The 56,129-nt window shown below is 66.1% G+C and carries 47 protein-coding genes; 21 read left to right on the top strand and 26 right to left on the bottom strand.

The genetic code is table 11. From position 1 onward, the window contains the following. Positions 1 to 366: 366 nt before the first annotated feature. From ACPEES_RS15605 to ACPEES_RS15580, 6 genes are all read right to left on the bottom strand, one after another. Positions 367 to 1,497: an ABC transporter ATP-binding protein gene (locus ACPEES_RS15605; RefSeq protein ID WP_435104467.1), complete on the bottom strand. Its 1,131-nt coding sequence runs from the start codon at positions 1,495 to 1,497 to the stop codon at positions 367 to 369. Between the two features lie 10 nt (positions 1,498 to 1,507). After that, positions 1,508 to 2,428 carry a carbohydrate ABC transporter permease gene (locus tag ACPEES_RS15600; RefSeq protein WP_435104466.1) on the bottom strand — a complete coding sequence of 307 codons (921 nt, stop codon included), beginning with the start codon at positions 2,426 to 2,428 and terminating at the stop codon, positions 1,508 to 1,510. A 3-nt stretch (positions 2,429 to 2,431) separates the two neighbouring features. Continuing rightward, complete coding sequence (locus ACPEES_RS15595) at positions 2,432 to 3,313, bottom strand: carbohydrate ABC transporter permease (protein ID WP_435104465.1); 882 nt, start codon at positions 3,311 to 3,313, stop codon at positions 2,432 to 2,434. 124 nt (positions 3,314 to 3,437) lie between these two features. Then, the gene (locus ACPEES_RS15590; RefSeq protein ID WP_435104464.1) at positions 3,438 to 4,724 is read right to left on the bottom strand and encodes an ABC transporter substrate-binding protein; all 1,287 of its coding nucleotides are present in this window, start codon (positions 4,722 to 4,724) and stop codon (positions 3,438 to 3,440) included. 35 nt (positions 4,725 to 4,759) lie between these two features. Continuing rightward, positions 4,760 to 5,614 (bottom strand): PfkB family carbohydrate kinase, encoded by an 855-nt coding sequence (locus ACPEES_RS15585; RefSeq protein WP_435104463.1) that lies wholly within the window; start codon positions 5,612 to 5,614, stop codon positions 4,760 to 4,762. 3 nt (positions 5,615 to 5,617) lie between these two features. After that, entirely contained in the window at positions 5,618 to 6,631 is a 1,014-nt protein-coding gene (locus ACPEES_RS15580) for an SIS domain-containing protein (protein ID WP_435104462.1), read from the bottom strand. A gap of 594 nt (positions 6,632 to 7,225) precedes the next feature. On the opposite strand from ACPEES_RS15580, the gene ACPEES_RS15575 reads away from it, so the two are divergent. Then, positions 7,226 to 7,966, top strand: a complete 741-nt coding sequence (locus tag ACPEES_RS15575; RefSeq protein WP_435104461.1) for a GntR family transcriptional regulator — start codon at positions 7,226 to 7,228, stop codon at positions 7,964 to 7,966. A gap of 299 nt (positions 7,967 to 8,265) precedes the next feature. Here ACPEES_RS15575 and guaB read toward each other — a convergent pair whose 3' ends face one another. Next, positions 8,266 to 9,735, bottom strand: coding sequence for an IMP dehydrogenase (guaB, locus tag ACPEES_RS15570; protein ID WP_435104460.1), 1,470 nt, complete (start codon positions 9,733 to 9,735; stop codon positions 8,266 to 8,268). 893 nt (positions 9,736 to 10,628) lie between these two features. Between guaB and pulA the strand changes: the two genes are divergently transcribed. Further along, complete coding sequence (pulA, locus tag ACPEES_RS15565) at positions 10,629 to 13,745, top strand: pullulanase-type alpha-1,6-glucosidase (RefSeq protein ID WP_435104459.1); 3,117 nt, start codon at positions 10,629 to 10,631, stop codon at positions 13,743 to 13,745. Between the two features lie 92 nt (positions 13,746 to 13,837). Here the strand turns inward: pulA and ACPEES_RS15560 are convergent, their stop codons facing one another. The 5 genes from ACPEES_RS15560 to ACPEES_RS15540 all read right to left on the bottom strand — a co-directional run bounded on the left by ACPEES_RS15560 (position 13,838) and on the right by ACPEES_RS15540 (position 19,028). Then, entirely contained in the window at positions 13,838 to 15,343 is a 1,506-nt protein-coding gene (locus ACPEES_RS15560; protein ID WP_435104458.1) for an aldehyde dehydrogenase (NADP(+)), read from the bottom strand. 3 nt (positions 15,344 to 15,346) lie between these two features. After that, the gene (locus ACPEES_RS15555) at positions 15,347 to 16,144 is read right to left on the bottom strand and encodes an NAD-dependent epimerase/dehydratase family protein (RefSeq protein ID WP_435104457.1); all 798 of its coding nucleotides are present in this window, start codon (positions 16,142 to 16,144) and stop codon (positions 15,347 to 15,349) included. A 13-nt stretch (positions 16,145 to 16,157) separates the two neighbouring features. After that, a complete protein-coding gene (locus ACPEES_RS15550) occupies positions 16,158 to 17,435 on the bottom strand; it encodes a TRAP transporter large permease (RefSeq protein ID WP_435104456.1) in 1,278 nt (425 codons plus the stop codon). Between the two features lies 1 nt (position 17,436). Continuing rightward, positions 17,437 to 17,973, bottom strand: a complete 537-nt coding sequence (locus ACPEES_RS15545) for a TRAP transporter small permease (protein ID WP_435104455.1) — start codon at positions 17,971 to 17,973, stop codon at positions 17,437 to 17,439. A gap of 68 nt (positions 17,974 to 18,041) precedes the next feature. Continuing rightward, positions 18,042 to 19,028: a TRAP transporter substrate-binding protein gene (locus tag ACPEES_RS15540; protein WP_435104454.1), complete on the bottom strand. Its 987-nt coding sequence runs from the start codon at positions 19,026 to 19,028 to the stop codon at positions 18,042 to 18,044. 186 nt (positions 19,029 to 19,214) lie between these two features. Here ACPEES_RS15540 and ACPEES_RS15535 point away from each other — a divergent pair, with 186 nt between their 5' ends. The 4 genes from ACPEES_RS15535 (at position 19,215) to ACPEES_RS15520 (ending at position 22,976) form a co-directional block, all read left to right on the top strand. Next, the gene (locus ACPEES_RS15535) at positions 19,215 to 19,961 is read left to right on the top strand and encodes a FadR/GntR family transcriptional regulator (protein ID WP_435104453.1); all 747 of its coding nucleotides are present in this window, start codon (positions 19,215 to 19,217) and stop codon (positions 19,959 to 19,961) included. Positions 19,962 to 20,052: 91 nt separating this feature from the next. Continuing rightward, positions 20,053 to 20,958: a 5-dehydro-4-deoxyglucarate dehydratase gene (gene kdgD / locus ACPEES_RS15530; RefSeq protein WP_435104452.1), complete on the top strand. Its 906-nt coding sequence runs from the start codon at positions 20,053 to 20,055 to the stop codon at positions 20,956 to 20,958. Next, positions 20,955 to 22,094 (top strand): mandelate racemase/muconate lactonizing enzyme family protein, encoded by a 1,140-nt coding sequence (locus tag ACPEES_RS15525; protein ID WP_435104451.1) that lies wholly within the window; start codon positions 20,955 to 20,957, stop codon positions 22,092 to 22,094. The genes kdgD and ACPEES_RS15525 overlap by 4 nt, the downstream gene beginning before the upstream one ends. Then, on the top strand, positions 22,095 to 22,976 hold the full coding sequence (locus ACPEES_RS15520; RefSeq protein ID WP_435104449.1) for an amidohydrolase family protein: 882 nt from the start codon (positions 22,095 to 22,097) through the stop codon (positions 22,974 to 22,976). A gap of 9 nt (positions 22,977 to 22,985) precedes the next feature. Here the strand turns inward: ACPEES_RS15520 and ACPEES_RS15515 are convergent, their stop codons facing one another. The 3 genes from ACPEES_RS15515 to ACPEES_RS15505 form a co-directional block, all read right to left on the bottom strand. After that, entirely contained in the window at positions 22,986 to 23,621 is a 636-nt protein-coding gene (locus tag ACPEES_RS15515) for a DUF6064 family protein (RefSeq protein WP_435104447.1), read from the bottom strand. A gap of 6 nt (positions 23,622 to 23,627) precedes the next feature. Further along, positions 23,628 to 24,554 carry an aldo/keto reductase gene (locus tag ACPEES_RS15510; protein ID WP_435104446.1) on the bottom strand — a complete coding sequence of 309 codons (927 nt, stop codon included), beginning with the start codon at positions 24,552 to 24,554 and terminating at the stop codon, positions 23,628 to 23,630. Between the two features lie 383 nt (positions 24,555 to 24,937). Then, entirely contained in the window at positions 24,938 to 25,558 is a 621-nt protein-coding gene (locus tag ACPEES_RS15505) for a TetR/AcrR family transcriptional regulator (RefSeq protein ID WP_435104445.1), read from the bottom strand. An 80-nt stretch (positions 25,559 to 25,638) separates the two neighbouring features. On the opposite strand from ACPEES_RS15505, the gene ACPEES_RS15500 reads away from it, so the two are divergent. From ACPEES_RS15500 to ACPEES_RS15490, 3 genes are all read left to right on the top strand, one after another. After that, positions 25,639 to 26,382 carry an SDR family NAD(P)-dependent oxidoreductase gene (locus tag ACPEES_RS15500; RefSeq protein ID WP_435104444.1) on the top strand — a complete coding sequence of 248 codons (744 nt, stop codon included), beginning with the start codon at positions 25,639 to 25,641 and terminating at the stop codon, positions 26,380 to 26,382. 136 nt (positions 26,383 to 26,518) lie between these two features. Further along, positions 26,519 to 27,016: a class I SAM-dependent methyltransferase gene (locus ACPEES_RS15495; protein WP_435104443.1), complete on the top strand. Its 498-nt coding sequence runs from the start codon at positions 26,519 to 26,521 to the stop codon at positions 27,014 to 27,016. Positions 27,017 to 27,113: 97 nt separating this feature from the next. Beyond that, on the top strand, positions 27,114 to 27,578 hold the full coding sequence (locus tag ACPEES_RS15490) for a flavodoxin family protein (RefSeq protein ID WP_435104442.1): 465 nt from the start codon (positions 27,114 to 27,116) through the stop codon (positions 27,576 to 27,578). 19 nt (positions 27,579 to 27,597) lie between these two features. On the opposite strand, the gene ACPEES_RS15485 is transcribed toward ACPEES_RS15490, so the two are convergent. Next, positions 27,598 to 29,322 (bottom strand): IPTL-CTERM sorting domain-containing protein, encoded by a 1,725-nt coding sequence (locus ACPEES_RS15485; RefSeq protein WP_435104441.1) that lies wholly within the window; start codon positions 29,320 to 29,322, stop codon positions 27,598 to 27,600. A 474-nt stretch (positions 29,323 to 29,796) separates the two neighbouring features. On the opposite strand from ACPEES_RS15485, the gene ACPEES_RS15480 reads away from it, so the two are divergent. From ACPEES_RS15480 to ACPEES_RS15470, 3 genes are all read left to right on the top strand, one after another. Then, positions 29,797 to 30,201, top strand: a complete 405-nt coding sequence (locus ACPEES_RS15480; protein WP_435104440.1) for a GFA family protein — start codon at positions 29,797 to 29,799, stop codon at positions 30,199 to 30,201. A gap of 2 nt (positions 30,202 to 30,203) precedes the next feature. After that, complete coding sequence (locus ACPEES_RS15475; RefSeq protein WP_435104468.1) at positions 30,204 to 31,508, top strand: RNA polymerase sigma factor; 1,305 nt, start codon at positions 30,204 to 30,206, stop codon at positions 31,506 to 31,508. Positions 31,509 to 31,620: 112 nt separating this feature from the next. Next, positions 31,621 to 32,160 (top strand): hemerythrin domain-containing protein, encoded by a 540-nt coding sequence (locus ACPEES_RS15470; RefSeq protein WP_435104439.1) that lies wholly within the window; start codon positions 31,621 to 31,623, stop codon positions 32,158 to 32,160. A gap of 22 nt (positions 32,161 to 32,182) precedes the next feature. On the opposite strand, the gene ACPEES_RS15465 is transcribed toward ACPEES_RS15470, so the two are convergent. Both ACPEES_RS15465 and pdxH read right to left on the bottom strand, forming a co-directional pair. Continuing rightward, positions 32,183 to 33,574: an MBL fold metallo-hydrolase RNA specificity domain-containing protein gene (locus tag ACPEES_RS15465; RefSeq protein WP_435104438.1), complete on the bottom strand. Its 1,392-nt coding sequence runs from the start codon at positions 33,572 to 33,574 to the stop codon at positions 32,183 to 32,185. Positions 33,575 to 33,593: 19 nt separating this feature from the next. Continuing rightward, positions 33,594 to 34,181 carry a pyridoxamine 5'-phosphate oxidase gene (gene pdxH, locus ACPEES_RS15460; RefSeq protein WP_435104437.1) on the bottom strand — a complete coding sequence of 196 codons (588 nt, stop codon included), beginning with the start codon at positions 34,179 to 34,181 and terminating at the stop codon, positions 33,594 to 33,596. Between the two features lie 510 nt (positions 34,182 to 34,691). Here pdxH and fnr point away from each other — a divergent pair. After that, positions 34,692 to 35,465, top strand: coding sequence for a fumarate/nitrate reduction transcriptional regulator Fnr (gene fnr / locus ACPEES_RS15455; RefSeq protein ID WP_435104436.1), 774 nt, complete (start codon positions 34,692 to 34,694; stop codon positions 35,463 to 35,465). Between the two features lies 1 nt (position 35,466). On the opposite strand, the gene ACPEES_RS15450 is transcribed toward fnr, so the two are convergent. After that, positions 35,467 to 36,735 (bottom strand): MgtC/SapB family protein, encoded by a 1,269-nt coding sequence (locus ACPEES_RS15450; protein ID WP_435104435.1) that lies wholly within the window; start codon positions 36,733 to 36,735, stop codon positions 35,467 to 35,469. 229 nt (positions 36,736 to 36,964) lie between these two features. On the opposite strand from ACPEES_RS15450, the gene ACPEES_RS15445 reads away from it, so the two are divergent. Beyond that, positions 36,965 to 37,432, top strand: coding sequence for a universal stress protein (locus tag ACPEES_RS15445; RefSeq protein ID WP_435104434.1), 468 nt, complete (start codon positions 36,965 to 36,967; stop codon positions 37,430 to 37,432). 9 nt (positions 37,433 to 37,441) lie between these two features. Here ACPEES_RS15445 and ACPEES_RS15440 read toward each other — a convergent pair whose 3' ends face one another. Next, complete coding sequence (locus ACPEES_RS15440; protein ID WP_435104433.1) at positions 37,442 to 38,440, bottom strand: zinc-dependent alcohol dehydrogenase family protein; 999 nt, start codon at positions 38,438 to 38,440, stop codon at positions 37,442 to 37,444. A 119-nt stretch (positions 38,441 to 38,559) separates the two neighbouring features. On the opposite strand from ACPEES_RS15440, the gene xseA reads away from it, so the two are divergent. The 3 genes from xseA to putP all read left to right on the top strand — a co-directional run bounded on the left by xseA (position 38,560) and on the right by putP (position 45,144). Beyond that, positions 38,560 to 39,963 (top strand): exodeoxyribonuclease VII large subunit, encoded by a 1,404-nt coding sequence (gene xseA, locus ACPEES_RS15435; protein ID WP_435104432.1) that lies wholly within the window; start codon positions 38,560 to 38,562, stop codon positions 39,961 to 39,963. A gap of 356 nt (positions 39,964 to 40,319) precedes the next feature. Then, entirely contained in the window at positions 40,320 to 43,514 is a 3,195-nt protein-coding gene (gene putA, locus ACPEES_RS15430) for a bifunctional proline dehydrogenase/L-glutamate gamma-semialdehyde dehydrogenase PutA (protein WP_435104431.1), read from the top strand. Positions 43,515 to 43,671: 157 nt separating this feature from the next. Beyond that, the gene (gene putP / locus ACPEES_RS15425; RefSeq protein WP_435104430.1) at positions 43,672 to 45,144 is read left to right on the top strand and encodes a sodium/proline symporter PutP; all 1,473 of its coding nucleotides are present in this window, start codon (positions 43,672 to 43,674) and stop codon (positions 45,142 to 45,144) included. A 318-nt stretch (positions 45,145 to 45,462) separates the two neighbouring features. Here putP and ACPEES_RS15420 read toward each other — a convergent pair whose 3' ends face one another. Both ACPEES_RS15420 and folE read right to left on the bottom strand, forming a co-directional pair. Further along, complete coding sequence (locus ACPEES_RS15420) at positions 45,463 to 46,386, bottom strand: metal ABC transporter solute-binding protein, Zn/Mn family (protein ID WP_435104429.1); 924 nt, start codon at positions 46,384 to 46,386, stop codon at positions 45,463 to 45,465. 53 nt (positions 46,387 to 46,439) lie between these two features. Further along, on the bottom strand, positions 46,440 to 47,057 hold the full coding sequence (gene folE / locus ACPEES_RS15415) for a GTP cyclohydrolase I FolE (protein WP_435104428.1): 618 nt from the start codon (positions 47,055 to 47,057) through the stop codon (positions 46,440 to 46,442). Between the two features lie 357 nt (positions 47,058 to 47,414). Here folE and ACPEES_RS15410 point away from each other — a divergent pair, with 357 nt between their 5' ends. Beyond that, positions 47,415 to 49,565: a TonB-dependent receptor gene (locus tag ACPEES_RS15410; RefSeq protein WP_435104426.1), complete on the top strand. Its 2,151-nt coding sequence runs from the start codon at positions 47,415 to 47,417 to the stop codon at positions 49,563 to 49,565. Between the two features lie 107 nt (positions 49,566 to 49,672). Here ACPEES_RS15410 and ACPEES_RS15405 read toward each other — a convergent pair whose 3' ends face one another. The 4 genes from ACPEES_RS15405 to ACPEES_RS15390 are packed head-to-tail and all read right to left on the bottom strand — an operon-like array spanning position 49,673 to position 52,651. Further along, the gene (locus ACPEES_RS15405) at positions 49,673 to 49,813 is read right to left on the bottom strand and encodes an iron chelate uptake ABC transporter family permease subunit (RefSeq protein ID WP_435104424.1); all 141 of its coding nucleotides are present in this window, start codon (positions 49,811 to 49,813) and stop codon (positions 49,673 to 49,675) included. After that, positions 49,798 to 50,721: a FecCD family ABC transporter permease gene (locus tag ACPEES_RS15400; protein ID WP_435104423.1), complete on the bottom strand. Its 924-nt coding sequence runs from the start codon at positions 50,719 to 50,721 to the stop codon at positions 49,798 to 49,800. Before ACPEES_RS15400 ends, ACPEES_RS15405 begins: the two co-directional genes overlap by 16 nt. Then, positions 50,718 to 51,722, bottom strand: coding sequence for a FecCD family ABC transporter permease (locus ACPEES_RS15395; RefSeq protein WP_435104422.1), 1,005 nt, complete (start codon positions 51,720 to 51,722; stop codon positions 50,718 to 50,720). The genes ACPEES_RS15400 and ACPEES_RS15395 overlap by 4 nt, the downstream gene beginning before the upstream one ends. After that, complete coding sequence (locus tag ACPEES_RS15390) at positions 51,716 to 52,651, bottom strand: ABC transporter substrate-binding protein (RefSeq protein ID WP_435104421.1); 936 nt, start codon at positions 52,649 to 52,651, stop codon at positions 51,716 to 51,718. The genes ACPEES_RS15395 and ACPEES_RS15390 overlap by 7 nt, the downstream gene beginning before the upstream one ends. Before the next feature lie 162 nt (positions 52,652 to 52,813). Here ACPEES_RS15390 and ACPEES_RS15385 point away from each other — a divergent pair, with 162 nt between their 5' ends. The 3 genes from ACPEES_RS15385 to ACPEES_RS15375 all read left to right on the top strand — a co-directional run. Continuing rightward, positions 52,814 to 53,668 (top strand): ABC transporter ATP-binding protein, encoded by an 855-nt coding sequence (locus tag ACPEES_RS15385; RefSeq protein ID WP_435104420.1) that lies wholly within the window; start codon positions 52,814 to 52,816, stop codon positions 53,666 to 53,668. Next, on the top strand, positions 53,665 to 54,633 hold the full coding sequence (locus ACPEES_RS15380; RefSeq protein WP_435104419.1) for a sucrase ferredoxin: 969 nt from the start codon (positions 53,665 to 53,667) through the stop codon (positions 54,631 to 54,633). The genes ACPEES_RS15385 and ACPEES_RS15380 overlap by 4 nt, the downstream gene beginning before the upstream one ends. Positions 54,634 to 54,780: 147 nt before the next feature. Beyond that, a partial coding sequence (locus ACPEES_RS15375) for a methyl-accepting chemotaxis protein (protein WP_435104418.1) occupies positions 54,781 to 56,129 on the top strand: 1,349 nt, incomplete at its 3' end.

The following is a 56,129-nucleotide window of genomic DNA, read 5'->3' as shown; positions in this document are numbered from 1 at the left end:
TTGATGTCACCATCTGCGACTGGGCTCGCGAACCCGCACTGCAGGGCGTGGCATAGCAGGTTGTTCAGAACGGACTAGCTAGTTTACCCAGCCAGCGGAGAGAGTCGGTTGCCAAGAGCAACCGACCTTCTATGGGCTGTCCCTTGTCAAGCCGGGTAGATCGGCTGCACTTGGCAGCCGACACCTCTGCTGTTCAGCGATGGTCATGCACAGCGCGCTTGAGCGACAACGGAGTGTCTACGGAACCGCGGGAGCGTTTGTGCGCCTCGCCGGCGGCGTTGCACTCGCCTGACCGCAGGTCCCCCTACGCCTGCGCTCGCGCGCCTTGCCCCACCGGACCACACATCGGCTGACCCATGACGAGATCTAGTAAAGGCGGACTTCATGACTCGAAAGCGGGTCGCACGCCAGCTCGACATCCCGACGTTTGCCGTCGCAACCGAAGATGTGCAGGCCCTCCGGCGCCAGCAACACTCGCATCCGCTCCTCAATGCCGACACGGGCCATGCCCTTGATCTCGACAGTGAGCTCGGTACCGTCACGCAAATCGAGATAGGCGAAGCTGTTGGCACCTAATCTTTCGACCACGCGCACCCCGCCCTCGACGTGCGCCTCCGCGCCTGAATCCTCGATCACGACCAGGTCCTCCGGCCTCACTCCGACGGTTATCGGTTCGCCTTCTTCGACCCCGTAGACCCTGTGTCGCAGAGTCGTGCCCGCACACTCGATAATGGCCGTTCCGTCCGGGGCCATACGGCGAACGGTTCCGGGCAGCAGGTTCATGGTCGGACTGCCGATGAATCCGGCCACGAAATTGCTGGCTGGTTTCTCATAGAGCTCGACTGGCGTTCCGATCTGCTCGACCTGCCCTTCGTTCATCACGACAATCCGGTCAGCAAGCGTCATGGCTTCGACTTGGTCGTGCGTCACGTAGATGATGGTGGCATCGAGCGTCGCCCGCAGGCGGGCCAGCTCCAGCCGCATCTGCAGGCGAAGCGCGGCGTCGAGATTCGACAGCGGCTCGTCGAAGAGAAAGACCCTGGGGTTGCGCACGATAGCCCGCCCGATCGCCACGCGCTGGCGCTGTCCGCCGGAAAGCTGCCTGGGCTTGCGGTCCAACAGCGACTCCAGCTGCAGAATTCTGGCCGCCTCGCTGACCTTCTGCCGGATCGTCTCCTTGTCGACCTTCGCGATTCGCAGACCCACCGACATATTCTGAGCAACCGTCATATGCGGGTAGAGCGCATACGACTGGAACACCATGGCCAGGCCACGCCGTGCAGCGGGCACCTCGTTCATGCGCTTGTTGTCGATCCAGAGATCGCCGCCGGTAATGGTCTCGAGTCCCGCGATCATGCGCAGAAGGGTGGATTTTCCGCAGCCTGACGGACCGACGAGAACGACGAATTCCTTGTCGTCGACGTTCAGGCTCATGTCCTTGATCGCGTCAAAAGATCCGAAGGACTTCCTGATGTTGTCGATGAATAGCTCGCTCATGCGACCCTCCTCACTTGACTGCGCCCTGCGTCAGGCCGCCGATGAACTGCCGCTGTAGCACGAGGAACGTGATCATCATGGGAAGGATCGCGATCACCAGCCCGGCCATCATCACCGCCCAATCGCCGCGCAGGGCGTTCGCGAAACTCATCATGCCAATCGTGATGGTCTTGACGTCGCTGCTTTCCACGAAGGTCAACGCGAAGATGAACTCGTTCCACACCCGCATAGCGGAGATCAGCGCCGCCGAGGCCAGAATGGGGCGGGATAGCGGCAAATAGATATTCAAGTACGTCCACAGCGCCCCGGCACCGTCCATCTGTGCCGCTTCGCTGAGGTCGTACGGAATCGTCACCATGTACGCCCTGATCAAAAAGGTCGTGAAAGGCAACCCGAAGGCGACATAGGGAATAATGAGCGCCCAGTAAGTATCGTAGATGCCCATCGCGTTGAGCAGTTGAAACAGCGGCAACAGGCTCACCTCCGGCGGCAGAATCGCGCCACCGAGAATGACCGTGTAGAGAAAGGTCTTGCCGCGAAAATCCAGAGCCACTAACGCGAAGGCCGCGGCCGAGGCGAGCGCGACGATCGCAACCGTAGAGATCGTGGTCACAATGATGCTCGATACCAGGTACTGCGAAACCCCGTGTTTCCAGGCCGAAAGATAGTTTCCCCAGCGCCAGGTCTCCGGCAGCGCCCAAGTGTTGCCGAACATCTCCGCCGAAGACTTGAGCGAGGAAAGAAACAGCCAGGCAATCGGGGAAACGGACACGATGGTGAAACCGATAAACAGTACGATCATGCCGTAGCGTGCCGTACGTTCGCTCGCGGTTTCCGTTCCCCCGAACAGAGTCCACAGACTTGCTGGGAAACGTAGGCTACGAACCGTATGCTCGCCCACCGTGTCGGTGGCTTTGGCTTCGCGAAGCATGACTCAACGCTCCCGCTGCAGCTTGATCTGAAAAAAGCCGACCGCGATCGAAATAACGAAGATCACCGTCGCCGTCGCGGAGGCGTAGCCCGAGACATCGTTGCGGAAGGCGGCGCGATACATGTGCGTTCCCAGAACCTCGGTCGCATTGTTGGGCCCACCCGCCGTCATCACCCAGACGATATCGAACACCTTGAAGGCCCCGAATATGGTCACGATGGTGAGGATGAGAGTGGATTCGCGAACGCCGGGAACGGTTACATAGAAGAATTGCTGGATGCGGTTGGCGCCTTCGAGACGCAGCGCTTCGTAGAGGTCTTCGGGAATTGCCTGGATGGCGACCATGAACAGCACCATCATGTAGCCGGTATACTGCCATTGCGAGACCATGATGACCGAGATCATGGCCGTGCGTTCCTCGCCCAGCCAGACACGCGAATACGCCTCCAGCCCAGTGGCCGACAGTAGTTGGTCGATCAGGCCAATCGAGGGCTGGTAAATGAGCGTCCACAACAGGCCCACCACGGTGATGGGCAAAATGGAGGGCAGGAAAATGGATGTCCGGAACAGCGTCTGCAGGCGCTTGTTGAAGATGCCGGAAAGCAGCGCGGCTGCCAGAACCAGCGCGAATGCGACCTGGAAGAGCACGGATATTACTGCGTAGAGCGTATTATTGATCAAAGCCCGCCAGAAGACCGGATTGGAGAAGAGCGCTTCGTAGTTCTCCAGGCCGACGAAATGACCCTCCGGGCGCATCGAGCTCCACGAATACAGGCTGTAGACCATGTTCTCGATGGCCGGCCCGTAGACGAAGGCGGCCAAGAGAACGAGCGCGGGAAGCACGAACAGGTAGGGAAGAACGCGTTGTCCCATCCGTTCCGGCATTACATTTCCCTCCCCCTGATGGTTTGAGCTGCTCAGCTCACCATGAACCGCAATCGGCTCCGGCGTTCGGTTCGCGCAGCTCCGGGCGGAAAACCCGCATCGCCCCGCCCGGAACCGTCTCGGCTCACTGGCGCTCGGCTTGTACGGAGCGCGCTGTCTCCTGCACTTGTGCCATGACAGCCTCCGGCGTCTCGGTATCGTTGAGCAGTGCCTGCGAACCGTCGAGCAGCACCTCGGCGGTGCGCGCGTCCATGGCGGTGTCAAGCCACAGCGCGAGCCCGCCGGCCTTTTCGACGGCCTTGAGGCCGAGGTAGATCTGTTCACTCGCATTGGACGGATCGACAGCGCCCTCGACCGCGCTCGTCATGCCGGTCATTTCAACGAATTTGGCAGCCTGCTCGGGCGAGGTCAGGAATTCGAGGAAACGGATCGCCTCTTCGGGATGCTCTGTATCAGCCGCGATCATGAAACCGCTGGGCGCCCCGGTCAGAAGATCACTATCCCCCGCCCCGTCAGGCACGTCCGGCATTTCGAATAGGCCCCAGCCGTCCTGTGCCAGGGCCGTGTCCTGGGTTATCTGGGCGAACTCGACCAGCTGCAGATACATCATCGCGGTGCGACCGGCGAGGAAGCTGCCGCGCGCGATTTCGTGGGTAACCGCGTTCGAGCCGCGGTTGAAATAGCCCTCATCGTTGAGCGTCTCGAATTTGGCCAGCGCATCGACATAGCCGGGATGGGAGTAGAGTTCGTCGGATGGGCGCTCGAGATTGTAGTCCCCGAGACGGATATCGTTCGGCACCAGCTTGGCGAACAGATCCCCGATATAGTGCGAGGCGGCCCAGGGATACTGGTTGCCGAAGGCGATCGGCGTCACCCCAGCCTCTTTGAGTTTCCCGTTCAGCGCCAGGAATTCCCCGAATGTCTCCGGCTTCTCCAGTCCGTTGTCCTCGAATATGGCCTTGTTGTAGAGCATGAACTTGCCGTCAACGGTCATCGGCACGCCATACTGCTTCCCCTCGAAGGTGAAGGGCTCGAGCAAAGCCTTCGAGAAATGCTCGCCCCATTTCGTGCCGTGCACGGCATCGGTGATGTCCAGTGCCCGGCCATTGCGGGCGAATTTTTGGGCGAACTCTCCCGACCAGGAGAAGTAGACGTCAGGAACCTGGTCCGAGCCCATCAGCACGCGGATTTTGTCCTTGTAGGGCTCGTCGGCGACCGCATCCATGCTGACGTCAATATCCGGGTTCCGAGCTTCGAACGTCTTCACCGCCTGGCGGAAATACGGCATGTATCCGGGTTCGGGCCACCTGTGCAGAAATTCAATGGTCGTCTGGGCCTGCGCGCCGGTAGCCGCACAAAGGGCGATGCCGACAGCGGTGACGAGGCCGGTCGTGGGATGCAGCATTCTCATCTCTCTCCTCCTCTTGTCGCTTTGATCGTGTTATATCAGCGCCCGCTGTGTGGTCGCGGCTTTTCGAGGCCGGGCTGCCCCGGCCAGATCGAACGCCCGTGGCCGAACGCCCCTCGTATGCGGCAGATCCGGGCAGCATAGGCGGCGCCAGCGGCCATCTGTTCGGCCAGCGAGCCGCCCGTCAGGCGTGTCATGCAAAAGCCCGCGATGAAACCGTCACCGGCGCCCAGAGTGTCAACGACTTCCGTGGGCACGACCTGCTGGGTCAGGGCCTTGTCGTTCTCCAGCGCCACCGCACCCTCGGCCCCGCGTGTTATGACGACCACGCGTGGCCCGTAGGCAGCCACGGTTCGCGCCAGCTCGGTGCAGCTGGAGAGCGTGCGCCCGGGCGCTGACAGGAATGCGATATCGAGGTGTGGCGCCGTGCGGGCAATATAGGCATCGTCATATTCCGAGGAATAGTCGAAGGACATCAGCGGCCCCGCGGCCCGTATATACGCCAGCTCGTTGTCGAGCCCCGAATAGATGCTGGAGTGGGCGAGGTCGAATCCACCCATCCAGGCGAAATCGTCCTCGGACAGCTGATAGCTGTCACGCAGGGCGGCATTGTTGCCGTCGAAGATCCGGTCAGTTCCCTCGTGTCGGATGCGCGACCAGGCGTTGGGGTGACGGGAGCGACGCAGCCGGCTGATGTCGACACCTTCGTCCTCGAGCGCACTCCGAATCAGCCCACCCAAGCGGTCCGAACCGACACAGCCCAAATACGCTGTGTCGGCGCCGATTCGCTTCATCATGACGGCGATGTTCACGGCATTACCGCCGGGGAATTGAACGCCCTGATCGACATAGATGTCGACGGTGTTGTCGCCGATGCCGAGCACACGCACCATGGCTCAGTATTCCGTCTTCCACATGTACCGGCGGGTCGAAAGCGGATGGTTGTGCCAAACCGCCAGCCGCGCAGCGACACGGTGAAGCGCCGCTTCGATGATATAGGGTGCCACGATTGGCCGAATTTCGTCGTCGATGCCCGGCATTGCGAAATCCCTGGAATCGTAGATGAAGGTCCGCTCCGTATATTTCTTGCAAAAGCGTTCGACCCGTTCCATCAACGGCCGACTCGGATCTTCGCCGAGCATGAGCACCACGGGCGTAGTGTGATCCACTATCTCGAAGGGCCCGTGAAAGAATTCGGCCGCCTCCAGCGGAACGGAATGCATCCACTGCATTTCCATGAGCACGCAAATGCCGAACACATACGCGGTGTTGAACATCGGCCCCGAAGCGACGTGGTAGAGTATGCGATCGTCCTTGAGCAGACGTGCATCCTCGGCCGCTCGCCTTTCCGCGGCCAACTGCGTCTCCGCCATGGCATTGGGCATGGCGGCCAGGGACCTCATGAGCTTGTCCTGAAGCTTCCAGCCGTCCTTCTCGGCCATCAAACCGCCGATCAGTGCTTGCATGATCAGGAACATGGCCGTGTGAGCCTCATCGGTCTCACCCATGAGCAACGGGTCCCTAACGGCCTTGGCGAGCGGCAAGTCGGCGGTCTGCGTGACGGCGATTGTGTGGCACGCGCGATCGCTGAGGAATTCGGCCGCTTTCACCGTTTCGGGCGTGGTCCCGGATTTAGAGCCCAGCAGCACGAGGGTTCGTTCGTCGAAGCGTGCCGGGTCCTGAGTCATGAACTCAGCGGGGAAATAGCGGCGCACCTCGAGCGAGGGGCTGTAGTGCTGTATCCAGTATTCCAGCCCCAGCATGATCCGGTTGGGAGCCCCGCAACTGACCAGATAGATCTTGTCCACCTTGGACGCCAACGCGTAACCGAGCTCGGCGGCGCGTTCCATCGTCTCCACCGCTGTATCGAACGCCGTCACGATCGCCGCCTTGTTCACATCTGCAACCATGCTGCCTCCTCCTCTTCTAGGTACGTATATCAAGACGCTAGTTGGTATATATACCAACGTCAAGCACGGACTGCTATCCAACACCTAATGAGCGGGAAGCGAGCTGCCAAGGCGAGACAAGACTGGACGACGATGACGGCGACCGCTCCGCCGCCGTCGCCGCGCGAGAGCACCGATGCCCGCCGGTCTCGACCGGATCACCGGCTCCTCGCGCGCCCCGCCCATCCGGCTGGCGCACCCGTCACGCCAACGCCTTCACCGCGGGCGTGACCTACCGCCACAAAGACGTGAACACACCCCACAGCAGGCTTGGCCCCTGTCCGATACCGAATACCGCCCCAAGCGGGGCGTCACCTTCGAGAGGATCGATGCAATCGTCGTCACCATCAGCGACAATTACGCGGCTCGGCAGCGCAACGACACCACCGGGGTATACCGAGTGTCCGATGTGACAGCGCCGATGGAACCGATGCGACCACAGCCGCGATGGATGACGTCACTGGTATATGTTCAATCAAGGAGACTGACCGAGGAACTCCCGCTGATTGCAGCGAGCTTTGACGTATACCAGATCGGAGTGATGAAGGAGTCTGGATGAACGACCAAGAGCCGGGCGCAACCGAGTCGTCAAAACTCTACGAGCGCGTCCAGCAGTATGTTCTCGACCTGATACACGGAGCCGCCTACTCGGCCGGGGACAAGATCCCCTCCGAGCGCGAGCTCGCCGAGCTCACCGGTATCAGTCGCATGACGGTACGCAAGGCCGTCAGCCAGCTTATCGCGCGTGGCGTTCTCGAACGCCGAGGCACGAGCGGAACCTTTGTCCCCGAGCCGATTATTCGCCGCCCCATCTCGAGCAACATGTTCAGCCACAGTCTCTCGGAAATCGTGCGACAGTGCGGCGGCGAGCCTGGCAGCCGGGTGCTGGCCTTCGAGCAGAGTACGGCCGACGAAAGGGTTTCCTCTCGAATCAAGGTTCGGCCGGGAGCGCCGCTGATCGTCATGCGCAGATTGCGCTTCGTCGACGACCTCCCATTTTGTATCGAGACGACGCACATCCCAGCAGAACGCGTGCCCGACTTGATCGCAGACGATTTGTTCGGACAAAAGTCGCTCCACGCGCTTTTGCGGGAAAGATACGGCATTCGCGTGCGAGGTGGCCAAGGAACAATCAGCGCGCACACGGCAAGCCCCAGCGAAGCCAAACTGCTCGGCCTGGGCCGCGATTCTTCCGTCCTTTTACTCCAGGCGACGTCCTACGATGTGGAGGGCCGCCCGATAGAATATCTCAACTCGCTGAATCATCCTCAGCGTGTGGTGTTCGAAACCACGTAACATCGCGGGTGGCGAAGAAAACCGTGAAAAGCACGGTGAAGGAAGCGCCACGGGGAGCGGCGCCATTGTCAGGCGGAGCGGGCCAATACGGTGCAGGTACTATGGTGCCCCGGCTCGGGAGGCAGCCGGAGACCGCTGCCTGCAGCGGAACCTTCGTTGACCGTTGGCGCCTTGGCGTTTGACGCCCAAACACCGAGAGCCTCGAGAAGGCTCGAAGCGCACGAAGGCCACACACGGCACGGTTTCCGCAGGCCATTGGTACCCGTTGTGAGACCTTCGTGTCTTTCTTCTACCGGCCGCTAGTCGACCCGGTAGTTCGGCGCTTCCTTGACGATGTTCACGTCGTGCACGTGGCTCTCGCGCACGCCGGCGCCGGTGATGCGGGCGAACTCGGGCTTGGTGCGGAATTCCTCGATGGAGGCACAGCCGCAATAACCCATGCTCGCGCGCACGCCGCCCATGAGCTGGTGGACGATGGCCGAAAGGCCGCCCTTGTACGGTACGCGGCCTTCGATGCCCTCCGGCACCAGCTTCTCGACGCTGTCGGCATCCTCCTGGAAGTACCGGTCGGAAGAGCCGTGGCTACCGGACATGGCACCGATGGACCCCATGCCGCGGTAGGACTTGTAGGAGCGGCCCTGGTAGAGCTCCACCTCGCCCGGCGCCTCTTCGGTCCCCGCGAACATGCTGCCCATCATCACGCAGTGGGCGCCGGCGACGATGGCCTTGGAGAGATCGCCGGAGAAGCGGATACCGCCGTCGGCGATGACCGGCAACCCCGAGCCCTCGAGCTCGCCGGCGACGTTCGCGATGGCGGTGATCTGGGGGACGCCCACGCCGGCGATGATGCGGGTGGTGCAGATGGAGCCCGGCCCGATCCCCACTTTGACCGCGTCCACCCCCGCCTCGTAGAGCGATCGCGCGGCGTCGGCCGTGGCGATGTTGCCGGCGATCACCTGCATGTCCGGATAGGTGCGCTTGATCCACTTCACCCGCTCGATCACACCGCGGCTGTGGCCGTGGGCGGTGTCCACGACTACCACGTCCGCGCCCGCTTCGACCATGGCCTCGACCCGCTCCTCGGTGCCGGCACCGGTGCTCACCGCCGCACCGACCCGCAGGCGGCCGAATTCGTCCTTGCACGCCAGCGGGTAGTCACGGGACTTCTGGATGTCCTTGACGGTGATCATGCCGCGCAGCTGGAAGTCGTCGTTGACCACCAGCAGCTTCTCGATGCGGTGTTCGTGCAGCAGCGCGAGGATTTCGTCGCGCTCGGCGCCCTCACGCACGGTGACCAGGCGATCGCGCCCCGTCATCGCCTCGGTCACCGGGGCATCGAGTCGGCTCTCGAAGCGCAGGTCCCGGCTGGTCACGATGCCCGCGAGATTGCCGCCATGGTCCACGATCGGCACGCCGGAGATGCCCTGTTGACGGGTGAGCTCGAGCACCTCGGCGATGGTGGTCTCCGGCGGGACGGTGATCGGCTCCTTGATGATGCCGCTCTCGAACTTCTTGACCCGGCGCACCTCACGGGCCTGCTGCTCGACGGTCATGTTCTTGTGAACGATGCCGACGCCGCCCTGCGCGGCGAGCGCGATGGCGAGCCGGCCCTCGGTGACCGTATCCATGGCGGCGGAGACCAGCGGAATGTTGAGATCGATTCCGCGGGTCAGGCTGGTGGAGAGGTCCACATCGCGGGGCAAGACGTCGGAATAGGCGGGCAACAGAAGCACGTCGTCGAAGGTGAGAGCTTCCTGAGCGATTCGCATAGGGCGGGCACCTGAATCGTGGGGGAGAATTTTGAATAACCGGATATTATAGGCCCGGTGTATTACGTGGTAAACCGCTGACCACCCGCGCAACCGCGCTTTCGGCGACACCCGTCAGTCCCCTCGGACACCGCCGCACGCGCCAGGCCGGAATTGGACAGTGCCGGACCGGACGTCCGCTCCGGCGGTGCTACCTGGCGGGAACCCACCGCCCGGCGCTCCGGCCGTACAGCGCGTTCGCAGACGAGGCGCACTTCGCGGCCGCGACGGGCGTGTCACAACGGCCCCTGGAAGGCGTTGGTGCTCTTGTAGTGGGCGACGGCCATGCACGGCGAATGCCGCCTCGCCAGGCCGCCACCGAGGCACGCAGGAGTTCTTCGGTATTCCCCTGGCGCCTGCCCTCGCGGTATACCCGCCTGCGCCACTGTCTCTAATTGACGACGTCAAAGCGTTTGTTTCCGGAGCTACATCGAAGGATCCCCACGACAACAGGAAACCGCTTTCATGCATCAAAACAGGCGGCAGGCGTTATCGTTCAACCAACTGTTCAAGCGGGAAAAACGGACAACGCGAACGTCCAAGACTTGGGGACGCCGGCGCTCCGACCGGCTAGTGCCCGGACCATGGCTCGACTACGGTAACGCCGGCCAATAGGGCGCGACTTCGGCCCGCTGGCCGCGGAGAAGTGCATGACGAAAAACAACGACACCACGTCGGTATGCCGCACCCCAATTGATGCGGCAGCACCGCGCGAATCGGAGGAGCTATTCATGACCCGAGGGACCGTCGCAACGTCACGGCGATACCGGCCGACCCGCCCATCGCGACCGCCAATTCCGAACCCGTTCCGGACGTGGCGTGCACGGCACATCACCGCCGCATTGGCCGTTTGCTTGAGTCTGCCCCTTTTGACGGCCTGCAACGGCAGCGACGGTGACGGCTCCGACACCCCGTCCGGTGCGGTACCCGCCGACCACGTAAGGATTCACTATCACCGCGATGCCGGGGACTACGAGGGCTGGGGGATACACACCTGGGCAGGCACCCGCTACGGGGAGATGCCATGGGAGGACGACTCGCTCGCCCCCGACGGCACCGACGACTTCGGCGCCTATTTCGACCTGCCGCTCGCTGAAAGCGCCAACCGCGTCCATTTTCTGTTCCGGCGCGGTGTCGACGGCGAATGGCGGAAGGATCCGGCGAACGGAGCGGACAAATCCGTGCCGGCGGAGGACGGCGGCGAGTACTGGTTCGTTCAGAACGACAACACCCGCCACGACACCCGCCCCGATCCCGGCGCCGGCGACCACGGATCCCTGACGCAGGCATCCGCCCATTGGCTCAACCGCGACACTGTTGCCTGGAACGTGAGCGGCTCCAGCGAAGGCGACTATACGCTGCACTACTCCGCGTCCGCATCGCTGGCGCACTCCGGCGACCGGATCACGGGCGCCGATGGCCAGTTCGAACTGACGCATGCCGGCGATTCACTGCCCCCGGCACTCGCTGAGCGTTTTCCCCACCTGTCGGACTACGACGTGTTCACGGTCAATGGTGCAGACGCCGCGGCCGTGAAGGCGGCGCTGCGCGGTCAGCTCGGCGTGGTGGCCCGGAATGCCGCAAGCGAGACCACGAAGGTGTCGGGCGTTCAGATACCCGGCGTGCTCGACGACCTCTATGCGCGAGCGGCGACGGACGTCGCCCTAGGCATCACTTACGCTGGTGAATCGCCGGTGTTCCGGGTCTGGGCTCCCACTGCGCAGAGCGTGCGGCTGCTGCGATTCGAGTCTGCGTCCGACCCCGATCCCGATGCAGTGGCCATGACACGGAACCCAGACACCGGCGTCTGGGCATACGCTGGATCGGTCGGCGACGATCGGATGTTCTATCTCTACGAGGTCACGGTGTTCGCACCGGCGGTCCAGGAAATCGTCACCAACCGGGTCACGGACCCCTATTCGGTGGCACTGGGGCTCGACAGCGACCGCAGCTTCGCCGTTGACCTCGGCGATGAGCGCCTCGCGCCGGCCGGCTGGAACCGCCTCGAAAAGCCCGCCCTGGACGCGCCGGAGAACATCGTGCTCTACGAGCTCCACGTGCGCGATTTCAGCGTCTCCGACGAGACGGTGGCACCGCAGAGTCGGGGGAAGTTCTCGGCGTTCGCCGAGACGGGCACGGACGGCATGAAGCATCTTGCCGCACTCGCGGACGCCGGCCTGACCCACGTTCACCTTCTGCCCACTTTCGACATTGCCACGGTCCCCGAGAATGCCGCCGACCGGCAGGCACCGGACAAGACAGCCATGAAGGCCGCGGTGAGCAGCGATTCCGCCTCGGAGCAACCTCAGGCCGAGATCGCCGCCGTCGCTGACGACGACGCCTTCAACTGGGGTTACGACCCCTATCACTACAATGTGCCCGAAGGCAGCTACTCCTCCGACGCAGCGGACCCGACGGCACGCATCGTCGAGTTCCGCCGCATGGTCCAGGGACTCAACGAAGCGGGTCTTCGCGTGGTGATGGACGTGGTCTACAACCACACCCACGCCTCCGGCCAGGGCGATCTGTCCGTGCTGGACCGCGTGGTGCCGGGCTATTACCAGCGCCTGGACCCCGAGACGGGCGAGGTCGAAACCAGCACCTGCTGCCAGAATACGGCCACCGAGCACGCCATGATGCGCAAGCTGATGGTGGATTCGGTGGTGCACTGGGCTACCGCCTACCGGGTCGACGGTTTCCGCTTCGATCTCATGGGCCATCACATGAAGGCGGATTTGGAGGCGGTTCGTCACGCCCTGGATGAGCTGACGCAGGCGAAGGACGGCGTCGACGGCTCGTCGGTGTACGTCTACGGAGAAGGCTGGAACTTCGGCGAGGTGGCGAACGACGCCCGGGGCGTCAATGCCATCCAGCGGAACATGGCCGGCACGGGGATCGGCAGCTTCAACGACCGCCTCAGGGACGCCGTCCGCGGTGGCTCGCCATTCGATGACGCAGCCGGGACCATAGCCAACCAAGGGTTCATCAACGGCCTGCACTATGACCCGAACTCGTCCGCGGACGCCGGAACGAGCGAGCTGCTCAGGCTCGCAGACCATATCCGCATCGGTCTGACCGGCAACCTGAAGGGCTATGTCCTGGAGAACCGCAACGGCGACCGGGTCGCCGGCGGGGAGATGCCCTATGGCGACGACGCCGCGCCCACCGGGTACACGGCGGACCCACAGGAAGTCATCACGTACGTCAGCGCCCATGACAACCTGACCCTGTGGGACGTGAACGCCTTCAAGATGCCCCTGGACGCTACCACCGCCGAGCGGGTGCGCGCACAGAACCTGGGCATCAGCCTGTCCCTGCTGGGTCAGGGCATCCCGTTCTTCCATGCCGGCGTGGATCTGCTGCGCTCCAAATCCATGGATCGCAACAGCTATGACTCCGGCGACTGGTTCAACCGTCTCGACTGGTCCTACGGCGGCAACAATTGGGCGCGGGGGCTGCCGCCGAAGGCCGACAACGGCGACAAATGGTCCATCATCGCGCCGCGCCTGGCAGGCATCGAAGCCCCCGGTGGCGCCGACATCCAGCGCACGCGGGATCACATGCTGGAGATGCTTCAGGTGCGCGACAGCACCCCGCTGCTGCGGCTGCGCACGGCGGCGCAGATCCGCAACCGCGTGCGCTTTCACAATACCGGCCCCGGACAGATTCCCGGTGTCATCGTGATGTCGATTGCCGACGGCGACGGTGGTGTCACCGCGAGACTCGACGAGCAGTGGCAGACCGTCGTGGTCGCGATCAACGCCACCACCGATCCCGTTACCGTGGCGGACGATCGCTTTCGGGGCGCGACACTGGACCTGCACCCCGTGCTCGCGCACGGCACGGACCCGGTGATCCAGGGCGCCGTATTCGACGGAACGGACGGCCGTCTGGACGTGCCAGCACGCACCACCGCGGTGTTCGTTGGCGAATCCGCTCTGGAGGCGAACGCCGCAGCGACGGCCGAGTAACGGCAACGAATCGCCGGCCGGGCCCACTGGCCGGCGATCACCCCGACCCCACCGGGGAACCGATACTCAGGCAAGAATTCCCGGCAAACCGATCACGTCAGATCCGCGGGAAGTATCGCCTCCGGCAGATTCTGATAGCACACCGGACGCAGGAAACGGCGGATCGCGAGCGTGCCCACCGACGTGGCGCCGAAGTTGGTGGAAGCCGGATACGGCCCACCGTGCACCATGGCATCGCAAACCTCGACACCGGTGGGGAAACCGTTGGCGAGCACACGCCCGGCCTTGCGCTCGAGCACCGGCATGAGCCGCCGCGCGGCATCGGCGTCCGCGTCGTCCAGGTGCAGCGTGCAGGTGAGCTGCCCCTGGAGACGATGAGCGGCGGCGACCATCTGATCGACGTCACGCGCTTTGACCACCAGGCCCAGAGGGCCGAAGGCTTCCTCGCTCAGGATCTCGTCGGCCAGCCAGGTCTCGGCATCGGTGACGAACAACGCGGGCCTCGCGGCGCGGTGCCCGCCCGCGGCGCTCATCGCCTCGTCGACCCCCGGGTGCGACTGGAAGCGGCGGACGCTGGCACGGTATGCCTCGGCGGTACCGTCGGTGAGCATGGTCTGGGCGTCCACGGCCGATAGCGCTTCCCGGGCGGCGTCGACGAAGGTCTCGGCCTCCGTGCCTTCGATCACGAAGGCGATGCCGGGATTGGTGCAGAACTGTCCCGCCCCCATGGTGAGCGAGCCGGCCCAGCCGCTGGCGATCTCCGCGGCGCGTGACGCCATCGCCGCAGGCAGCAGGAACATGGGATTGACCGAGCCCAGCTCGCCATAGAACAGAATGGGCTCAGGACGGCGCGCGCACAGATCGAAAAGTGCCCGTCCGCCGGCAAGGCTGCCCGTGAACCCGACGGCCTTGATCAGCGGATGCTGCACAAGCGCCTGCCCCACTTCCCGGCTTCCGCCCTGCACCAGCGAAAACACGCCGGACGGCATGCCAGTGGCGCGCACTGCCGTATCGATGGCCTGGGCGACGAGCTCGCCAGTGCCGGGGTGAGCGGTGTGCCCTTTGACCACCACCGGGCAACCGGCGGCGAGCGCCGAAGCCGTGTCGCCGCCGGCAACGGAGAACGCCAGCGGGAAATTCGACGCACCGAACACCGCCACCGGTCCGATGGGCCGCTGCATCATGCGCAGATCCGGACGGGAAGCAGGTTTTCGGTCGGGCAGTGCAGGATCGTGCCGGCGGTCGAGGTATGCCCCGTCTTCGATGTGATCGGCGAACAGCCGCAACTGCCCGACCGTGCGCGCCCGCTCGCCCACCAGCCGTGCCTCCGGCAGCCCGGTCTCGCGGGTGCCGATCTCCGTGATAGCGTTCCCGCGCTCGTCGATTTCCTCGGCGATGCGCCGGAGGAAGGTCGCACGCTTGCCGCGGCTGGCGTCGCCGAAGCGCCAGAAGGCCTCCTCCGCCGCCTGCGCCGCCTGGTCCACTAGCGCAGGGCTGCCCGCCGCGAACCGGCTGGGGTGGCCGTGAGCAGGGCTGGATTCGAAATGCGTTTCGCCGCCCACCCAGTGGCCGGCAATCAGGTGCTCTCCTTTCAGCATCGTTCATTCGTCCCGTATCGGCTCGTTGACGAAGACACCGCCCTGGTAGACGGCGTCGGCCGCATCCGCGTCGGGCACACCGGCCTCCGCCAGGACCTCGTCACGGAACGGCGCGGAACTGTCCTTGGGGCGCCAGCCGAGATAAGCGGCCTTGCGGTTGTCCCACCAGCACACGTCGTTGTCCGAGACGCCGTAGATGATGGGGCAGCCCAGGCGGGGAACGGTGAACACCGTCTCCGCCAGTGCGGTGAAGTCGTCGAAGCTCATCCAGGTCGCGAGCATGCGGTAATTCCTGGGGCGTTCGAAGCACGAACCGATGCGTACGATGGCGGTCTCGATGCCGTGCTTGTGGTGGTAGAGGTGGGCCATGCCCTCGCCGTAGCTCTTGGAAAGACCGTAGAGGGAGTCCGGACGGATCGGCGCGTCGGCATCGAGGTGCGTGTCCTGTGTGTGCAGCCCGATGACGTGATTGGAGCTCGCGAACAGAATCCGGCCCACCCCGTGCCTGCGCGCCGCCTCGTAGAGGTTGAACACGCCCTGGATGTTGGCGTTGAGGATCTTCGTGAAGCCGTCCTCCACGGAAACGCCACCCAGGTGGACGATGCCGTCGCAATCGGCGACCAGCTCGTCCACGGCCGCCTTGTCGCCGAGGTCGCAGCGCACGAACTCCTGGTGGTCACCGCTCGGCGCCACGTCGACGATGTCCGAGAGGCGCAGCCGCTCGGCGAGCCCGCCCAGGCGGGCACTGGCAACCCGGCCCAATCCGCCGGCTGCACCGGTAATCAGCAGTCGTTGCAGCATGGTAATCCCTCACTCAGTCGATCAGGTTGGTCAGAGTCAGCGAGATGGCCGGCACATAGGTGGTGAGCAGCAACGCCAGGACGATGGCGAGATAGAAGGGCCAGATCGTTCGCACGACGTCCTGGATCTTCGCCTTGCCGACGACGCAGCCCACGAACAGACACGCGCCCACCGGCGGCGTGCACAGCCCCAGCCCCAGGTTCATCATCATGACGATGCCGAACTGGATCGGATCCATGCCGATGCCGGTCACCACCGGCAGGAAGATGGGCGTGCAGATGAGAATGAGCGCGGCCATGTCCATGATCATGCCGAGCACGAGCAGAATGACATTGAGCATGAGCAGGATGACCAGCGGCTCCTCGGAGACGAACGTCAGTCCACTGGCCAGTAGCTCGGGCACTCGATAGAGAGCGAGCAGGTAGGCAAACGCCGAAGCGCACCCCACCAGGACCATCACGAGCGAAGTGGTCTTCACCGCCTGGATCACGGCAGTCTTGAACCCCTGCCAGGTGAGCTCGCGGTAGACCAGCAGCGTAACCACCAGCGCGTAGATGGCGCCGAGCGCACCGGACTCGGTGACCGTCATCACCCCGGAGAGCACGCCCCCGACGATGATGATCGCCGTCATCAGCCCCGGCAGGGAAACCACGAAGCTCCACAGCAGCGCCTGCCAACCCGGAAAGGTCTCGGCGGCATACCCGCGGGAGACGGCGACCAGGTAAGCGCTCGCCCCGAGGCACAGACACATCAGCACGCCCGGCACGATGCCGGCGAGAAACAGCTTGGTAACGGACAGGCCGCCGGCGGCGACCGCAAATAGAATCATGTTGTGGCTCGGGGGAATCACCACACCGGCCACTGACGAGGTAACCGTGACATTGACGGCGTAGTCGGAATCGTAGCCCTTTTCCTTCATCACCGGCATGAGGATGGAGCCGAGCGCCGAGGTATCCGCCACCGCTGAGCCGGATATGCCGCCGAAGAGCATGGACGATGCCACGTTGACCGTGCCGAGCCCGCCACGCATGCGGCCAACGGCCGCGGCGGCAAAGCGCACCAGGCGGTTGGCGATGCCACCCTGGAGCATGAGCTCGCCGGCGAAGATGAAGAACGGAATCGCCAGCAACGAGAAGACCGACACGCCCGAGAGAATGCGCTGAAACGCCACGAAAAGGGGCAATCCCTCGTAGAGGAAGGTGCTGACAGCGGCGATGCCCAGGGCGAATGCCACCGGCACGCCCGCCACCAATGCCCCGAAGAAGATGCCGAGCAGAATGAAAAGCCCCATGTCAGCGCTCCCCCGCGACGTTGATGCCGAGGGCGGTCCGGATCAGGTTCGCCATGACGAACACCATCATGAGCAACCCGCAGATGAGCAGCGGCGCCGCCCGCCAGCTCTCCGAGAGCCCGATCAGGGGAATCGCCCGCTCGGTATTGCCCGCGACCAGCCCCCAACCCTGCCAGGCCATGAAGGCACCGAAGACCAGCAGGACGAGATCGCTGGCGACGCGCAGCACGGCACGTGGAGCCGCGGGCAACGCCTCGCGAATGAAATCGATGCCCAGGTGGGAGTTCTCGCGCACGCCGATCGCCGCACCGAGGAACGTAATGTAGACGATGATCACCAATGAGGCCTGCTCCACCCACGTGGGCGTGTCATTGAGCACGTAGCGGCCGAAGACCAGCCAGCCCGAGATGCCGATCAGCGCTACCATCAGCACGCCGGCGATCAGCCGGCAAAGCCAGACGACGCCGTCGAGGACTTTATCGAGCGCTGCGGTCGCCGACCGGCGGCGCGTCAATGGGGGAATATCGTTGTTCGTCACGGCTAGGACCTGTTTCCGGATCCGAGCGCACCGCCCGGGCGATCATCCGCCCGGGCGGCGCTGCGTGGTCACTTGGTCCCGCGAATCGCCGAGACGAGCGACTCGAGCTCAGGATGCGCGTCGATGAAGTCGTCGTAGACTGGCGTCATCGCCTCCTGGAAGGCGGACTTGTCCTTCACCTTGTTGACCTCGACGCCGGCCTCTTCGACCCGCTCGCGGCTGGCCGCCGAGCTGTCCGCCCACAGCTCCCGCTGGGTCTCGGCAGCCCGGATCGCCGCCTCGCGGACGATCTCCCGGTCCTGCTCGGACAGTGCCTGCCAGCTGGCTTTGGCGATGCACAGGCACTCCGGGATGATCAAATGCTGCGTCACGGAGTAGTACGGCACCACTTCGTAGTGGTTGCTCGTGTCAAAGGAGGGATAGTTGTTCTCGGCCCCGTCGATCACACCCGTCTTCAGTGACTGGTAAACCTCGCCGTAAGCCATGGGCGTGGCGTTGCCCCCCAGGGCGTCGACCATGTCCACATACAGATCATTGTTCATGACCCGTACCTTCAGCCCCTTCATGTCCGCCGGGGTACGGATGGGCCGTTCGGTGTTGTAGAAGCTGCGTGCGCCGGAATCGAACCACGACAGGGCGACCAGCCCTTTCTCCTCGAGTGCGTCGGCGAAAAGCTGCCCGATTTCGCCGTCCATTACCGTGTGCATGTGTTCGAGATCGTCGAAGAGAAACGGCAGCGACAGCACGTTGGTTGCCGGCACGATCGGCCCCATCGGCCCCATGTTGAAGTTCGCGAAATCCAGGGCGCCGTTGCGGGTCTGCTCGATGGCGTCGGGCTGCGCGCCCAGTACCGCGTTGTGATAGACAGTCGCCTCCACGCGGCCGTCGGTCTTCTCGGTAACCTCCTGCGCGAACTGCTCCAGGGCATCCGAGTTCGGGTAGCCTTCCGGGTGGATATTCCAGCCCCGCCACTCGGCGGCGGCAGCCGCCCCGGTACCAACGGTGAACACGACGCTGGAGAGCAGCGCGGCGCGCATTACGGATGTCAGTGTCATGGTTCTCCTCCTGCCGACGGATGCACTCGTCATACTTGTCATATGTAATCGAATTAGTCATATTACATGTTGAAAGACAGGCGTCAACACCCGGCCGATACACCGGGGCGGGACTGATAGACTGATGATCGTTTCAACGTTTCTGCACGGCCGCGCTCGGCCGTCAATCGAGAGCCACCACTGGAAATGGACAATAGCAGGGATAATCAGCACGACGAGGCACCGGCGGTGCGTAGCGGCCGCACCAACCTGGTCAGCAAGGTCAGCAGCGATCTGCGCCGCATGATCCTCTCCGGCGATCTCGCGGTGGGCGACAAGCTGCCCAGCGAGGCCGCTCTCACACGGGAATACGCGGTCAGCCGCACGGTCGTGCGAGAGGCCATCGCCTCCCTGCGCGCGGACGGACTGGTGGAGGCCCGCCAGGGCGCGGGCGTATTCGTGCTCTCGAGCCAGCCTGGCGCCTCGCAACCGTTGCCCTGGGCGGAGAACTCTCGTCTGTCGGCGATCATCGAAACCCTGGAGCTGCGCGCCGCGGTGGAGATCGAAGCCGCGGGCCTCGCCGCCGAACGCCGCTCGCCGGCCCAGGAGGAGGCGATCTTCGAGCGTCTGGACGACATGCGCGAGCTCATCAACGACGGCCGCTCCACCACCGAAGCCGACCTGGCGTTCCACCTCTTCATCGCGGACGCCACCAACAATCCGCGATTCCGCGAATTCCTGGAGCTGCTCGGGCGCGGCATGATTCCCCGTGCACGCCTGCAGTCGGGCGCCGGAAACGCCGCGCCCGCGGACTATATCGAGCAGATCCACGACGAGCACCGGCGCATCGCCGAGGCCATCTCGGCGCGGGATAGCGAGGGCGCCCGCGAGGCCATGCGGGTTCATCTCAAGGGAAGTCAGCAGCGCTACCGGCGCCTGCTCAAGCGGGAATAACTTGTATTACATTTTTTGACACATGTAATACCACTTGTATACTCGGGCACCACCATCGACCATTCTTTCGGACAGAGGATGCGTGACGAGTATGGAGCCCAAAGCGTTGCAAGCCGCCCTCGCGGGTGGATTACTGTCGTTTCCCGTGACCCCGTTCGACGGCGACGGCGCGTTCAACGAGGTGGCCTATGGCGAGCACGTAGGCTGGCTGTCGCAGTTCGACGCGAGCGTGCTGTTCGCCGCCGGCGGCACCGGTGAGTTCTTCTCCCTGGCCCCCGACGAGGTGCCGGCGATCATCCGCGCCGCCAAGTCCGCGGCGGGCGACACGCCCATCGTCGCCGGCTGCGGCTACGGCACCCGCATCGCCACCGCCATGGCGACGGACGCGCAGCGCGCCGGCGCCGACGGCCTGCTGCTGCTGCCCCACTACCTGATCGGCGCCAGCCAGACCGGCCTCTACGAACACGTCCGGGCGGTCTGCGACGCCGTCGACATCGGCGTGGTCGTCTACAACCGCGACAACAGCATCCTCCAGCCCGAAACCCTGGCGCGACTCGCCGAATCCTGCCCCAACCTGGTGGGCTTCAAGGACGGCACCGGCGACGTCGCGCTGGCACGCCGGGTCACCGTGACCCTGGGCGATCGCCTTACCTACGTCGGTGGCCTGCCCACCGCCGAGCTCTTCGCCGAGGCCTATCTGGCTGCCGGTTTCACCACGTACTCATCAGCCGTGTTCAATTTCGTCCCGCAGCTCGCGCAGACGTTCTACCAGGCCCTGCGCGCCGGCGACCGGGCACGCACCGAAGCATTGCTGCAGAATTTCTTCTACCCGTTCATGAACATCAGGGACCGGGGCACCGGCTATGCGGTATCGGCCATCAAGGCCGGCGTGCGTATCCAGGGCTTCGATGCCGGGCCGGTACGCCCGCCGCTGACCGATCTCACGGAGAAGGAAACCGAAATGCTCGCCCGCCTGATCGAGCGCAACCGCTCATGAAAATCGCAGCCGTCCACACCCATGTCCTCGACCATCCGCTGGAACAGCCGTTCGAGAGCGCTTCCATGCGCTTCGAACGCCGCCAGCACTGCCTCGTCGAGATCGTCTGCGACGACGGCACCGTCGGATGGGGCGAGTGTCTCGGCCCGGCCCCGCCGAACGCGGCGGTCGTGCAGGCCTACGCCGGCTCGCTGGTGGGACGCGACCCGCTGGAAACGGAACCACTCTGGCTCGAGCTCTATAATCGGCTGCGCGACCAGGGCCAGCGCGGACTCACGGTCACGGCCCTGAGCGGTATCGATATCGCGCTCTGGGACATCAAGGGCAAGCATTTCGACGCGCCGGTTTCATTACTGCTGGGCGGACGCTTTCGCGAGCGAGTACGCGCGTACGCAACCGGTGGATTCCGCAAGGACGGCGTCGACGGCGCGGCGGACCTGGCGGCGGAAACCCGCGGCTACGTGGACGACGGCTTTCACGCCGTGAAGATCAAGATCGGCTTTGGCGTAGCCGACGATCTGCACTCGATCGCCGCGGTGCGCGAGGCGATCGGGCCGGAGCCCCGACTCATGATCGACGCCAATCATGGCTACGACGTGCTGGAGGCGGTCGAGCTCGGCCGCCGGGCGGCGGCGTTCGACGTGGACTGGTTCGAGGAGCCCGTTGTCCCCGAGCAGCTCGACGCCTATCGCGCGGTACGTGCCGACCAGCCGATTCCGGTAGCCGGCGGCGAGACCTGGCACGGACGGTACGCCATGCACGAGCCCCTGACCCGGCGGCTGGTGGACATCGTCCAACCGGACATCTGCGGTACCGGAGGCTTCAGCGAAATGCGCCGGGTCACCGATCTCGCCGCGCTTTACGGTGTGCGCTGCGTCCCCCACGTCTGGGGCACGGCAGTCGCCCTCGCCGCGAGCCTGCAATGCCTCGCCGCCCAGGCACCCAATCCGCCGCGGCGGGATCCGGTGGAGCCCATCCTGGAGCTGGACCGTACGCCTAACCCGCTGCGCCACGCGATCGTCACGACCCCGATCGAGCCGGTGCGCGGTGTCGTCACCGTCCCGGACGGCCCCGGTCTCGGTATCGAGGTGGACCGGACCCGGCTCGACGCGTTCACGCTCAAGGAGCCCCGATAGATGCCCTGCCCGCCCAACACGCGCCCACTCGCCGGTCCCGGGCCCACACTGGCCACACCGCCCGGGGCCACCGACTGCCACATCCATTTCTTCCTGGAGGGCTTCGAGTCGCAACCCGGCGGCCCCGGCATCCGCGAGCTCGCGACCCTCGAGGACTACGCCGTGGTCCAGCAGCGTCTCGGGCTGGAGCGCGTCGTGGTGACCCAGTCGAACGCCTACCAGCTCGACAACCGGGCCACCCTTGCAGCGCTGGCGCGCCTCGGCAGCCATCGGGCGCGGGCCGTGATCGCGGTCTCACCGGATATGTCCGTGCCGGAGCTGCGGCGGCTTGACGCCCAGGGGGTTCGTGGCGCCCGCATCATGAACCTGCCCGGCGGGGCCGTGCCCATCGCCGCCATGGCGCCCGTCGAGCGACTCGTGCGCGAGGTGGGCTGGAGCCTCATCGTGCAGTTCAACGGCCGGGAGATGGACGAGCACCTGGATGCCCTGCGCGCCATCGAGACCGACTATGTCATCGACCACATCGGTAAGTTCATGCCACCGGTGACGGCGGACGACCGGCGGGTCGACGAGCTCCTGCGCCTGCTCGACCGCGGCAACGCCTGGTTCAAGCTCTGCGGCTGCGACGAGACGAGCACCAGCGGGGCCCCGGGATTCGAGGACGTCGCCGCCATCGCCCGGCGGGTGATCCGACATGCCCCGGAACGCATCATCTGGGGCTCCAACTGGCCGCACGTGGGCGCGTCCCGGGAAGACTATCCGGACGACGCGACGCTGCTGGACGTACTCCTGGACTGGGCGGGCCCCGAAGAGCGTCAGAAGATCCTCGTCGACAACCCGGCGGCGCTCTATGGCTTCGATCCGGTGGTGGATCGAACGTGATGGTGGCGTTCACGCTGCGCGTCGCGCCCTCACGCCCAGCCAGAGGGCCGCGAGGCACGCCGGCAACAGCACGTAGTCCTGGGGCATGGGCAGCGCCCAGGCCGTGGCGCCGGCAATCAGCGCCCACAGTAGTGGAACCGCCAGGAGATACATCGGCAGTCGCGGGGTGGCCAGGGTCACGATTCCCACGGTGAAGAGCACGGTGGGTGCGGGCGCCAGGCCGGGCACCCGCACCCCGGGCCACTCGAACCCGGCAACCACGTCCATCGCGGGATAGCCCACCAACGCGACGATGGCGACAACGAGCCCCAGCCAGCCCGCGACATCGTGCCGGAACCGGAACGCAATTCGCCCCAGCCCGGCGGCCGTAACGAGTACCAGAACCGCCTGAATCACGAACAACAGCGCATAGAGGGGGGCCGCGAAGTTCAGGGTCGCGAAGAACCGGTAGTGAAAAACCACCCCGACCCACAGCCAGGCTGCGGCCAGCAACGCCCCGATAATGCGGTCGCCGCCGCGCACGGGCCGCAGGCACAGTGCCAGCATCGCCAGCGCCAGTACGTAGACCAGCAGATGCCAGGGCCACAGCGCCTCGTTGTAACGCGCGACGAACGAGAAATAGACGGTGGCCGTGTACGGCAGCATCGGCGACTACAAGCTCCCGACGTAGCGAACCATGCGCTCGCGCATGGCCGCATCCGGCAGGCGCCCGTAAAGCGCCCCCATATTCTCGTGCATGTGGTCGACCCGAGAGGTCGCCGGAATCGCACAGGTCACCGCCGGGTTGGAAACGATGTACTTCAACAGGAACTGCGGCCAGTTGGCACAGTCGATCTCGGCCGCCCAGGCCGGCAGCGGCCGCTGCTCGAACTCGCGAATGAGCTGCTTGCGCCGGAACGGACGGTTGACGATGACGCCCAGGCCGCGCTCTGCAGCCAGAGGCAGTAGGCGCTGCTCGGCCTCGCGGTCGCGGATGTTGTAGGTGAGCTGGACGAAATCGATGGGCTCGTTCGCCATGATGCGCTCGAGCTCGGCGTGGCGACGGCCATGGGAGGTGGTCACGCCGATGTAGCGGATCCGGCCGTTGTCCTTGTGCTCGAGCAGCGTTGGCAGATAGTCCTCCCAACCCACCAGGTTATGGACCTGCATGACATCGAATTGCTCCACGCCCCACAGACGCCGGGAAGCGCGCATCTGCTCAAGGCCCCGCGAATGCAGCCAGCTCCACACCTTGGTCGCCGCGACGAGCGACCGGGTGTTGTCGATGCGTTCGAGACAGTAACCGATGACTTCTTCCGAAGAGCCGTACATGGGTGAGGAGTCGATCATGCCGCCGCCACGGTCGAAGAACGCCTGCAACACGCGCACGCGATGATTGCGCAGTTCCCGGTCCCGGCCCACGTTGAACGTGATCCACGAGCCCATGCCGATCACCGGCATACGCTCGCCGGTGGACGTCACCGCGCGCAGGATCGGCGTCTCGGCCCCCTGCGCAGCAGCGCGCCCGGGCAGCCAGGCCGATACGGCGAGACCGCCCAGCAGGCTGAGGAATCCGCGTCGGTTCAGCCTTACGTCCATAGCGCTTCGAAAGCTGCTCCCTCGATTCCTGCCGACAACGCGGGGGCGTTCCCCGTTCCCGCGGGAGTCGATGTGCTTCGATCGGCGCGCATGCCGTGATTGGTCCATACTAATCTTCTCAGAAGTATTGTCATACGTCAGAGCACCACAGCGGCCCGGGGGCAAGACGCGTTCGCGCCGGCGTGGCTGGGTCACGTCAAGCGAGCGCAACGCCGCCACCGGGTCGCTGTGGCGCTCCCTTTGGGCCGGTCTGTGCGCCGATGGGATCTGCGTTGCTCACCGCTTATGGTGCCCGGCTACACGGCGCGCCTCGCGCCTTGCCCCATCGGCGCACAGACCGGCTGACGTATGACAATACTTCTGAGAAGATTAGTAACGCCGGCTCAGCCGGCCTCACGGCGCAATTCCGCCAGATAGCCGCGAATCGCCAGGCAAATGCGGCGCGCGAGCGCCGTCTCGTCTGCCGTCCCCTCGTGGAAAGCCTGCAGCATCATGCCGCGCGTCAAACCCACCACGTCCCGTGCCGCCTGCTGGGCATCAGGCACTGCATGCAACGCCAGAGCCCGGGCCACGGTCTCGATCACGCGGCGGTTGGTGTGCATCGTCTCGTCATGCAGCGGCAGCGCAGCACTCGCGTAGTCCAGCGCCTGCGCGAGCCGCGGTGCCCGTGCCTGGTTGCGCATCGCGGCCGCCACCAGGCGCGCGATCACGGTGTCCTCGTCCTCACGCTCCATGCCGGCAAGCGCCGCCGTCATGTCATCCAGAAGCTTGCGGCGCTTGCGCCGCAGCATTTCGGTCAGGATTGCCTCCTTGCCCGGGAAATACTGATACAGCGAGCCAACGCTGACGCCGGCACGCTCCGCCACCGCGTTCGTGTTCAGGCCCGCCAGACCGTCAGCGGTGAGAATGCGAGCCGCCGCTTCGACAATGGCATCCACCGTGACCGCCGAGCGCGCCTGACGTGGCCTTTTCCGCGGTTCGATGACCGTTCGCGGTGCGCTCATGAGATACGAGTTTCCAGATGCGAGTAATCACTCGGATAATGCGTTCCAGGCAAGCGACTGGCAAGCGCGAGAGGCACGGAATGGAACTGAAAGGCCGCAAGGTCCTGATCACCGGTGCCAGCCGCGGCATCGGCGCGGCGTTGGCCGAGCTGCTGGCCGCTGAAGGCGCTGAGCTCATCCTGGTCGGACGCGACGAGACGAGGCTGAAGAAACAGGCACAGCGGCTGGCGAGCCCCACCGTCTCCATGGCGGCAGAGCTTTCCCGGCCCGGCGAAACACACGGGCTGGTCGAGCGCACGATGCGGGAACACCCCGACCTCGCGGTGCTCGTCAACAACGCGGCCGTCCAGACGGAGATGGATTTCGCCAGTGGGTCCGATGATTCGCTGGCGGATGACAGCCGTGCGGAGATTGCGATCAACCTCGCCGCCCCTGTGACGATAACGGCCGGGTTGATCCCCCTTCTCAGGCAACAGCCGAGGGCGGTGGTCATGAACGTCACGACGGCGCTGGCACTCGCCCCGAAGCAGGCCGCACCCGTTTACTGTGCGACGAAATCCGGCCTGCGCAGTTTCACACGCGCCCTGCGCTACCAGTGCGAAGACGCCGCCCCGAACCTGCGCATCTGCGAGACCATCATGGCGCTGGTGGATACCGACATGACCCGTGGCCGCGGCCGGGGAAAAATCAGCCCGCACAAAGCCGCCGAAGCCATTGCCGCCGGCATCGTCACGGAACGCGCCGAGACTTGGGTGGGCAAGGCCCGCCTCCTGCCCCTGCTCAACCACCTGTCCCCCGCCCTAGTGCGGCGAATGCTCAGATAGGAGAAACCATGACGCACATGCCGCACGCCGCTGCCACCGGCGGCACAGCGAGCTCCTTCGCTTCCTCGCCGCCTGGCTTCGTACCCCCCTGCGCACCGGTGCCGTCGCGCCGAGCTCCGCGGCCCTCGCCCGAACAATGGCACTCGCGGCTGCGGTGCGCCCCGGCGCGCAGGTTGTCGAGCTCGGCCCGGGCACGGGCCCTGTCACGAAGGCGCTCATCGGGGCGGGCGTTCGCGAACGGGATCTGGTTCTCATCGAAACCAACCCCCGTTTCGTCGACCTGTTGCGTCAGCGCTTTCCGGCAGCCACGGTTCTCGAGGAGGATGCGTTCGCCGCCATCGCTCGGTTCGCCGAGGCCGGGATGACACTTACGGCGATCGTGTCCAGCCTGCCTCTCATGGTCTTTCCGAGGCGTCGACGTCGCCGGCTCGCGATGGATGCGCTACGCGCTCTCGGCCCCCATGGGCGGCTGGTGCAATTCACTTATGGCCCCGTCTCGCCGATACCGCTCGACCCCGCACTCATCGCGGAACCCTCACGCCACATCTGGAACAATCTCCCTCCCGCCGTTGCCTGGACCTATCAGCACGCATTCGGCTACAACGACCCTCAGGTGCGTGCCGAGCACCCGTGACGCGACTGCTCGTCGCAGAGCCGGGATCTTGCATGCGTCCCGGGGCCGACGAGGACGAGCTGATGGCAACTGCTGACGCGACCACCGCGATGACACGATGACCAAACGCCTGCTGATCGTGGCCCATGCGCCCTCACCCAACACACGCAAGCTGCGCGACGCCGCCGCACGTGGCGCCCGCCATGAAGACGCCGGTGCCGTGGATGTAACGGTCAAGGCGCCGCTGGACGCCGGGCCGGACGATGTGCGCGCCTGCGACGCCATTCTGCTCGGTACCACCGAGAATCTCGGCTACATGAGCGGCGCGCTGAAAGACTTCTTCGACCGCAGTTACTATCCGGTACTCGACCAGATGCAGGGCCTGCCGTGCGCCCTCTACATTCGCGCCGGACACGACGGCACCGGCACGCGCCGTGCGGTGGAGACCATCGTCACCGGATTGCGCTGGAAGTGGGTACAGGAACCGTTGATCCTGCGGGGCGAGTGGCAGGACACGTTCGCCGACGAGGTCGAGGAGCTCGGTCAATGCCTGGCCGCCGGGTTGGACGCGGGCATTCTCTGATGCCCGCGTCCAACGACCGCTAACGGTTCCGGCCGCCGACGCGCCAGCCGAACCATCCCATGAGGCTCGCCAGCAGTCCGAGCCCGAGTGGCCCGAGCGCCGGCACATGCCGGGCGCTGGAATCACCTGCCCCTGGCTGCGAGCCCGGTCCGCTGTCGCCATCGGACCCGACCCCCGCCAGGGTCACGTAATCCGGGCTCGTGGCGGCATTGGACGTCACGGCGAGCTGGGCGCTCGCCGTATCCGCGGCTGCGGGGGTGAACGTCACGTCGACGGTGCAGGTTTCCCCGGCCGCCACCGTCTGACCGGAGCAGCCGTCCCGAACCACCGCATACTGCGATGCTTGTGGCCCCACGACCGCAACGGGATCCAGGTCGGCCACCGCGGTGCCGGTATTGGCCACGGTTACCGTCGCGGGCGCACTGGTCCGGCCGACCGTCACGCTACCGAAGTCCAGCGGCGCCGGCGACAGGGCAAGCGTGGCGATGCCGTCTGCCTCGAACGCGCCGATATCGACGGCCGCACCGAGCAGCCGCGGGAACCCGGCACCGCGCTGATCGCCCACGAGGCCGCTGGGATTGGATCCGGCGTCAAGCGCCGGGCTGCTTCCCGGTACCGCGTGCGTTTCGACACACGACGCGGTCGCGGGGGCGCCCGCAGGCGCATCACAACCGTTGTCGGCGAGGGCACCGAGTGCCGGGGTGTCGCTGAACACGTTGGCAGTATCGATGCCAGTGATCTCACCGTCCGGATCGCCGAAGAGACTGTGATCGACGTCCAGCGTCGAGCTGCCGCCATCGGTGATCGCGACGTTGCCCCCGACCGCCGCATTGCCGGCGAGGATGCTACTGCGCGAGACCAGATTCGCGCCCGCGTACAGCGCGACCCCACCGCCACTGCCGCCGGCCTGGTTCGCCGTTATCGTGCTGTTCTCCAGGCTGAGATCGCCCCCGGATATCCAGATGCCGGCGCCGTCGCCATCCCCCGCCTGGGTGCTGTTGCCAGAGATGGTGGTGTTGAACACATTGGCGCCACCGCGCACCCAGACGCCACCGCCAACGCCACCGGGCCCCTGGGTCGCGTTGGCCGCCACCGTGCTGTTCATCAGCGACACATTGGCACTGTTCACGTGGAGTCCCGCGCCACCGGCATAGTTGCCTGCAATGACGTTCCCGGTGACGATGCTGTTGCTTAGCAGGGCACTACCAAAGCCCACGTACAAGCCGCCGCCATCGCCCCAGGTATTCTCCGTGCGGTTGCCGGTAATCGCACTGTCGTCAACGACGGCATCGCCGGCCACGAAGACGCCACCGCCCCGGGCATACACGCCGGTGGTACGGCTGTCGGTGACGGTCACGCGCTCCAGGCTGATATCACCGAGCGCACACACTGCCCCGCCCTCACCCGTTCCGGCCGCGCAGGTAGTGCTACCCCCGCTCGGCAGGACGCCGTCGGCGCTGGTCAATCCCGCGGTCAGCGTCAGGTTTCTCAGCAGAAGGGTCGCGCTGGCATCGGTCACCGCGAATACGCGCGAATTGTCGTTGCCGGTGACAGTCACCGCGCTTGCCGGCGAGGCCGCGATGGTGACCGTTTCGGTGATGTCGATTTGTCCCGAGGTCAGCGTAATCAGCCCGACCCCGGAGGCGAAGGCGATCTCGTCGTTACCGGCGGTCGCATTGGCGTCCGTCACCGCCTCACGCAGGCTGCCGGCGCCGCTGTCGGCACCGTTGGTAACCGTGAACACCGCCGCATGGGCACCTCCCGCGGCGAGTGCGCACACCAAGCCAGCAACGGGTAGAGCCTGCCGGCGCGAAGCGCCGCACGATGGGGCGTTTATTATTCTCACAGCAAGTTCCTTCTCGACGTCTGTTGTCGGTCAACCGTTGGCACAAGGATTCACTCCACGACCGCCCGACGGCATTTCGCCGCTCGGCCCGGCAACCGCCGCGCAACCGGTATCGGCAATCGCGGAATGCACCAGCCGACACGCAACCTCAAGGCACTTACTGCGGGCTTACACTTGCAAGGCGATGCGGGTTATACCCCCGAATTACGATGACCGTGTCGATCGGGACCGTCGCCGAGCGACTAATCGGTAGGCCCGGTAGGCGACCTGCCCGACGGCGCACCGCCCACAGGTATCCGGGCCGGTCTGATGCAGCCCGGTAACCGCATACGGAAACCGGGTGCGGCCATGCACATGCGACGGAGCGATGCGATGAAAAGGACCTACAAGGGCAGCTGCCACTGCGGAACGGTTCGTTACGAGGCGGACGTCGACCTCGCCGCGGGCACGCTGAAGTGCAATTGCTCGATTTGCGCGAAAGCCCGTAGCTGGCTCGCCATGGTGCCGGCGGACGCATTCCGGCTCCTTGCCGGCGACGAGGTGCTCATCACCTACCAGTTCGGCAGCCGACATATCCATCATCTATTCTGCCGGCGATGCGGCATCCGGCCGTTCGGCTGGGGAGAAGACACCGGCACGGGCACCCGCGCCTATGCGATCAATCTCGCCTGTCTGGACGATGTCGACGCTGCCGAGCTGGCGTCCGCCCCGGTCAGCTACGTCGACGGACGCCACGACAACTGGACATCGCCACCAGCGGAGACACGTCACCTGTGACGATGACACACCACGACCCCATGCACATGGAGCACGACGCGTTCGAACGCATCTACCGCCGGGAGTCGCGCCGTGTTCTCGCCACGCTGATCCGACTACTCGGTGATTTCGAGCGTGCCGAAGAAGCCCTGCACGATGCGATCGTCGCGGCGATGGAACAGTGGCCGCGGGACGGAATCCCCAACAACCCCCGCGCCTGGCTGGTATCCACCGGGCGCTTCAAGGCCATCGACGCGATGCGGCGGCGCGCGCGCTTCGAAGCCGGCGGCGAAGGGCTCGCCGAGCGGCTGGAGGCGGAAACGTCGGACCCTGCACTCTGGGACGAGAGCACCATCGAGGACGACCACCTGCGGCTGATCTTCACCTGCTGCCACCCCAGCCTCTCGGCAGACGCGCAGGTCGCGCTCACCCTGCGGGAAATCTGCGGCCTCACCACCGAGGAGATTGCGCACGCCTTTCTGATCAGGGCTTCCACGGTCGCCCAGCGCATCGTGCGCGCCAAGGCCAAGATCCGCGATGCCGGCATCCCCTACGAGGTACCGGCGCCGAGCGAGCGCCCGGCCCGTCTGGATGCCGTGCTCCGCGTCGTTTACCTGGTATTCAACGAGGGATACTCGGCCACCGCGGGCGATACGCTGACACGCGCGGATCTCTCGGGCGAGGCCATCCGTCTCGGCAGGCAGTTGCTTGCCCTGGAACGCGACCCGGAGACGATGGGCCTGCTGGCGCTCATGCTGCTGCATGAATCCCGCCGCCCCGCCCGCACGGACGCCAACGGTGACCTGATCCTGCTCGAGGAGCAGAACCGCGGGTTGTGGATACGGCAATACATCGACGAAGGCACGGCGCTGGTCGAGCAGGCGCTGCGAACGCGGCGTTTCGGCACCTACACGCTGCAGGCCGCGATCGCCGCGGTTCATGCGGAAGCACCCACGCCGGCGGAAACGGACTGGGTGCAGATCGTCAGCCTCTACGACGTTCTCGCCATGACCGCACCGTCGCCGGTGGTCGAGCTCAATCGCGCAGTCGCCATCGCCATGCGTGACGGCCCCGAGGCCGGCCTCGCCCGTCTCGATGTGTTGCTCGACGGCCCGGGCCTCGGGGATTATCACCTCGCTCACGCCGCCCGCGCCGACCTGTGCCGGCGGCTTGGCCGGCACACCGAAGCGGCCACTCACTACCGCCAGGCGCTCGCGCTGACCGAACAGGGCCCCGAACAACGATTCCTCGAGCGACGCCTGGCCGAGCTCGATACACCGCCGCAATCGGGTGCGGGCCCCCGTGTGCTGCCCACCGGCGGCCCATGACCCTACCGCCGACGGATTCCTGGATCGGCAACGGCCTTGTCATAGATCAATCCTTCGGCATCCCACGGGTGTACATTGGAAACAGGCAGGTGCCAGAAGCGGGAGGCCCGCCATGCACGAGGTGATTGCACAGCTTCGCGACGAGCACCAGGAAATGAGCCGGGTGCTCGGCATCATCGAGCGAGAGATCGACCGCGTGAGCGACAGCGGTCCGGCGGATTTCGAGCTCCTGACCACCGCCGTCTACTACATCACGGAATACCCGGACCTCTTCCATCACGCCAAGGAAGACCTGCTCTACCGGTACCTGCGCCGACGCCGACGCCGTGCCCAGGCGATGGTGCAGACGCTTACCGAAGACCACGAGCGCCTTCGTACCTTGGGGCTCGCCCTGCTCGAAGTGGTCGAGGATGCCGCCCAGGATCACATGGTCCGCCGCGACGTCCTGATCAGCCGCGGCAACGAGTACCTGCGTGCCGAGCGCGAGCACATGCGCTGGGAAGAGCGGGAGGTCTTTCCGCTCGTCGAGAAAAGCCTGCGGGAAGACGACTGGGCCGAGATCGAGCAGACCCTTTCCCCGGATGGTGTCACCGGTCTGCGTCCGATCACCCGGGAGCGGTTCCAGGCCCTGCGCGACTCCCTGGGCGAATAGCCATCTCCAGTACGCCCGCGGCTCATCCAAGGGCGAGGCTCTGGCCGAAGTCCACCGCCTCGGCACGTGCGTCGAATGCCTCGTGCAACTGCTGCAACAAGGCTTGCTGTGCCACCGGCTCGCCGTGCACCACCGCCACCGGCGGCCGGTTGCCGAAGCCGGCGTACCAGTCGAGCAGCCCCTGCTGGTCCGCATGCGCCGACAGTCCTCCAACCGTATGGACGCTTGCCTGGACACGCACCGCCTCGCCCCACAGGCGCAGATATCGGGCGCCATCCACCAGCGCCCGCCCCGGTGTGCCCGCGGCCTGGAACCCCGGCACGATGATCCGGGTCTCGCGCCGCCACAGATTGTGCTTGAGATGGTGCTTGATGCGGCCACCCGTACACATACCGCTGCCGGCAATAACCACGGCTCCGGCGCGTACGCGGTTGATGGCCATCGACTCTTCGGTGTGCTCGCAAAGCTGCAGGTTGGGCAGATCGAAGAGATCACCGTGAGCCCGCTCGAAAGCAGCGGCCTCGTCATCATAAAGCTGGCTGTAGCGGGCGTACACGCGGGTGGCCTTGATGGCCATCGGGCTGTCGAGGAATAGTCTCCAGTGTCCCAGCCCCCACTCGTCGAAATAGCGGTTGAACATGTACAGCAGCATCTGCGTACGATCCACCGCGAACGTCGGGATCAACACGTTGCCGCCGGCCTCGCGGGCCTCGGCGACAATGCTGCCCATCTCCGCCCAGGTCTGCGGCCACGGCCGATGCTGGCGATCGCCATAGGTGCTCTCCATGACCACGAGATCGGCTTCGGCAACCCGTTCCGGATCCCGCAGAATGGGCGTGCCACGGTGGCCCAGATCGCCGCTGAAGACGACCCGGCGCCGGCGCGAGCCGTCGGCGAGATCGAGCAAGGCGATTGCCGAGCCGAGGATATGGCCGGCGTCCGCGAGCGTCAGAGTGATTCCGGGTGCGATCTCGACGGGGTCACCGTAGTCCAGCCCGTGGAAGCGTCGCGCCGAGACCTGGGCCTCCCACCGGGAATACAGCGGTTCCACCGGCCGCAGGCCCTTGCGGGCACGCTTGCGGTTCTCCCACTCGGCGTCCTTCTCCTGGAGATAGCCGGCGTCCTCCAGCATGATGCGCGCGAGGTCCACGCTCGCGCGGTGAGTGAATACGCGACCGGAAAAGCCTCGCTTGATCAGAAGCGGCAGGCGCCCGGAATGGTCGAGATGGGCGTGGGTCAATACCACCGCATCGACAGCACCGGGATCGAACGGGAACCGATCGCGATTGTGGCGCTCATGCCGCGGGCTGCCCTGAATCAGGCCGCAGTCGACCAATATCCGCCGGCCTCCCGCCTCTACCAGGAAACAGGAGCCGGTGACCTCGCGCGTCGCCCCGAAGAACGTCACCTGCATCACGCCTTCCCCCACGTGGTTACGGCTCCAGCCGCTGAATCACCCAGGCGTGCGCATCACGCTCATAACGCTCGCGCACATGGAGATACCGCCATCCCGAGCTCCAGAACTCAATGCGCTCGGGCACCAGCCGGTAACCGCACCAATGCGCCGGCCGCGGGATCTGGCGCTGGAAGTCGAAGCGTTTGCGATAATCCGCAACACGCGCCGTCAACGCCTCGTCGGAGTCCAGTGGCCGGGACTGCCGAGACGCCCACGCCGCCAGCTGACTCTCACGGCTACGCCCGGCCCAAGCGTCATCGGCAGTGGCATCGTCGACCGGCTCGGTCACGCCCTCCACCTGTACCTGTTGTCCCAACGCGGGCCAGTAGAAACACGCCGCCGCCCGCGGATTTTCCGCGAGCTGCCGCGCCTTGCGGCTGCAGTCGTGGGTAAAGAAGACGAGCCCGGTGTCGTCCACCGCCTGCAGATAGATCTCGCGCACTGCCGGCCAGCCGTCCGCTCCCACCGTGGCCAGCGACATGAGCGCCGCCTCCGTGGCCTCCAGATGTCGGGCCCGGGCGAGCAGATCCCTGAAACGGTCGAGGGGTTGTATGTCGAGTGCCATGACGGCCCTCCCGTCGCCAATGTGGCAATGCCCCCGACGCAGGTGACTCACTGGCGGGCGTCGAGGCCCGCACCCTCCAGCGTCCCTTGAGGAACACTAACGACCGCGCCCTGCAACCGGATGTGCCGATGGCACGCCGGCTCCCATTAACACGAACCATAGCCGGCGCCGCCGCGGACGGTGTTGACGCACATCAATCACCTCACGACCACAAGGTGTGCCGTAATGCGCAGCAATACAACGAATTCGTGTTCCGGGACATTAGGGAAACGCACGACGTTCGCACTACAATGTGGGCCAGCGCCGGGAGCCGTTTTGGCATGACGACGCCACGCGGCCTATCGTGCGTCTGTATAACCGCTCGTCCGGCCCCGAAAGAGCGCAACGCAGAAAGGACGCGAGCGCCCCACGGTATGCAGACTCCGCGACGCCGGTCGGCAAGGTGGAGGGAGTAATGTAGTATCCCCGGTGTCGCTATTCGGTGACAGGCCGGCGCCAAAGGAGTCCACGATGTCTGCTCCCAACGATACGGGACACCAACCGACCATCCGCAGCATCCGCCAGGCGTGCCGGACCTGCAGCCTCGCGGAGCTCTGCCTGCCGGTTGCACTCGAAGCGGATGACGTCGACGCCCTCGATCGCATCGTTCAACGGCGAAAGCCGCTGTCCAAGGGGGCGCCGCTGTACCGCGATGGCGACGCATTCGGCGCGATCTATGCGGTGCGTACCGGGGCACTCAAGGCGACCACGCTCGCCGAGGACGGCAGCGAGCAGATCGCGGCATTCCACTTGCCCGGCGAGCTGGTGGGTCTCGACGCCATCCACTCGGGCAAACACCCGTCCACGGCGGTGGCGTTGGAGACCACCAGCGTCTGCGAGATCCCCTTCGAGCAGTTGGAAACGCTCGCTGAGACGATCCCGGGGCTGCAGCGGCAGCTGCTGCGCGTCATGAGCCGTGAAATCTTCTCCGAGCAGGAGATGCTCCACGTCCTCGGCCGACGGACCGCCGAGCAACGCCTCGCCATCATGCTGCTCAGCCTCAGCGACCGTTTCGGCCAGCGCGGCCTCTCCGCCACGCGTTTCCGGCTGCCCATGTCCCGCCACGAGCTCAGCAACTACCTGGGCCTGGCACCGGAGACCATGAGCCGGCTGTTCAAGCGCCTCGTCGACTGGGGCTGGATATCGGCCTCCAGCCGTGAGATAGAGCTGCTCGACAAGCAGTCGCTACGCTCGCTGGCCGGCACCGACCGGGAGGCACAGCCGCGCACGAGCAAGCAGGGTTAAGTCACATGCCCGCCCCGGCCGCGGGCAGCGACGCCATGACCACGCCCAGCGCGACCACCGGGCCAAGCACGGCGGCGACCCGCCATGCCATCGCGGCGCCGGCCAGGCCGGCTACCAGTCCAGCCTTGACCGCCGTGTTGGTGACGCTCGCCAGAACGATGCCCCGCGCCGCCACCGCCCCGGACAGCTCGGAACGGGCCATATTGCTGAGCGACAGCGTGATCGCGTCGACGTCGGTGAGTCCGGAGAGCACCGCCACGGCGTAAACGCCGGAATCGCCGAGCTGGCGGCGCGCCGCCTCGGCGAGCAGCATGATCACCGCCAGCACCGCGGCGAACTTCACGGCCGTGCCGAGCTCGAAGGGACGCGCGAACACCGGCGCCTCTCCTTCACGCTCAGCGCCGCGCTCGTAGATCCACAGCGCCAGTGCGCCGGCGACACCCACCGCGGTCAGCAGGCTCATGGGCCACCACAACCGCGGTAACAGTCCGGCATTCACCACGGCCACCTCGACCAGCACCCGCGGAAACATGGTCGTGCTGGCGATGATCACGGCAGCTGCGAGCGACCCGGGCAGAACGGCGTTGCCCCGCCCGGCACGCGACAGCGCGAGGGTGAGTGCGGTGGATGACGCAAGGCCGGCGAACAGCCCCGTCATCAATAGCCCACGCCGCGCCCCCACCAGCCTGACGGCGAAATGCCCGACAAAACCGATGGCACTGATGAGAATGACCATGAGCCACAGGTCGTGGGGATTGAGCACACGCCACGGTCCGAACCCCCGGTTCGGCAGGACGGGCAGAACGACCAGCGTGATCAGGCCGAGCTGTAACCCGCCGAGCATCTCCATCTCGTCGAGGCGATGCAGCAACCCGTGCAGGTAGTCCTTGAGCCCCAGCAGACCGGTGGCCACGACGGCGCCTGCGGCCGCCGGCGCAGGATACCCGGATGCCGCCAGCGCCGAGAGCAGAAACGTCACCAATGCCGCGACCTCGGTGGTCACGCCGTAGTCCCCGCGATGCCGGGCGGTCTGGCCGTAGCCGTAGAGAACGATCGCGGTGAGTGCGAGCAGACCCACCGCCAGCAGCCACCCACCGTGCTCCCGCGCGAGTATGGCGACGAGCCCGCCCATCAAACCGATGAGGCCGAACGTACGCAGCCCCGCCAGACGTGACCCCTCCGCCTGCTCGCGCTGGCGCCAGCCGCGCTCCAGCCCGATCAGCAGTCCGATGGCGAGCGCGAGCCCGAGAGCGGCGAAAGGCTCGTTCATCCATACCCCCTCATTGCCTGCATTCGCGCTCGCACGAGGCTGCACGCTACCCGGTAACGGCATCCCGGCACGAAGGCCGGGTCTTGACCCAGGTCACCCGTTCCCCGAACAGCGCTTGCGCTGCAGCGCCGACCTTTCGATACTTCAAGCACAGGCGCCATTCGGTGAGAACCGTCTCACAGCCGCGCGCCGGCCCGACATCATTCGCCTGTAGCGGAGACTGTTCGTCATGGCCAATACGCCCAGCGTTCTTCTCGTTCCCGTGGACGGATCCCAGGGCGCCTGCGCCGCCGCGGAGTACGCCAGCGCCTTCGCCAGCGCCCTCGGCATTCCCGTGCGGTTGCTGTTCGCTTTCCCCGAGAATCCGGTGGACATGTTCGGCACACCCACCGACGTGCGCAACCTCCGGGACCTGCGCTACTTCGATCCGGACGCGTTCGCGCGCCTGCGCGACGACAGTGCCGCACAGGCCTTCGGTACCGCACGCAAGGCGATGGGCGAGACGAACGTCACGGTGGAGGAGGAAGTGCTCGCTGGCCACGCCGCCGAGGCCATCGTGACCCATGCCAACGAGACGCCGGACGCGATGATCCTGATGGGGAGCCGGGGACTCAACGCCGTTCAGGAGACCCTTCTCGGGAGCGTCAGTCAGCGTATCCTCCACCGCGCGAAGTGTCCGGTGACGATCATCCACTGACCGGCGGACTCAGGGCAGCAGCACAGCGGCGCCCTGCATCCGGCCCTCACGCAGATCCGCGAGGGCCTGGTTGGCCTGGGCCAGCGGGTAGCGCTGAACGTGGGTACGCACCGGCACGCGTGGTGCGATGTCCATGAAAGCCTCCCCGTCAGCGCGGGTGAGGTTAGCCACGGAGCATATGGAGCGCTCCTCCCAGAGAAGCGCGTAGGGAAAGGCCGGGATATCGCTCATGTGAATCCCGGCGCAGACCACGCGTCCGCCCTTGTCCACGGCGCTCAGTGCCTGCGGCACCAGCGCCCCCACCGGCGCGAAAATCAATGCCGCGTCGAGCGCCTGGGGCGCGGGCTCGTCCGAGCCCCCGGCCCATTCCGCGCCCAGTGACCGAGCGAATGCCTGAGCGTCCGTGTCCCCGGGGCGGGTGAACGCGAACAGCCGTCGCTGCTGGTGACGGGCCACCTGGGCGACGATGTGGGCAGCGGCGCCAAAGCCGTAAATGCCCAGCGTACGGGCCTCCCCGGCCATGGACAGTGCACGCTGACCGATGAGCCCGGCGCACAATAACGGTGCCGCCTCGGCATCGCCGTAGGCCTCTGGGATGGGAAAACAGAACGCTTCGTCCGCCACCGTATATTGCGCATAACCGCCCGGTAGCTGATAGCCGGTGAAACGGGCGCCGTCGCAGAGGTTCTCGTGGCCGGCGCGGCAATAGCGGCAGTGCCCGCACACGTGGCCCAGCCACGGTACGCCCACGCGATCACCGATGCGGTAGCGCTGCGTGCCGGGACCGAGCGCGTCGACCACGCCCACGATCTCGTGGCCCGGAATCACCGGCAGAACCGGATCGGGGAGCTCACCGTCGACCACGTGCAAGTCGGTGCGACAGACCCCGCAAGCGGCGACCCGTAACCGCAACTGCCCCGGCCCGGGTTCGGGCCGCTGTATCTCCCGCGCCACCAGCGGATCGCCGGGACGCTCCAGTACCATCGCCTGCATGGACTGATCCGGCATAACGCCCGGCCTCCTGTCTGCCATTGTTGCCATTAATGATGATTCGGGTATCAAAGCGGTCACCGCCGCGTCAACGCGGCGCTGCCCACCCTGCGGCGTCGCTGGTATCCTTTCGCCCCATGGCGCACCCGGACACCAACGAACGCAACGTCTATACCGTCTCCCGGCTCAACCAGGAGGTGAAGCTGCTGCTCGAAAGCGGCTTCCCGCTGCTGTGGGTGGAAGGCGAGATATCCAACCTGGCACGGCCGCGCTCCGGGCACATCTACTTCAGCCTCAAGGATGGCAGCGCCCAGGTGCGCTGCGCCATGTTCCGCAACCGCAACCTGCGCCTGCGCTTCCGCCCGGACGACGGTACCCAGATACTGGTGCGCGCACGCGTGAGCCTCTATACGGCCCGCGGCGAGTTCCAGCTCATCGTCGAGCACATGGAGCCCGCCGGCGACGGTGCCCTGCGCCGCGCCTTCGAGCAGCTCAAGGCCCGCCTCGACCGCGAGGGCCTGTTCGACCAGGCCCACAAGCGCTCCCTGCCCGAGCGGGTACGGCGGCTCGGCGTCATCACCTCACCCACCGGTGCCGCGGTGCGCGACGCGCTGCACGTGCTGAAGCGACGCTTTCCGGCGATGGCGGTCGTGGTCTATCCGGTGCCCGTCCAGGGCGAAGGCGCCGCCGAGCGCATTGCTGCCCGGATCGCCGAGGCCGACGCGCGCAACGAAGTGGATGCGCTGCTGCTCACCCGCGGCGGCGGTTCCCTCGAAGACCTGTGGGCCTTCAACGAGGAAGCACTGGCCCGCGCCGTTTACGCCTGCCGTCTGCCCATCGTGAGCGCAGTGGGTCACGAGGTGGACGTCACCATCACCGACCTGGTCGCCGACCAGCGCGCGCCAACGCCGTCGGCGGGGGCAGAGATGCTGAGCCCGGACGGGCGGGCGTGGTTGCGCACCGTGGGCGAGTACCACCGACGCCTCGCCGACGCCGGCCACCGCGTGCTCACCGCACGACACCAGAGGCTGGAGAGTCTGCGCCAGCGCCTGCATGGCCAGCACCCGGGACGGCGCCTGCAGGAGCGTGCCCAGCGTCTCGACGAGCTCGAGCAACGGCTGGCGAGCGCGCAACGCCGCCGGCTGCACCTGCAGCGCGAACGCCTCGCGATGCTCACCGCACGGCTGCGGGAGCAGGATCCGCGGCGACGGGTGCACGAACAACGCCTGCGCACGGACGGCCTCCGGCAGCGCCTGCGCGCGGCGATGTCCCAGACGATCACCCACCAGCGAAGCCGCCTGCAGACCAACGCCCGGGCGCTTCAGGCCGTGAGCCCGCTGGCGACGCTCGAACGCGGCTACACCATCAGCCAACGCACGGCGACCCGGGAGCTCCTCAGGGACGCGAGCGTGCTCAGCGAGGGCGAGCAAATCACCACGCGTCTTCACCAGGGAGAGATCATCTCGCGGATCGAGCGTATTAGCGCCCCCGGCGACGAATCCATCCTGGGCGCATCACAACACCCGGACGGCGAAACGTAACCCGACGACTGACACCCTACCCACACCCGGACCCGGACCCGGACCCGGGCCAGCTTTCGCCTTCTTGCTCCGACGGTAAGCAAAGTGTCTCATCATATGAGAGACTAATCCGCTTTCCCGGCGGCCCTCATGGCCGCCGTGGCCTCGCGCAGCGCCGGGCGAGCGGCTACGCTTGCGTGGCAGCCTGACGCGGGGTCAAACCTGCCCGCGGCGCGGACGTGCCGCGAGCCACTACGAAGAAGAGGGCGAAAAGGCCCCGAGGGCGCGATGACCATCACCGAAAGCACCCGCGACCGAGCCTCGTGGGTGTCGTCGATGGCGTCAACGATTCACGGTAACGCGGACCGAGGTCACGCATGCACTTCGAGAAACCGGCCCAGTTCGATCATCCTCTCTACCAGAAAGTCAACGCTGCTTACCGCTGCGACGAAAGCGAGCACGTACGCATGCTGCTCAGCAAGGCGGACCTGCCCGCCGGCGCCAAGGAGCGCATAGCCGAGCGCGCGCGCCAGCTCGTTCAGGAAGTGCGTCGCCAGAGCGCGAACGACGGCGGCATCGACGCATTCATGCACGAGTACGAGCTCTCCAGCCAGGAGGGTGTGGTGCTGATGTGTCTTGCCGAGGCGATGCTGCGGGTCCCCGACTCGGAGACCGTCGACAAGCTCATCGAGGACAAGATCGGAGGCTCCAACTGGGAGAAGCACCTGGGGGCGAGCGAGTCCTGGTTCGTCAACGCCTCCACCTGGGGGCTGATGCTCACCGGCCGCATCCTGCGCAACCAGGACAACCCGGAGCGCAATTTCCGAAGTGTCATGCACCGCATGGTCCGCCGCAGCGGCGAGCCGGTGATCCGTCAGGCCGTGCGCCAGGCGATGCGCATCCTGGGCCGGCAGTTCGTCATGGGCCGCAGCATCGACGAAGCGTTGAAACGCGCCCGCCCCCTGGAGAAACAGGGTTACCGCTACTCCTACGACATGCTCGGCGAGGCCGCCCGCACCGACGCCGACGCGCTACGGTACTTCGAGGACTACAAGAACGCCATCGAGGCGATCGGGCGCGTAGCCTCCGACCGCGGACCGATCGACTCGCCCGGTGTTTCCGTCAAACTCTCGGCGCTCCACGCCCGCTACGAGCTCGCCCACCGCGAGCGCGTGTTGAACGAGCTGGTCCCGCGCCTGCACGAGCTCTGCCGGCTCGCCGCCGAGCACGACATCAACCTGTGTGTCGACGCCGAGGAAGCCGGTCGGCTGGACCTGTCGCTGGAGATCATCGAGCGCATGGCAGCCGATCCCGAGCTCGCGAACTGGCAGGGTTTCGGACTGGCGCTGCAGGCCTACCAGAAGCGCGCCTTCTATGTGATCGACTGGCTAGCCGAGGTGGCGGAACGCACCGACCGCCGCTTCATGGTGCGCCTGGTCAAGGGCGCCTACTGGGACACGGAAGTCAAGCTCGCCCAGGAACAGGGCCTCGACGGCTATCCGGTGTTCACCCGCAAAGCGAACACCGACGTCTCCTACCTCGCCTGTGCCAAGAAACTCCTCGCCGCCCCCAACCACTTCTACCCGCAGTTCGCCACGCACAACGCGCATACGCTGGCCTACGTGCTGGAGGTGGCGGGCGAGAACCGCGAGTTCGAGTTCCAGCGCCTGCACGGCATGGGCGAGGAACTCTACGACCAGATCGTCGGCACCGACGAGTCCGACCTGCCCTGCCGCATCTATGCGCCGGTGGGCAGCCACGAGGACCTGCTCGCCTACCTCGTGCGGCGTCTGCTGGAGAACGGCGCCAACAGCTCCTTCGTCAACCGCATCGTCGACGAGAAGACGCCGGTGGACGAAATCATCGCCGACCCCATCGCGAGGGTACGCAGCCACGCTCAGATCCCCCACCCCGGGATCCCGCTGCCGAAGGATCTGTACGGCCCCGAGCGGCGCAACTCCATGGGCGTCGATCTCACCGACGTGGCGCAGCTGCAATGGCTGCACGAGGGCATGGTCGCCGCCGATGGGCGCGACTGGCACGCCGGCCCGATCATCGGCGGCACCACCCGCCACGGCGACGCGCAGATCGTGCACTCGCCGGCGGATCACACCCGACACGTGGGCCGGGTCACCTGGGCCACCAGCGACGACGTGGAAGACGCTGTCGCCCGCGCGAGCCGCGCCGCCGAATCCTGGGACCGTACACCGGCCACCGAGCGCGCCGCCTGCATCGAGCGCTACGCAGACCTGCTGGAGGCGGAGCTACCCACGTTCATTGCCCTGTGCGCCCGCGAGGCCGGCCGCCACGTGCCCGACGGCGTTGCCGAGGTGCGTGAGGCAGTGGACTTCTGCCGCTATTATGCCGCCCAGGCCCGGCGCGAGTTCGATGCCCCGCAGCTGCTGCCCGGCCCCACCGGCGAACGCAACACCATTCAGCTCCGTGGCCGCGGCGTTTTCGTGTGCATCAGCCCGTGGAACTTCCCGCTCGCCATCTTCACCGGGCAGATCGTCGCAGCGCTGGTCGCCGGCAATGCCGTGGTCGCCAAGCCCGCCGAGCAGACCAGCATCATCGGCCACTACGCCGCCCAGCTTCTCCACCGCGCGGGCATTCCCGGGGACGTCCTGCAGTTCCTGCCAGGTGACGGTCCCACGGTGGGCGCGCCGCTGGTGGCGGACCCGCGGGTCAACGGCGTGGCGTTCACCGGTTCGGTGCCCACCGCCAAGGGCATCAACCGCACCCTCGCTGAGCGCGACGGCCCCATCGTTCCCCTGATCGCCGAAACCGGCGGGCAGAACGCGATGCTCGTGGACTCCTCCGCCCTGCCGGAGCAGGTGGTCGCGGACGTACTCAAGTCGAGCTTCCAGAGCGCGGGTCAGCGCTGCTCGGCCCTCCGCGTGCTCTACGTCCAGGAGGACATCGCCGACAAGCTCACCGAGATGCTTGCCGGCGCCATGGCGGAACTCGCCATCGGCGACCCCTGGCATCTCGCCACCGACGTCACCCCGGTGATCGACGGTGACGCCTGGAAGATGCTCTCCGAGCACGCCGAGCACATGGATTCCGAGGCCAAGCTTCTGCATCGCTGCAGTCTCCCCGACAACGGCGATCACGGCACGTTCTTCCCGGCCCAGGCCTATCAGCTCGACAGCCTGGAGCAGTTGCCGGAAGAGAAATTCGGTCCGATCCTGCACGTAATTCGTTTCAAGGCGCGGGACATGGACCGGGTGATCGACGAAATCAACGCCATGGGCTACGGCCTGACCTTCGGCATCCACAGCCGCATCGACAATACGGCCAACCATGTGGTCTCGCGGATGCGCGTGGGCAACGCCTACGTCAACCGCAACATGATCGGCGCCGTCGTTGGGGTTCAGCCGTTCGGCGGCGAAGGCCTCTCCGGCACCGGCCCCAAGGCCGGCGGCCCGCGCTACCTTTACCGGTTCGCCACCGAGCGCTCGCTGTCGGTGGATACCACCGCCGCCGGCGGCAACGCGTCGCTGATGTCGCTCGAGGACGAGGGCACTGATGAGCCGCTGATGCTTCCGGAACCACAACGGTTCAACCAGTAAACACAGCAGAAGAAGAGACTGAAGGGGAAGGCCAATGGAAGACGCACTCACCGCGGCCACCTGGTTCTGGCTGCTCGTACCCATGCCCGCCTGCGTGGTGCTGTCGCTAATAACCTGGATATTCGCCAGCAAGCGCTGAGGAGGGAGGCATAAAGCCATGCAAGTGGACATGAACCTGCCGACGCTACTGACCTTCGTGGTCTACCTGGTGGCGATGCTCGCCATCGGTATCGTGGCCTACCGGCTCACCAGCAACCTCTCCGATTACGTGCTCGGCGGCCGAAGCCTCAACCCTGGCGTCACGGCCCTGTCCGCAGGCGCTTCGGACATGAGTGGCTGGCTGCTGCTTGGCCTGCCAGGCGCCATGTACGCCGCCGGCATGAATCAGATCTGGATCGCGGTGGGGCTGACCATCGGCGCCTATCTGAACTGGCAGTTCGTCGCCCGACGACTGCGCGTCTACACCGAGGTCGCCAACGACGCCATCACCGTACCCGACTATCTGGAGCAACGCTTCGAGGACACGAGCAAGGCCCTGCGCGTCATCTCGGCGATCGTGATCCTGCTGTTCTTCGCCTTCTACACTTCTTCGGGCATGGTCGCCGGCGCCAAGCTCTTCGAGGCGAGCTTCGGGCTGTCCTACACCGCGTCGCTGTGGATCGGTGGCCTGGTGATCATCTCCTACACCTTCCTCGGCGGTTTCCTCGCGGTGTCCTGGACGGACTTCATCCAGGGCATCCTGATGTTCTTCGCGCTGATCATCGTGCCGCTGGTGGGCATACAGGCACTGGGTGGCTGGGACGCCACGGTGAGCCAGGTGGGCAGCATGGACGTCAGCTACAACGACGCATTCAGCGGCATGACGCTGTTCGGCATCGTCTCGCTGATGGCCTGGGGGCTCGGCTACTTCGGCCAGCCGCACATCGTCGTGCGCTTCATGGCGATTCGTCGTCACGGCGAGATTCCGCTCGCGCGTTTCATCGGCGTCACCTGGATGGTGCTATCGCTGTTCGGGGCAATCTTCACCGGGTATGTCGGATTCGCCTACTTCGCCGACAACCCGCTGCCCGACGGTGAGAAGGTGTTCATTCTGCTGGCCACCACCCTTGCCAACCCGTGGATCGCCGGCGTTCTCCTCGCCGCCATCCTGGCGGCGGTGATGTCCACCATCGACTCCCAACTCCTGGTCTCATCCAGCGCCCTCGCCGAGGACGTGTACAAGCCCTTCATCCGGCCCAACGCATCCCAGGACGAGCTGGTCTGGGTGGGGCGCATCGCCGTGGCCGGCATCGCGCTGATCGCGTTGCTCATCGCGGGCAATCCGGACAGCCGGGTACTCGGGCTCGTCTCCTACGCCTGGGGAGGGTTCGGCGCGGCCTTCGGTCCGGTGATCATTCTCTCGCTGTTCTGGCGTAACATGACCCGCAACGGCGCACTCGCCGGCATCATCGTCGGCGCGTTGACCGTGGTGATCTGGAAGCAACTCTCCGGCGGCATCTTCGAGATGTACGAGATCCTCCCCGGCTTCATCCTCTGCGCCATCGCCGTGGTCGTGGTGAGCATGATGAGCTCGCCGAGCCGCAGCATGACCGAGATGTTCGACAAGGCCGCCGCGGAGTGGAGTCGGTAGCACCGTCACCACCACCGCACGGTGAACCAAGGGGAGGCTGCGGCCTCCCCTTTTTCGTGGCGTTACGAATCAAAGCACCACGTACGCAAAGCGCTGCAAAGGGCACCGGGGAGAAACAAGTGCCGGAAACGTCACCGCCGGACGGCATTCACGGGCCTGGACATACGACCTCCGGAAGTCGCGCCGCCTGCGACCGATCCGCGCTTGCGACATCCACAAAGGCCCGGCCACGAAGCCCCCCGGACTGCTCCCCCTTTGTGCGCCTGGATGCCCGCCGTGTCTTCGTGTTCACGCCCGACGTAACGCTATCGTTCGGGATCACTGCGGAATCGCGTCGGCGATGAGCCTTGCCACGCGACGCATGTTCGCGGTGTAGTCCGCCGCCAGCGGGTCGATGGCGACGACGCGGCCGTCGATCGCCGCGGCGACACGTTCCGCCGAACGCTCGCTGAACTGCTGCTGGACGAAGATCACCCGAACGTTCTCCCGTTGCGCCTGGTCGATGAGCGCGGTCAGCGCCCGTGGTCCCGGCTCCTTGCCCTCGTGCTCGATGGGCACCTGGACGAGACCGTAGGCGTCGGCGAAGTAGCCCCAGGCCGGGTGGTAGACCATGAACCGCCCTCCCTCACGACCGGCGAGCAGCTGGCGGATATCCGCGTCCAGCGCCTCCAGCTCGGCAGCATACGCGTCGTAGCGCCGGTGATAGGCCTCCCGGTGAGCCGGGTCCAGCTCGACGAGGACATCGCGGATGCGTCGGCTCATGCGCTTGACGAGCCGCGGGCTGGTCCAGACATGCGGATCCCCGGGCAGCCGGGTTGCATGGTCGTGCCCCTCGTGATCGCCGTGATCACGGTGATCGTGCGAGCGTTCATGGGCGTGTCTCCCGTGGGAATGGTCACCGTGCGTGTGGGCCTCCATCCCCCGAAGATCGATACCCTCACGGGCGTCAAGCACGCGCATGTCGGGATTCGCGCCGCTGATGCGGGGCATCCACGCGTCCTCGAACGCCACGCCGGTGCGCACGTACAGCCGCGCCCGTGACAGCGCCTCGAGCTGCCGGGGCGTGGGCTCGTAGGTCGCCGGGCTGTACCCGGCACCCACGAGCGCCCGTACCGTCACGTGCTCGCCACCGATCTCCTCGACGAACGTCTTCATGGGCAGCACGCTCACGAACACCGGCAACGGCTCCGCGTATCCCGCCACGGGGAATACGAAAGCCAGCACGAGCAAAAGTCGCTTCATCGTTCACTCCTTGGTTGGTAAGGCACGGATCGTGCGCCGGAAATGAAGAACACTCAGGCAATACGATGCGGGTCGCCCATGGCGGCCAGACACTCGGCACGCGCGGAGCGATCCGCCGCCAGAACACCGAGAAATCGTCGCGTCACGGTCACCACACCGGGCTTGCGAATCCCCCGGGTGGTCATGCACTGATGAGCCGCCTCGATCACGACGGCAACGCCGCGAGGCTGCAGTGCCCGCTCGATACTCTCGGCGATCTGGACGGTCAGGGTCTCCTGGGTCTGCAGGCGCCTTGCGAGAATCTCCACCGCGCGCGCGAGCTTGCTGATGCCGACCACCCGATCCGCCGGGAGGTAGGCCACGTGCGCCCGGCCGATAATGGGCACCATGTGGTGTTCGCAGTGCGATTCGAGGCGGATATCCCGCAGCAGCACGAGATCGTCATAGCCGCCCACGTCCTCGAAGACCCGGGTCAGCAAATCGTGCGGATCCTGCCCGTAACCCGCGAAGAATTCGCGGTAGGCCCGCACCACGCGGGCAGGCGTATCGCGTAACCCTTCGCGTTGCGGGTCGTCGCCCGCCCACTCGATGAGCGTGCGGACGGCCGCCTCCGCTTGCGCCCGCGAGGGTCGATCATTGGCCAGCACCGTCGCCGGCACGTTCGTGGGCATGTATTGGCTCCTTCCTATGTCGATGAGGTAGCTGGGTGAATATGTAACGATATAACATTTCTAAACTGGGTAAAACCTGCCCATCCTCACCCGATCCAGTCACCCGCATCACGACCCGTACGGGCCGCGCGTCACCCCCTGACACACGACCGCCCTCCGGACAACGCACACCCCGATTGCCAGGCACGGCTCACACGCGGTCCCGGGATATGCGTGACAGGCGGCGCTACGCCGCCATGGGCAGAGGGGATGCCATTGATATGACGAATAGAAACGATTATTGTTCGCTCTCGCTATGACATTCCTGAACGGCCTGCCGCGAGCCGGCTTACACCCATGAGAAAAACAGGAGCTCCCATGTCGTCTGCACGCCATCGAAGCACGGTGGTGCTTATCGCTGCTACATTCTGCTCTGCCCCACCCGCCGTGGGCTTCGCGCAAACCCAGGAGGCCGACCAGGGAGCGGTTGCGCCCGCCGCGTCGAGCACGGAGCTGGCCCCGGTGGTGGTGAGCGCCACGCGGAACAAGGGCATCGCCGGGCAGACCCCGCAGAAAGTCACCATCATCACTCGCGAGCAGATCGAGCAGCAGCTTGCGATCAGCAATGACCCCGGCCAGGTTCTCAGCAACCTGATCCCCTCGTATTCACCCAGCCGCCAGAAGCTTTCCAACGCCGGCGAGACGTTCCGCGGGCGCTCGCCGCTGTTTCTCGTCGACGGCGTGCCGCAGTCGAATCCGTTACGCGACAGCGCCCGTGACAGCTACACCATCGATCTCAGCATGGTCGAGCGCATCGAAGTGATTCACGGCGCCAGCGCCGAGCATGGCCTGGGCGCCACCGGCGGCATCATCAACTACGTCACCAAGCGTCCGGAGGGGGCGGGGTTGAAGCAGCACGCCGGCGTTCGCCTGAGCAGTGACGACGACTTCGACGACGACGGCCTCGGCTACAAGCTCGACTACCGCCTGAGCGGTCAGAGCGGCGACTGGGATTACCTCGGCGCGGCGAGCGTGCATGAGCGCGGTGTCCACTACAGCGGCGACGACCGGCCCGTCGGCGTCGCCTACCCCGGCGAGATCCAGAACTCCTCCAGTCACGACCTGCTCGGCAAGGTGCGCTACTGGATCGACGGCGATCAGAGCGTCGAGCTCACCGCCAACCACTTCGAGCTGGAGGGCAACAACGATTACGTGCCGATCACCGGCGACCGCGACGCGGGCATACCGACCACGGCGAAGAAGGGTGATCCCGACGGGGATCCGGGCTTCAACGACGTGACCACGCTGAGCCTGAGTTACGGCCACGGCGACTGGTTCGGCAACGGGCTCGACGCCAAGCTCTACAGCCAGCGCTTCCGCGCCCGTTTCGCCACGACGCCGTACTTCCCGTACCTGGACGACGCCGGAAACACGCGTTACGACCAGACGCGCAACGAATCCGACAAACTCGGTGGCAAGTTCACCGCGAGCCGTGCCGGCATGCTCGACGACCGCCTGACGCTGACCACCGGTGTCGATCTGCTGCAGGACGAGACCCGGCAGGTGCTGGTACACACGGACCGCACCTATGTGCCGGAGACGCAATTCCGCAATTACGCGGCCTTCCTGCAAGGCGATGTCGACGTGACCGACACACTGAGCCTCCACGCCGGCGTGCGCCACGAGCAGGCCGAACTGGACGTGGACACCTTCCGGACCATCGACCGCAGCAACGTCACCCAGGACAACGTAACCGTCGACGGCGGCACGCCGGAGTTCGACGAGACACTGTTCAACGCCGGCGTAGTCTACCAGGTGACCACCTGGGGCCAGCTCTACGCCAACTATTCCGAAGGCTTCGGCATGCCCGATGTGGGCCGCGTGCTCCGTGGCATCGACGAGCCGGGCCGGGACGTGGACACCCTGCTGGAGCTCGAGCCCATCGTCACCGACAACCGCGAGATCGGCGCGCGGGTGGGCTGGGACCGCTATCGCTTCGAGCTGAGCTACTACGAATCCAACTCCGACTACGGCGAGCGCCTGACCGAGGTCGACGGCGTCTGGGTCGGCAAGCGCGAGAAAACCGAAATCCAGGGCGTGGAGATCAGCGGCGACGTCCAGCTGAACGACGCCCATGGCCTGCGGGTTTCCTACACCCACGCAGACGGCGAATCGGACACCGACGGCGACGGCCGCGTGGATACCGATCTCACGGGCATCAACATCGCACCCGACACGCTGACCGTCGCCTGGAGCGCGACCTGGCATTCCCGGCTGTCCAGCCACCTGCAGGCGAGCTACTACTTCGATCGCGAAGTCGACGACCCGGAGCTGGAATTCGATGGCTACAGCCTGGTCGACGCCGCGGTGACCTATCGTCTGCCCGTGGGCCGGATGACCGTGGGCGTCGAGAACCTGCTCGACGAGGACTACTTCACCTACTATTCCCAGGCCGCCCGCGTCAGCGACGACTATTACTTCAAGGGCCGTGGCCGGACCGTCAGCGTCGGCTATCAGCTCGACTTCTGACCCCCGGCGAGAGGCGGCGGCCAGCGCCGCCGCCTCTCGCCCCCCACGATCCACGCGCCGCTGCCGCACCGGCAGACCGGGCCGCACCCCCGGGCACATGGCCAGCGTCAGTGCCGATTGCGATAGAGCAGATAGACGAAGAACGGCGCGCCGATACCGGCAACGAAGATACCGGCGGGCAGATCCCGCGGCAGGAAGACCACCCGTGCGATCAGGTCGGCGTACACAACGATCACTGCGCCCACCATGGCGGAGACCAGCAACAGCCCGGCGTATCCGCCACGCGTGAGCCGCCACGCGTGAGCCGCCGGGCAATGTGGGGTGCCATCAGCCCGACGAAACCGATGCCGCCGGCGAAGGCGACCGCTGCCCCGGCCAGCACCACGCTCGCCGACAGCACCACGAGCCGGGTGCGCATCACGTTCACGCCCAGCCCGGCGGCGACGCCGTCACCGAGCGCAAGGGCATCCATGTGGCGCGCGTGAAACAACGCCACCGGCAGACATAGGGCGAACCAGGGCACGATGCCCTGGACCTCCCGCCACTGCGCCGCATACAGGCTACCGATGAGCCAGACGTACGCCTGCAATGTGGTGGTATCCGGGTTCAGCACCATGACGAGCGTGGTCACCGCACCCATGGCCGCGGCGATGCCCACGCCGATGAGCACCAATCGCGTCGGGGTAACGCCGCGCTGCCAGGCCAGTGCCACGATCAGCAACGCGGAGGCGGCCGCGCCGGTCATCGCAACCGGGGGCAGCCTGTGGACCGGGAACGCCGTTCCCTGGACGGCGAGGAACACCACCGCAGCCACGCTGCCCCCGCCGGTCACCCCGATGACATCGGGGGACGCCAGGGGATTGCGCACCAGGGCCTGCAATAGCAACCCCGCCACCGCGAACGCGGCGCCGACGAGCACGGCAAGCACGACCCGCGGCAGGCGGAGCTCGTTGACGATGAACGATCTCGCGCCGTCCCCCGGTACCAGCAGCGCCTCCAGCACCGCCGCCGGCGGCGTCGCACGGCTGCCCAGGCACAGAGACGCGAACACACTCGCGAGCAGAACGACGCCCAGCGAGAGCACCACCGCCGCGGTGCGTCGGGAGAATCGGGCCGCGATCCGGTCACCAGGGCTGCGCAGGACCACGTGATTCACAGCGCGTGCCCCTTGCGACGGGCCAGATAGACGAAGAACGGCGTGCCCAGCAGCGCCGTCATCACGCCCACCGGCACCTCCTGCGGCGGGATGAGGAAACGCGCGAGGGTGTCGGCGAGTAGCAGCAGGCTCGCTCCGAGCAGAGCGCAGGCGGGCAGCACCCAGCGGTGATCCATGCCGAACAGCGCCCGCGCCATGTGCGGCACGATCAGCCCGACGAAGCCGATCATGCCCGCGATCGCCACCGATCCACCGGCGAGCACCACCACCGTCGCCCCCGCCAGCATCTGCACCAGCAATGCCCGCTGCCCGAGCCCTTTCGCCAGCTCCTCATCGAGCACGAGAACATTGAGCTGTCGGGCCAGCCCCACGCACACCAGCGCGGCCGCCGCGAAAAACGGCAGCAACGGCAACACCGCATCCAGCCGACGGCCGGACACCGACCCGGCGATCCAGAACAGGATGCTCTCGAGACGCTCCTGGTTGATCACCAGAAGCCCCTGGCTGAACGAGACGAACAGCGCGGAAACGGCGACACCGGCGAGCACGATGCGCATCGGCGACACCCCTGTGGAACGGCTGCTACCCAGGACGTAGACGATGGCGCCGGCCACGGCCGCGCCGATGAACGCCACCCAGACGTAGTCCGCGGGCGTACGCAGGGTGAGCACCGATGCCGCGGAGACGACGAAGAACATGGCACCGGCGTTGACGCCGAGGATGCCGGGAGAAGCGAGCGCATTACGGGTCAGCGCCTGCATCAGGGCGCCGGCGACGGCGAGGCCGGCGCCCACCACCACCGCAATCACCGCGCGGGATAGCCGCTCGCTGTGGACAATGATGTGGTCGGTATCGGCGGGATCGTAGTGCAGGAACGCCTCGATCACCGTGGTCATCGACATGCTGGTGACGCCCAGAGCGATGCTCGCCACCAGCGCAGCGAGGGTGAGCACCACGCCGAGCGCGAGCCCGGCAGCCCTCTGGCGGGGCGTGCTCAGCACCCCCGCCCGCCCTCCCGCAGGCCGTAGATTTCGAAGAGATCGTCCAGCACCGCATTGGCCGCGAGAATGCCGGCGCCCATGCTCCAGGTGACATTATCCACGTGATACACCCGGTCGTTGTCCACGGCGTCGAGCGTCCGCCACAGCGGATGCGCCTGCCAACGCCGGAAATTCTCTACCACTGCGGGGTCGTCGTCGTTCATGAACACGAACATCACCTCCGCGTTCATGGCCGGAATGCTCTCCTGGTTGGTGAGCTTGACCCCCCAGCCCCCGCCCTGATGGGCCTGCGGACGGCGGAAACCGAGCTCCTCGAGGATGGAGCCGGCGAACCCGGAATAGTAGATGCGCGCGTGATCGCTCTTGAACCCGACCACCGCGGCCTCCTGGGGCCAATCCTCACCGAGCGCGCAGCGGGCGCGATTGCGAAACGCCGCCACCCGCCGCTGCCAGTCCGCCAGCAGTTCGCGGGCACGTGCCTCGCGGCCGGTCGCCCGCCCCATCAGGCGCAACGTCTCCTTGAAACCGTATGCCGTGCGCTGGGCGACGGTGGGGGCGATGCGTGCGAGCAAGTGCCGGATCTGCTCGTGACGATAGCGCGTGGCGACGATGAGATCGGGCTGAAGCCAGGCGATTCCCTCGAGATTCGGCTGCGTTTCCAGGCCCAGGTGGGCGGCCTCCGACAGGGGCTCGCGCAGGTAGCGATACATGGGCTTCTCCACCCACGAGTCGACGACGCCCACCGGCTCGATCCCCAGGGCGACGGCGGTGTCGTTGGCCCCCTGGTAGAGCGTCACGACGCGCAGGGGAGTGCCTTCGACGCGCGTCGTTCCGAAGGCGTGGTTGAGCGTGCGGACCGGCTCCGCGGCACACACGCCGGCAACCGCCAGCAACACGAGTGCCATCGTCGAGCTGATTGCGCGCATCATGGTGTGGCTGCACTCAACCGGGATTCGAGTTCAGAGGACGGCAGACAATGTCACGGCGGCAACACAAATGCAACTCGTTCGCACATTCGCACACCCGAGAGATTGCAAATGAGTTTTGTTCATAATAGTGTTCGCTGTTGATCTGGCCATCGACGCCGCACCATGACACTGCATGCCCACGCCCCCGCGGGCGCCGAGCGCCTGCGCGGCGAATGTTTGACCGCCGGCTACGATGAACGCCCCGTCGTCCACGAGGTCGACTTCCGCGTTCCCGACGGACAGGTGACGATGCTGCTCGGCCCCAACGGCAGCGGCAAGTCGACGCTGCTGAAGACGCTGGCGCGCACGCTTGCGCCCGCACAGGGCCGGGTTCTGCTGGACGGCACAGCCATCCACCGCAGCAGCACTCGCGAGATCGCACGCAAGCTCGGGGTTCTCCCACAAGGACCCAGCGCGCCGGAAGGCGTCACGGTACGCGAGCTGGTGGCCCTCGGCCGTTTCCCCCACCAGCACCTGTGGCGGCAATGGACACGCGAGGACGAGCGGGCCGTGAACGACGCCATGGCGACCGCGAACGTGGCGGCATTCGCCGACCGGCCCATCGACGACCTCTCCGGCGGGCAGCGGCAACGCTGCTGGATCGCCATGATCCTCGCCCAGGAGACGGACCTCATTCTGCTGGACGAACCCACCACGTTTCTCGACCTCAAGGTACAGGTCGACCTGCTGGAGCTACTGGTGCGGCTCGCTCACGACAACGGGCGGACGCTGCTGGTCGTCCTCCACGACCTCAACCTGGCGGCCGCCTATGCGGACGTGCTCGTGATGATGCGCAACGGCCGCATCGTGCACAGCGGCACGCCGGAGACGGTATTCACGGCCGGCAACCTCAGGACGGTGTTCGATCTCGAGGCGAACGTGATCCGCGACCCGCACAGCGGCCGCCTCCTGTGCGTGCCCGCCCTCAGCTCGCCGGCGGCCTCCCGCCGCATCGAGACGGCGTGCGCCCCCGCATGACAGCCGGCGACGAGCGACCAGCGCCCCGGCCGCGTAAGCGCTTCTGCGCCGTGGACAGCCTGGCCGACGGCGACCCCCTGGCCGGTACCGGCGCGCACTTGGAACGCAACCTCCTCGTCAGCTGGCCGCGCGCCAAGTGGCTGCGCAGCATGCGCAAGGCCAGGGATATGCCCGACGGCATTGCCGAGGCGCTGGACACGATCGCCGCGGCCGGCCGGCGCGTGAATCTGATCCATCGACGCGACCGGCCGGACGACATGCATAGAGTCGTGCTGATGCCGGAGTGCCGGGCCTTCGAACTGCCCCGCGAGGCGCTGGCCGGGTTTCTGCATGCCCTGGCTTCGGGCACCGACCTCAAAAGCTGGCCCGCTACCCGCGTGCAGTGGCCGATGCTGCTTTGCTGCACCCACGGCCGGAAAGACAAGTGCTGCGCGAAGTTCGGCTACGCCGCCTATTCCGCCTTCGCCGAGGCGGTGCGCCGGCACGACCTCGGCTTCGATGTCTGGGAGAGCACCCATCTCGGCGGCTGCCGGCTCGCCGCCGGTGCCGTGCTGCTACCACGGCTGCGCAAATACGGCCGCATCGCCCCCGCCGATGTACTGCCGCTGTTGCGCGCGGAGGCCGCGGGCAGACCCTACCTGCCTTGCTACCGCGGCGACTCGCGGCTGCCGCCGCCGGCGCAGTGCGCCGAGGTGGCCGCGCTGCAGTGGCTGCAGGCCCGGGGCCACACGGGCGATGTGAGCGTCGAGCCGCCGGACGATGACGTCACCGATGACGCACTGCGGATCAGGGTGCACTGGCGGGCGGACAGCCACGGTGGCCGCCTGCTCGTCACTTGCCGGGCGATGACCCTGAAGCGCCACGACACCTGCGCTGACTACGGCGAGGGGCCGCCCTCCCCCAGTACCGTCTGGCATGCGGTGCATATCGAGCCATGCCCCGCGAATGAACCGGTGACGCAGTAGCACCGGGTTCATCGCAACCTGTCAACGAAACGGTGCCACCCTGTATCCAATCACCCTCAAGTTCGCCGCCGAATCGCCGTTAACAACGTAGAACGACTACAAGCGCGGCCATAAACGTCGACGGCTACCTGGGGGTGGAATCCGATCATGCGTTTGCAAGACCTGTCCCTAGCCGCGAAGCTCCTGCTCGCGACCGGGGCCGCCATGACGCTCGCCGTCGTGGCCGCGGTAACTCTGCAGTACCGGCTTTTCGGCAACCTGCTGGAACACCGTGTCACCGACACCGAGCTGCCGACGGTGCTCGACGGCGTGACCAGCGAGATCGGCCGCAGTCTCGACGAGCCACTGACCGTTACACGGACCATGGCCAACAACGCGTTCATCCGCGAGTGGCTGAGCGCGGGAGAGCCCGAGAACGACGCCGGGGCGGTGGAACGGCACCTGGGCAACCTCAAGTCAATGCTCGGGGCAAGCAGTGTCGTGCTCGCGTCACGACAGACCGGCAACTACTACGAGGACAAAGGCGTCACCCGCACCCTGGAACGCGATGATCCCGACGACGGTTGGTTCTACGGATTTCTCGCCAGCGGGGTCGAGCAACGCCTGAACATCGACGTCAACATCAACACCGGCGTGCTCACGCTGTACGTCAACCACGTGATCCGCCTCGACGGCGAACGCATAGGCGCCAGCGGCGTCGGCTACAGCCTCGCCGACGTGGCAGCGACGGTTCGCGATACCCGCGTGGGCGAGAGCGGCTACGCGTTCCTGGCCGGTGCCGACGGCGCGGTCACCGTGCACCCGGATGGCAAGAAGATGGCCGGCACGCCAGTCGCAGAGCTTCCGGGGATGACGCCGGAGACAGCGGACACACTGCTCAACGGCGAGGGCTTTCGCTGGACCAGCGTCATCGACGATGAGGGCGCCCGCCACATCGTCGCCGCCCGCGACCTGCCCAGCGTCGGCTGGATCGCCCTGGCCCGGGTCCCTGCCGCGGAGCTCTACGCCGATCTCAACGACGCCGTCGTCTGGGTCGCGGCGCTCGCTGCGGCGATCATCGCGGCGGCGCTGCTTGTCATCGGGGTGATGGTGCGCGGCATGATCCGCCCCCTGCGCCGTCTCGCCGACACCCTCGCCAACCTGGGCTCCGATGGCGGCGACCTGCGCACGCGCCTCGACGAGGATCGCGCCGACGAGCTCGGCGACCTCGCCCGCGGCTTCAACGCCTTCGCCGCGGAGCTGCAGACCATCGTCCAGCGCGTCGCCGCCACCGGCGAGGAGCTGCAGACAGCAGTCTCCGGCGTCTCACAGCAGGTGGAGCAGACCGCCGACTGGGCCGGCGAGCAGGCCGGCCAGACCGATCAGGTCGCCACCGCCGTCAACGAGATGGGCAGCACCGTCCAGGAGATCGCCCGCAATACCGGCGAGGTCGCCGAGAAGGCCGGCACGGCCAGCGAAACCGCCGCCCAGGGCCGCGAGACCGTCGAGCACAGCCT

The sequence above is a fragment of the Arhodomonas sp. AD133 genome (assembly GCF_051195215.1).
Classification (GTDB): domain Bacteria; phylum Pseudomonadota; class Gammaproteobacteria; order Nitrococcales; family Nitrococcaceae; genus Arhodomonas.
Note: the sequence above shows the minus strand (reverse complement) of the source record. Positions and strands in the feature narration are given on the sequence as shown.

Excerpts from the sequence above, each read along its gene's own strand:
- ACPEES_RS15605 (WP_435104467.1), bottom strand. The coding sequence starts at position 1,497 with ATGAGCGAGCTATTCATCGACAACATCAGGAAGTCCTTCGGATCTTTT.
- ACPEES_RS15600 (WP_435104466.1), bottom strand. The coding sequence starts at position 2,428 with ATGCTTCGCGAAGCCAAAGCCACCGACACGGTGGGCGAGCATACGGTT.
- ACPEES_RS15595 (WP_435104465.1), bottom strand. The coding sequence starts at position 3,313 with ATGCCGGAACGGATGGGACAACGCGTTCTTCCCTACCTGTTCGTGCTT.
- ACPEES_RS15590 (WP_435104464.1), bottom strand. The coding sequence starts at position 4,724 with ATGAGAATGCTGCATCCCACGACCGGCCTCGTCACCGCTGTCGGCATC.
- ACPEES_RS15585 (WP_435104463.1), bottom strand. The coding sequence starts at position 5,614 with ATGGTGCGTGTGCTCGGCATCGGCGACAACACCGTCGACATCTATGTC.
- ACPEES_RS15580 (WP_435104462.1), bottom strand. The coding sequence starts at position 6,631 with ATGGTTGCAGATGTGAACAAGGCGGCGATCGTGACGGCGTTCGATACA.
- ACPEES_RS15575 (WP_435104461.1), top strand. The coding sequence starts at position 7,226 with ATGAACGACCAAGAGCCGGGCGCAACCGAGTCGTCAAAACTCTACGAG.
- guaB (WP_435104460.1), bottom strand. The coding sequence starts at position 9,735 with ATGCGAATCGCTCAGGAAGCTCTCACCTTCGACGACGTGCTTCTGTTG.
- ACPEES_RS15560 (WP_435104458.1), bottom strand. The coding sequence starts at position 15,343 with ATGCTGAAAGGAGAGCACCTGATTGCCGGCCACTGGGTGGGCGGCGAA.
- ACPEES_RS15555 (WP_435104457.1), bottom strand. The coding sequence starts at position 16,144 with ATGCTGCAACGACTGCTGATTACCGGTGCAGCCGGCGGATTGGGCCGG.
- ACPEES_RS15550 (WP_435104456.1), bottom strand. The coding sequence starts at position 17,435 with ATGGGGCTTTTCATTCTGCTCGGCATCTTCTTCGGGGCATTGGTGGCG.
- ACPEES_RS15540 (WP_435104454.1), bottom strand. The coding sequence starts at position 19,028 with ATGACACTGACATCCGTAATGCGCGCCGCGCTGCTCTCCAGCGTCGTG.
- ACPEES_RS15535 (WP_435104453.1), top strand. The coding sequence starts at position 19,215 with ATGGACAATAGCAGGGATAATCAGCACGACGAGGCACCGGCGGTGCGT.
- kdgD (WP_435104452.1), top strand. The coding sequence starts at position 20,053 with ATGGAGCCCAAAGCGTTGCAAGCCGCCCTCGCGGGTGGATTACTGTCG.
- ACPEES_RS15525 (WP_435104451.1), top strand. The coding sequence starts at position 20,955 with ATGAAAATCGCAGCCGTCCACACCCATGTCCTCGACCATCCGCTGGAA.
- ACPEES_RS15520 (WP_435104449.1), top strand. The coding sequence starts at position 22,095 with ATGCCCTGCCCGCCCAACACGCGCCCACTCGCCGGTCCCGGGCCCACA.
- ACPEES_RS15515 (WP_435104447.1), bottom strand. The coding sequence starts at position 23,621 with ATGCTGCCGTACACGGCCACCGTCTATTTCTCGTTCGTCGCGCGTTAC.
- ACPEES_RS15510 (WP_435104446.1), bottom strand. The coding sequence starts at position 24,554 with ATGGACGTAAGGCTGAACCGACGCGGATTCCTCAGCCTGCTGGGCGGT.
- ACPEES_RS15505 (WP_435104445.1), bottom strand. The coding sequence starts at position 25,558 with ATGAGCGCACCGCGAACGGTCATCGAACCGCGGAAAAGGCCACGTCAG.
- ACPEES_RS15500 (WP_435104444.1), top strand. The coding sequence starts at position 25,639 with ATGGAACTGAAAGGCCGCAAGGTCCTGATCACCGGTGCCAGCCGCGGC.
- ACPEES_RS15495 (WP_435104443.1), top strand. The coding sequence starts at position 26,519 with ATGGCACTCGCGGCTGCGGTGCGCCCCGGCGCGCAGGTTGTCGAGCTC.
- ACPEES_RS15490 (WP_435104442.1), top strand. The coding sequence starts at position 27,114 with ATGACCAAACGCCTGCTGATCGTGGCCCATGCGCCCTCACCCAACACA.
- ACPEES_RS15480 (WP_435104440.1), top strand. The coding sequence starts at position 29,797 with ATGAAAAGGACCTACAAGGGCAGCTGCCACTGCGGAACGGTTCGTTAC.
- ACPEES_RS15475 (WP_435104468.1), top strand. The coding sequence starts at position 30,204 with ATGACACACCACGACCCCATGCACATGGAGCACGACGCGTTCGAACGC.
- ACPEES_RS15470 (WP_435104439.1), top strand. The coding sequence starts at position 31,621 with ATGCACGAGGTGATTGCACAGCTTCGCGACGAGCACCAGGAAATGAGC.
- ACPEES_RS15465 (WP_435104438.1), bottom strand. The coding sequence starts at position 33,574 with ATGCAGGTGACGTTCTTCGGGGCGACGCGCGAGGTCACCGGCTCCTGT.
- pdxH (WP_435104437.1), bottom strand. The coding sequence starts at position 34,181 with ATGGCACTCGACATACAACCCCTCGACCGTTTCAGGGATCTGCTCGCC.
- fnr (WP_435104436.1), top strand. The coding sequence starts at position 34,692 with ATGTCTGCTCCCAACGATACGGGACACCAACCGACCATCCGCAGCATC.
- ACPEES_RS15450 (WP_435104435.1), bottom strand. The coding sequence starts at position 36,735 with ATGAACGAGCCTTTCGCCGCTCTCGGGCTCGCGCTCGCCATCGGACTG.
- ACPEES_RS15445 (WP_435104434.1), top strand. The coding sequence starts at position 36,965 with ATGGCCAATACGCCCAGCGTTCTTCTCGTTCCCGTGGACGGATCCCAG.
- ACPEES_RS15440 (WP_435104433.1), bottom strand. The coding sequence starts at position 38,440 with ATGCCGGATCAGTCCATGCAGGCGATGGTACTGGAGCGTCCCGGCGAT.
- xseA (WP_435104432.1), top strand. The coding sequence starts at position 38,560 with ATGGCGCACCCGGACACCAACGAACGCAACGTCTATACCGTCTCCCGG.
- putA (WP_435104431.1), top strand. The coding sequence starts at position 40,320 with ATGCACTTCGAGAAACCGGCCCAGTTCGATCATCCTCTCTACCAGAAA.
- putP (WP_435104430.1), top strand. The coding sequence starts at position 43,672 with ATGCAAGTGGACATGAACCTGCCGACGCTACTGACCTTCGTGGTCTAC.
- ACPEES_RS15420 (WP_435104429.1), bottom strand. The coding sequence starts at position 46,386 with ATGAAGCGACTTTTGCTCGTGCTGGCTTTCGTATTCCCCGTGGCGGGA.
- folE (WP_435104428.1), bottom strand. The coding sequence starts at position 47,057 with ATGCCCACGAACGTGCCGGCGACGGTGCTGGCCAATGATCGACCCTCG.
- ACPEES_RS15410 (WP_435104426.1), top strand. The coding sequence starts at position 47,415 with ATGTCGTCTGCACGCCATCGAAGCACGGTGGTGCTTATCGCTGCTACA.
- ACPEES_RS15405 (WP_435104424.1), bottom strand. The coding sequence starts at position 49,813 with ATGGTGGGCGCAGTGATCGTTGTGTACGCCGACCTGATCGCACGGGTG.
- ACPEES_RS15390 (WP_435104421.1), bottom strand. The coding sequence starts at position 52,651 with ATGATGCGCGCAATCAGCTCGACGATGGCACTCGTGTTGCTGGCGGTT.
- ACPEES_RS15385 (WP_435104420.1), top strand. The coding sequence starts at position 52,814 with ATGACACTGCATGCCCACGCCCCCGCGGGCGCCGAGCGCCTGCGCGGC.
- ACPEES_RS15380 (WP_435104419.1), top strand. The coding sequence starts at position 53,665 with ATGACAGCCGGCGACGAGCGACCAGCGCCCCGGCCGCGTAAGCGCTTC.